Origin of the sequence: Brevibacillus brevis (assembly GCF_022026395.1) — a bacterium.
GTDB lineage: Bacteria > Bacillota > Bacilli > Brevibacillales > Brevibacillaceae > Brevibacillus.
The window spans coordinates 3758583-3814384 of sequence record NZ_CP041767.1; the positions used below are offsets into that span (position 1 = coordinate 3758583).

General features: G+C 48.9%; 64 protein-coding genes, 1 other RNA gene, 1 pseudogene and 3 riboswitches (2 of these 69 cut by a window edge). Of the genes and pseudogenes, 14 read left to right on the forward strand and 52 right to left on the reverse strand.

Annotated elements, in window-relative coordinates; genetic code table 11:
- Window positions 1-398, forward strand: the 3' portion of a protein-coding gene (locus FO446_RS17920; RefSeq protein ID WP_173608111.1) for an MFS transporter. Its footprint begins 913 nt before the window's first position; the window shows 398 of its 1311 coding nt (coding positions 914-1311); its start codon lies beyond the left edge, outside the window; it ends in the stop codon at window positions 396-398.
- Window positions 399-522: 124 nt separating this feature from the next.
- Here FO446_RS17920 and FO446_RS17925 read toward each other — a convergent pair whose 3' ends face one another.
- The 5 genes from FO446_RS17925 to FO446_RS17945 form a co-directional block, all read right to left on the reverse strand.
- Entirely contained in the window at window positions 523-804 is a 282-nt protein-coding gene (locus FO446_RS17925) for a hypothetical protein (protein ID WP_047068137.1), read from the reverse strand.
- 281 nt (window positions 805-1085) lie between these two features.
- Complete coding sequence (locus FO446_RS17930; protein WP_007728326.1) at window positions 1086-1436, reverse strand: YolD-like family protein; 351 nt, start codon at window positions 1434-1436, stop codon at window positions 1086-1088.
- The gene (locus FO446_RS17935; RefSeq protein ID WP_173608112.1) at window positions 1433-1804 is read right to left on the reverse strand and encodes a YhjD family protein; all 372 of its coding nucleotides are present in this window, start codon (window positions 1802-1804) and stop codon (window positions 1433-1435) included. The genes FO446_RS17930 and FO446_RS17935 overlap by 4 nt, the downstream gene beginning before the upstream one ends.
- Complete coding sequence (locus FO446_RS17940) at window positions 1801-3042, reverse strand: DNA polymerase IV (protein WP_237898666.1); 1242 nt, start codon at window positions 3040-3042, stop codon at window positions 1801-1803. The genes FO446_RS17935 and FO446_RS17940 overlap by 4 nt, the downstream gene beginning before the upstream one ends.
- Before the next feature lie 172 nt (window positions 3043-3214).
- On the reverse strand, window positions 3215-4084 hold the full coding sequence (locus FO446_RS17945; RefSeq protein ID WP_173608114.1) for an AraC family transcriptional regulator: 870 nt from the start codon (window positions 4082-4084) through the stop codon (window positions 3215-3217).
- A 122-nt stretch (window positions 4085-4206) separates the two neighbouring features.
- Here FO446_RS17945 and FO446_RS17950 point away from each other — a divergent pair, with 122 nt between their 5' ends.
- Together FO446_RS17950 and FO446_RS17955 are read left to right on the forward strand one after the other, a co-directional pair.
- Complete coding sequence (locus FO446_RS17950; RefSeq protein ID WP_173608115.1) at window positions 4207-4569, forward strand: VOC family protein; 363 nt, start codon at window positions 4207-4209, stop codon at window positions 4567-4569.
- A gap of 20 nt (window positions 4570-4589) precedes the next feature.
- Entirely contained in the window at window positions 4590-5075 is a 486-nt protein-coding gene (locus FO446_RS17955; protein WP_173608116.1) for a GNAT family N-acetyltransferase, read from the forward strand.
- Here FO446_RS17955 and FO446_RS17960 read toward each other — a convergent pair.
- The 7 genes and pseudogenes from FO446_RS17960 to FO446_RS17990 all read right to left on the reverse strand — a co-directional run bounded on the left by FO446_RS17960 (window position 5072) and on the right by FO446_RS17990 (window position 13638).
- Window positions 5072-6568, reverse strand: coding sequence for a hypothetical protein (locus FO446_RS17960; RefSeq protein ID WP_173608381.1), 1497 nt, complete (start codon window positions 6566-6568; stop codon window positions 5072-5074). The two genes, FO446_RS17955 and FO446_RS17960, sit on opposite strands and share 4 nt — an antisense overlap.
- A 158-nt stretch (window positions 6569-6726) precedes the next feature.
- Window positions 6727-8781, reverse strand: coding sequence for an ATP-dependent DNA helicase RecG (gene recG / locus FO446_RS17965; protein WP_237898667.1), 2055 nt, complete (start codon window positions 8779-8781; stop codon window positions 6727-6729).
- A gap of 1 nt (window position 8782) precedes the next feature.
- Window positions 8783-9667 (reverse strand): L-serine ammonia-lyase, iron-sulfur-dependent, subunit alpha, encoded by an 885-nt coding sequence (gene sdaAA / locus FO446_RS17970; RefSeq protein ID WP_047068155.1) that lies wholly within the window; start codon window positions 9665-9667, stop codon window positions 8783-8785.
- Window positions 9668-9705: 38 nt separating this feature from the next.
- Window positions 9706-10371, reverse strand: coding sequence for an L-serine ammonia-lyase, iron-sulfur-dependent subunit beta (gene sdaAB, locus FO446_RS17975; protein ID WP_221868413.1), 666 nt, complete (start codon window positions 10369-10371; stop codon window positions 9706-9708).
- Between the two features lie 279 nt (window positions 10372-10650).
- Window positions 10651-11508 carry a DegV family protein gene (locus FO446_RS17980; protein ID WP_221868414.1) on the reverse strand — a complete coding sequence of 286 codons (858 nt, stop codon included), beginning with the start codon at window positions 11506-11508 and terminating at the stop codon, window positions 10651-10653.
- Window positions 11509-11553: 45 nt separating this feature from the next.
- Window positions 11554-13259 (reverse strand): annotated as a pseudogene (locus FO446_RS17985) (DAK2 domain-containing protein).
- Window positions 13260-13272: 13 nt separating this feature from the next.
- Entirely contained in the window at window positions 13273-13638 is a 366-nt protein-coding gene (locus FO446_RS17990; RefSeq protein ID WP_007728362.1) for an Asp23/Gls24 family envelope stress response protein, read from the reverse strand.
- Window positions 13639-13886: 248 nt separating this feature from the next.
- On the opposite strand from FO446_RS17990, the gene rpmB reads away from it, so the two are divergent.
- Window positions 13887-14075 (forward strand): 50S ribosomal protein L28, encoded by a 189-nt coding sequence (gene rpmB / locus FO446_RS17995; protein WP_005831020.1) that lies wholly within the window; start codon window positions 13887-13889, stop codon window positions 14073-14075.
- A 98-nt stretch (window positions 14076-14173) separates the two neighbouring features.
- On the opposite strand, the gene spoVM is transcribed toward rpmB, so the two are convergent.
- From spoVM to FO446_RS18025, 6 genes are all read right to left on the reverse strand, one after another.
- A complete protein-coding gene (gene spoVM / locus FO446_RS18000; protein ID WP_005831022.1) occupies window positions 14174-14257 on the reverse strand; it encodes a stage V sporulation protein SpoVM in 84 nt (27 codons plus the stop codon).
- Window positions 14258-14280: 23 nt separating this feature from the next.
- Window positions 14281-14454 carry a hypothetical protein gene (locus tag FO446_RS18005; RefSeq protein WP_007728365.1) on the reverse strand — a complete coding sequence of 58 codons (174 nt, stop codon included), beginning with the start codon at window positions 14452-14454 and terminating at the stop codon, window positions 14281-14283.
- Window positions 14455-14645: 191 nt separating this feature from the next.
- Window positions 14646-15206 carry an energy-coupled thiamine transporter ThiT gene (thiT, locus tag FO446_RS18010; protein ID WP_173608122.1) on the reverse strand — a complete coding sequence of 187 codons (561 nt, stop codon included), beginning with the start codon at window positions 15204-15206 and terminating at the stop codon, window positions 14646-14648.
- A 128-nt stretch (window positions 15207-15334) separates the two neighbouring features.
- Window positions 15335-16057 carry an amino acid ABC transporter ATP-binding protein gene (locus tag FO446_RS18015; RefSeq protein WP_069849464.1) on the reverse strand — a complete coding sequence of 241 codons (723 nt, stop codon included), beginning with the start codon at window positions 16055-16057 and terminating at the stop codon, window positions 15335-15337.
- Window positions 16050-16709, reverse strand: coding sequence for an amino acid ABC transporter permease (locus tag FO446_RS18020; RefSeq protein WP_173608123.1), 660 nt, complete (start codon window positions 16707-16709; stop codon window positions 16050-16052). Before FO446_RS18020 ends, FO446_RS18015 begins: the two co-directional genes overlap by 8 nt.
- Window positions 16710-16762: 53 nt before the next feature.
- Window positions 16763-17569 (reverse strand): transporter substrate-binding domain-containing protein, encoded by an 807-nt coding sequence (locus tag FO446_RS18025; protein WP_173608124.1) that lies wholly within the window; start codon window positions 17567-17569, stop codon window positions 16763-16765.
- 244 nt (window positions 17570-17813) lie between these two features.
- Here FO446_RS18025 and FO446_RS18030 point away from each other — a divergent pair, with 244 nt between their 5' ends.
- Both FO446_RS18030 and FO446_RS18035 read left to right on the forward strand, forming a co-directional pair.
- Entirely contained in the window at window positions 17814-18947 is a 1134-nt protein-coding gene (locus FO446_RS18030; RefSeq protein WP_173608125.1) for a M20 family metallopeptidase, read from the forward strand.
- 128 nt (window positions 18948-19075) lie between these two features.
- A complete protein-coding gene (locus FO446_RS18035; RefSeq protein ID WP_173608126.1) occupies window positions 19076-19498 on the forward strand; it encodes an RDD family protein in 423 nt (140 codons plus the stop codon).
- A gap of 146 nt (window positions 19499-19644) precedes the next feature.
- Here the strand turns inward: FO446_RS18035 and FO446_RS18040 are convergent, their stop codons facing one another.
- The 15 genes from FO446_RS18040 to FO446_RS18110 all read right to left on the reverse strand — a co-directional run bounded on the left by FO446_RS18040 (window position 19645) and on the right by FO446_RS18110 (window position 34654).
- On the reverse strand, window positions 19645-20109 hold the full coding sequence (locus FO446_RS18040) for a protease complex subunit PrcB family protein (protein ID WP_173608127.1): 465 nt from the start codon (window positions 20107-20109) through the stop codon (window positions 19645-19647).
- Between the two features lie 391 nt (window positions 20110-20500).
- Window positions 20501-21151: a ribulose-phosphate 3-epimerase gene (rpe, locus tag FO446_RS18045; RefSeq protein WP_015891988.1), complete on the reverse strand. Its 651-nt coding sequence runs from the start codon at window positions 21149-21151 to the stop codon at window positions 20501-20503.
- Complete coding sequence (rsgA, locus tag FO446_RS18050; protein ID WP_237898669.1) at window positions 21145-22035, reverse strand: ribosome small subunit-dependent GTPase A; 891 nt, start codon at window positions 22033-22035, stop codon at window positions 21145-21147. Before rsgA ends, rpe begins: the two co-directional genes overlap by 7 nt.
- Window positions 22036-22053: 18 nt before the next feature.
- Window positions 22054-24036: a Stk1 family PASTA domain-containing Ser/Thr kinase gene (gene pknB, locus FO446_RS18055; protein ID WP_237898671.1), complete on the reverse strand. Its 1983-nt coding sequence runs from the start codon at window positions 24034-24036 to the stop codon at window positions 22054-22056.
- 5 nt (window positions 24037-24041) lie between these two features.
- A complete protein-coding gene (locus FO446_RS18060; protein ID WP_173608130.1) occupies window positions 24042-24797 on the reverse strand; it encodes a Stp1/IreP family PP2C-type Ser/Thr phosphatase in 756 nt (251 codons plus the stop codon).
- Between the two features lie 4 nt (window positions 24798-24801).
- Complete coding sequence (gene rlmN / locus FO446_RS18065) at window positions 24802-25872, reverse strand: dual-specificity RNA methyltransferase RlmN (RefSeq protein ID WP_173608131.1); 1071 nt, start codon at window positions 25870-25872, stop codon at window positions 24802-24804.
- Window positions 25873-26083: 211 nt separating this feature from the next.
- Complete coding sequence (gene rsmB, locus FO446_RS18070; RefSeq protein WP_173608132.1) at window positions 26084-27430, reverse strand: 16S rRNA (cytosine(967)-C(5))-methyltransferase RsmB; 1347 nt, start codon at window positions 27428-27430, stop codon at window positions 26084-26086.
- A 3-nt stretch (window positions 27431-27433) separates the two neighbouring features.
- Window positions 27434-28384: a methionyl-tRNA formyltransferase gene (fmt, locus tag FO446_RS18075; protein ID WP_173608133.1), complete on the reverse strand. Its 951-nt coding sequence runs from the start codon at window positions 28382-28384 to the stop codon at window positions 27434-27436.
- 4 nt (window positions 28385-28388) lie between these two features.
- The gene (gene def / locus FO446_RS18080) at window positions 28389-28865 is read right to left on the reverse strand and encodes a peptide deformylase (RefSeq protein WP_173608134.1); all 477 of its coding nucleotides are present in this window, start codon (window positions 28863-28865) and stop codon (window positions 28389-28391) included.
- A 16-nt stretch (window positions 28866-28881) separates the two neighbouring features.
- Window positions 28882-31317 carry a primosomal protein N' gene (gene priA / locus FO446_RS18085; RefSeq protein WP_232773306.1) on the reverse strand — a complete coding sequence of 812 codons (2436 nt, stop codon included), beginning with the start codon at window positions 31315-31317 and terminating at the stop codon, window positions 28882-28884.
- Window positions 31314-32561 (reverse strand): bifunctional phosphopantothenoylcysteine decarboxylase/phosphopantothenate--cysteine ligase CoaBC, encoded by a 1248-nt coding sequence (coaBC, locus tag FO446_RS18090; protein WP_173608136.1) that lies wholly within the window; start codon window positions 32559-32561, stop codon window positions 31314-31316. The genes priA and coaBC overlap by 4 nt, the downstream gene beginning before the upstream one ends.
- A gap of 75 nt (window positions 32562-32636) precedes the next feature.
- Window positions 32637-32843: a DNA-directed RNA polymerase subunit omega gene (gene rpoZ, locus FO446_RS18095; RefSeq protein ID WP_106653312.1), complete on the reverse strand. Its 207-nt coding sequence runs from the start codon at window positions 32841-32843 to the stop codon at window positions 32637-32639.
- 4 nt (window positions 32844-32847) lie between these two features.
- Window positions 32848-33468 (reverse strand): guanylate kinase, encoded by a 621-nt coding sequence (gene gmk, locus FO446_RS18100; RefSeq protein WP_047068199.1) that lies wholly within the window; start codon window positions 33466-33468, stop codon window positions 32848-32850.
- A gap of 16 nt (window positions 33469-33484) precedes the next feature.
- Complete coding sequence (gene remA, locus FO446_RS18105) at window positions 33485-33745, reverse strand: extracellular matrix/biofilm regulator RemA (RefSeq protein WP_015891999.1); 261 nt, start codon at window positions 33743-33745, stop codon at window positions 33485-33487.
- Between the two features lie 24 nt (window positions 33746-33769).
- Window positions 33770-34654, reverse strand: coding sequence for a YicC/YloC family endoribonuclease (locus FO446_RS18110; RefSeq protein WP_232773307.1), 885 nt, complete (start codon window positions 34652-34654; stop codon window positions 33770-33772).
- Between the two features lie 179 nt (window positions 34655-34833).
- Between FO446_RS18110 and FO446_RS18115 the strand changes: the two genes are divergently transcribed.
- From FO446_RS18115 to FO446_RS18125, 3 genes are read left to right on the forward strand one after another with little or no spacing between them, the layout of a single operon-like run.
- The gene (locus FO446_RS18115) at window positions 34834-36573 is read left to right on the forward strand and encodes an Rqc2 family fibronectin-binding protein (RefSeq protein ID WP_221868419.1); all 1740 of its coding nucleotides are present in this window, start codon (window positions 34834-34836) and stop codon (window positions 36571-36573) included.
- A 36-nt stretch (window positions 36574-36609) separates the two neighbouring features.
- Window positions 36610-36951 carry a DUF2512 family protein gene (locus FO446_RS18120; RefSeq protein ID WP_047068205.1) on the forward strand — a complete coding sequence of 114 codons (342 nt, stop codon included), beginning with the start codon at window positions 36610-36612 and terminating at the stop codon, window positions 36949-36951.
- Between the two features lie 32 nt (window positions 36952-36983).
- The gene (locus tag FO446_RS18125) at window positions 36984-37427 is read left to right on the forward strand and encodes a hypothetical protein (RefSeq protein ID WP_221868420.1); all 444 of its coding nucleotides are present in this window, start codon (window positions 36984-36986) and stop codon (window positions 37425-37427) included.
- Between the two features lie 90 nt (window positions 37428-37517).
- Here the strand turns inward: FO446_RS18125 and ssrS are convergent.
- The 5 genes from ssrS to FO446_RS18150 form a co-directional block, all read right to left on the reverse strand.
- Window positions 37518-37708, reverse strand: a non-coding RNA gene (ssrS, locus tag FO446_RS18130) — 6S RNA.
- Window positions 37709-37793: 85 nt separating this feature from the next.
- Window positions 37794-38564 (reverse strand): enoyl-CoA hydratase/isomerase family protein, encoded by a 771-nt coding sequence (locus FO446_RS18135; RefSeq protein ID WP_173608140.1) that lies wholly within the window; start codon window positions 38562-38564, stop codon window positions 37794-37796.
- Window positions 38565-38581: 17 nt separating this feature from the next.
- The gene (locus FO446_RS18140) at window positions 38582-39757 is read right to left on the reverse strand and encodes a CaiB/BaiF CoA transferase family protein (protein WP_221868421.1); all 1176 of its coding nucleotides are present in this window, start codon (window positions 39755-39757) and stop codon (window positions 38582-38584) included.
- A 131-nt stretch (window positions 39758-39888) separates the two neighbouring features.
- The gene (locus tag FO446_RS18145) at window positions 39889-40239 is read right to left on the reverse strand and encodes a DUF4870 domain-containing protein (protein ID WP_007728403.1); all 351 of its coding nucleotides are present in this window, start codon (window positions 40237-40239) and stop codon (window positions 39889-39891) included.
- Window positions 40240-40335: 96 nt separating this feature from the next.
- The gene (locus FO446_RS18150; RefSeq protein ID WP_173608142.1) at window positions 40336-40587 is read right to left on the reverse strand and encodes a hypothetical protein; all 252 of its coding nucleotides are present in this window, start codon (window positions 40585-40587) and stop codon (window positions 40336-40338) included.
- Between the two features lie 281 nt (window positions 40588-40868).
- On the opposite strand from FO446_RS18150, the gene FO446_RS18155 reads away from it, so the two are divergent.
- Window positions 40869-41039 (forward strand): YjzC family protein, encoded by a 171-nt coding sequence (locus FO446_RS18155; protein WP_007728413.1) that lies wholly within the window; start codon window positions 40869-40871, stop codon window positions 41037-41039.
- Window positions 41040-41089: 50 nt separating this feature from the next.
- Here FO446_RS18155 and FO446_RS18160 read toward each other — a convergent pair whose 3' ends face one another.
- Entirely contained in the window at window positions 41090-41341 is a 252-nt protein-coding gene (locus FO446_RS18160; protein ID WP_221868422.1) for a hypothetical protein, read from the reverse strand.
- Between the two features lie 91 nt (window positions 41342-41432).
- On the opposite strand from FO446_RS18160, the gene FO446_RS18165 reads away from it, so the two are divergent.
- On the forward strand, window positions 41433-41966 hold the full coding sequence (locus tag FO446_RS18165) for a DUF309 domain-containing protein (protein WP_237898673.1): 534 nt from the start codon (window positions 41433-41435) through the stop codon (window positions 41964-41966).
- Here FO446_RS18165 and FO446_RS18170 read toward each other — a convergent pair.
- Together FO446_RS18170 and FO446_RS18175 are read right to left on the reverse strand one after the other, a co-directional pair.
- Entirely contained in the window at window positions 41963-42514 is a 552-nt protein-coding gene (locus FO446_RS18170; RefSeq protein WP_237898680.1) for an RNA 2'-phosphotransferase, read from the reverse strand. The genes FO446_RS18165 and FO446_RS18170 overlap by 4 nt on opposite strands.
- Window positions 42515-42538: 24 nt before the next feature.
- Entirely contained in the window at window positions 42539-43219 is a 681-nt protein-coding gene (locus FO446_RS18175; protein ID WP_173608146.1) for a CPBP family intramembrane glutamic endopeptidase, read from the reverse strand.
- A 193-nt stretch (window positions 43220-43412) separates the two neighbouring features.
- Here FO446_RS18175 and FO446_RS18180 point away from each other — a divergent pair, with 193 nt between their 5' ends.
- Window positions 43413-44612 carry an MFS transporter gene (locus tag FO446_RS18180; protein ID WP_221868425.1) on the forward strand — a complete coding sequence of 400 codons (1200 nt, stop codon included), beginning with the start codon at window positions 43413-43415 and terminating at the stop codon, window positions 44610-44612.
- 97 nt (window positions 44613-44709) lie between these two features.
- Window positions 44710-45189 carry a CcdC family protein gene (locus FO446_RS18185; protein WP_015892012.1) on the forward strand — a complete coding sequence of 160 codons (480 nt, stop codon included), beginning with the start codon at window positions 44710-44712 and terminating at the stop codon, window positions 45187-45189.
- A 35-nt stretch (window positions 45190-45224) separates the two neighbouring features.
- Here the strand turns inward: FO446_RS18185 and FO446_RS18190 are convergent, their stop codons facing one another.
- The 3 genes from FO446_RS18190 to FO446_RS18200 are packed head-to-tail and all read right to left on the reverse strand — an operon-like array spanning window position 45225 to window position 46474.
- Window positions 45225-45632 (reverse strand): NUDIX hydrolase, encoded by a 408-nt coding sequence (locus FO446_RS18190; RefSeq protein WP_173608148.1) that lies wholly within the window; start codon window positions 45630-45632, stop codon window positions 45225-45227.
- Between the two features lie 25 nt (window positions 45633-45657).
- Window positions 45658-46137: a VOC family protein gene (locus tag FO446_RS18195; RefSeq protein WP_237898682.1), complete on the reverse strand. Its 480-nt coding sequence runs from the start codon at window positions 46135-46137 to the stop codon at window positions 45658-45660.
- Window positions 46115-46474, reverse strand: coding sequence for a VOC family protein (locus tag FO446_RS18200; RefSeq protein ID WP_237898688.1), 360 nt, complete (start codon window positions 46472-46474; stop codon window positions 46115-46117). The genes FO446_RS18195 and FO446_RS18200 overlap by 23 nt, the downstream gene beginning before the upstream one ends.
- 78 nt (window positions 46475-46552) lie before the next feature.
- Between FO446_RS18200 and FO446_RS18205 the strand changes: the two genes are divergently transcribed.
- Entirely contained in the window at window positions 46553-47722 is a 1170-nt protein-coding gene (locus FO446_RS18205; protein WP_173608150.1) for a CapA family protein, read from the forward strand.
- A 63-nt stretch (window positions 47723-47785) separates the two neighbouring features.
- On the opposite strand, the gene FO446_RS18210 is transcribed toward FO446_RS18205, so the two are convergent.
- The 8 genes from FO446_RS18210 to FO446_RS18245 all read right to left on the reverse strand — a co-directional run.
- Window positions 47786-49051 (reverse strand): homoserine dehydrogenase, encoded by a 1266-nt coding sequence (locus tag FO446_RS18210; protein WP_221868428.1) that lies wholly within the window; start codon window positions 49049-49051, stop codon window positions 47786-47788.
- An 87-nt stretch (window positions 49052-49138) separates the two neighbouring features.
- Window positions 49139-49250: riboswitch (SAM riboswitch) on the reverse strand.
- A 64-nt stretch (window positions 49251-49314) separates the two neighbouring features.
- Window positions 49315-49421: riboswitch (SAM riboswitch) on the reverse strand.
- A 95-nt stretch (window positions 49422-49516) separates the two neighbouring features.
- Entirely contained in the window at window positions 49517-49654 is a 138-nt protein-coding gene (locus FO446_RS18215; protein ID WP_173607641.1) for a hypothetical protein, read from the reverse strand.
- A gap of 155 nt (window positions 49655-49809) precedes the next feature.
- Window positions 49810-50016: riboswitch (cobalamin riboswitch) on the reverse strand.
- 25 nt (window positions 50017-50041) lie between these two features.
- Window positions 50042-50605 (reverse strand): DinB family protein, encoded by a 564-nt coding sequence (locus FO446_RS18220; protein ID WP_173608152.1) that lies wholly within the window; start codon window positions 50603-50605, stop codon window positions 50042-50044.
- A gap of 17 nt (window positions 50606-50622) precedes the next feature.
- Complete coding sequence (locus tag FO446_RS18225; protein WP_173608153.1) at window positions 50623-51264, reverse strand: cyclase family protein; 642 nt, start codon at window positions 51262-51264, stop codon at window positions 50623-50625.
- Between the two features lie 21 nt (window positions 51265-51285).
- The gene (locus FO446_RS18230) at window positions 51286-52275 is read right to left on the reverse strand and encodes a Gfo/Idh/MocA family protein (protein WP_173608154.1); all 990 of its coding nucleotides are present in this window, start codon (window positions 52273-52275) and stop codon (window positions 51286-51288) included.
- Window positions 52276-52298: 23 nt separating this feature from the next.
- Window positions 52299-53798, reverse strand: a complete 1500-nt coding sequence (gene zwf, locus FO446_RS18235) for a glucose-6-phosphate dehydrogenase (protein WP_173608155.1) — start codon at window positions 53796-53798, stop codon at window positions 52299-52301.
- 99 nt (window positions 53799-53897) lie between these two features.
- Entirely contained in the window at window positions 53898-54518 is a 621-nt protein-coding gene (kynB, locus tag FO446_RS18240) for an arylformamidase (protein WP_173608156.1), read from the reverse strand.
- 135 nt (window positions 54519-54653) lie between these two features.
- A protein-coding gene (locus FO446_RS18245) for an ATP-binding protein (protein ID WP_173608157.1) crosses the window boundary here: on the reverse strand, window positions 54654-55802 show its 3' portion. 30 nt of this gene lie beyond the right edge of the window; 1149 of the gene's 1179 nt are visible here — the last part of the coding sequence; the start codon falls outside the window, past its right edge; its stop codon occupies window positions 54654-54656.

A 55802-nucleotide genomic window follows, 5' to 3' on the forward strand; every position in this document is an offset into this window, starting at 1 on the left:
GCAAGTGGGGAATGCTCACTGGTTCTGTCATCATGTGGGGGATTCTCTTCGTATTTTTTTGGCAGGTGAGCTTTACAACACTGCTTATTTTCGGGATTGCCGTGTCCATTGCTTACCCACTGTTTTCAGTGCCCATGCTTTCCACGATTTTTGATCTGATTGGCACGAACGAAGAGAGCGCCCGCAATCGAGTCGAGTATGTCGTGCTGCGAGAGTTCGCTCTGGACGTTGGTCGGCTGGTGGGGATTCTGATCTTTCTGCTGGTAACGTCTTTGAGCGTCTCTCCTCTTACACTGAATTGGTTGATTTTGTGTATCGGAATCGGCCCACTCATCGCATGGTTTTGCATGACCAAGCTATTCCGTCACGTTCCTGCTGCTAAAAAAGCAGACAATTGAACGAAGCGTGCACCCAGGAGAAAACAAAACCCGCTTCGGCTGACTTGCCTGGCGGGTTTTAGCAACAAAAAACCTTTCCCACTCGGAGGCTAGCTCCCAGGAAAGGTTGCGCTGGTTTTTTCGATTATGATTGGGCTACTTTTTCTTTCGCTTTCGTTACGATGTGGTGACCGAGCGGCAAGCCGCGCTGCTCCAGCTCATCCGCTGTCACAATATGGAGCGTCTCACTTTTACACGGCATGGGCATCAATCCGCCCAATGGACTCATCACTCTTCCGATCGTGTCTGTCTCAATGAGCACGTACAGGCCTTTTTCCTCCAATTGTTGCATGAATTCTCCCCAACGCTTGGAAGTAATTTGATCGGCGTGCTTGGTGAATATGACACCCATTTCTTGTGCTAGCATGCAAAATCTCCTTTGTTCTATCCGTCAAATATATGCTTCAAAAGATAATCTAACAATACAGGGAAACCTCCCTTCTGGCAAAATCCGTGTAAGCCAAAAAAACACGAAAAACGGTTGTTTTTGACCGCTTTTCGTTTCAGGAATCTCACATCTTCCTCGCACACACCGTTTCAACGCGGCACGCTGTTTTTTGCCGCTTGCTTTTGAAAAAGAGGCCTATTTTTGCCGATTTCCTGAGTAATTCTCATATCTTGCCCATCATGTACCTGCATTTCTTCGATTTAGAAGCTCGCTGCCAGCTCCACATGCAGCAATCGGGCAAAAGGAACCCAGTGAATCTCGGAGCCTGCCCGAAGCTTGAGGCGTCTCGCCGCTTGATCAATATGGATAATGTGGGCAGACAGGCGTCGCGGCTCTCGCCCGTCATAATAGGTCAGTGTCAGGATACTCTCTGTCTGAAACGCCTGCCATACCAGCTCGCTCAAGGCGCTGAGCTGCTCCTGATCCAGCTCGGGTGGTACATAGCGGCGCTCTTCTTCCTTGATCCGCAAATACATTTCCCGATGCTCCGGCAGCACAAACCGACTGGCCACGAATACATTTTCCTTTTTGGACACGCGTTTTTCCCTCATTGCTTGTTCTCTCCTCGCTGTTCATATCGGGTCCATAAATGGACGAGCTCCTGACACTCTGCCCGCAATACCTCAATCGTATAGATCGCTTCTCGCACATACCCGCGTTGTCGATAGTGGACGACATACATATGTCCCTGACGTCGTGAGCTGACGACTGTGCACCCTCTTTGCCGCAGGATGCGACGCAGCTGGTGATGCTGCCGCTCCGCCCACCGCGAGAGCTCATTGAACATCATCTGATAAGAAAACTTCAACGGCACAATCCGCATCTGCCCCAGATCGGCCATGACCGCCCGAAACAAAATGCCAAATAAAATATACTGGCGTATCATTTCCTGCTCGTCAGACACCATCGGCTCCGTCACTTGTAGTGTCCTCCGATCTTACGTGCACGCTCTTTCGCCTGTCCTGCTTCCAATACAGAGGTGGCGCGCAGGATGGCGTCCTGACCGTATCGGGTCCGGATATCATCCATAGCTTGTGCCAACGAACGCCGCTTGTGATTGTCCGTGAACAGATTGAGTTGTACCACGTTGTCAGGGACAAGCTGCCCCAGATTGACCCCGATACTGCGGACGGGCGTTTCCTGCCAGTGGCGGTCAAACAGAAAGCAGGCCGCTTCGTACAAAGTCATGGCATCATTCGTCTGCTCCGTGAGCTTCATCTGCCGTCCAAAGCCCGTTCCAGCAGCCAAATCAGCTCCACGACAGCCCACAGACAGAACGGAGCCCATCAGCTCCTTTTTCCTCGCCCGACGGCACACTTCTTCGCACAGCTCTAAAAGCACCACTTTGATTTCCGCTGCTGTATGGTAATCCCGCGGCAACGTCATGTGATGACCGATCCCTTTTTGTGAATCATAGGAATCCAAAGCCACAGGTGAATCGTCGATTCCGTGAGCCGTGCGCCACAGCACTTCCCCGTCTACTCCCCAATGCCGGGTGAGGATGGCTGGCCTCATATCTGCAAGCTGCCCGATCTGATAGACGCCCATTCGATGAAAATGACGCTTCATGCGTGAGCCTACGCCGAACAGCTTTTCAATCGGAAGCTTCCAGAGCGTATCCGCTAACGTTTCCCGCTTGAGCCAAAAAACGCCTTCTTCCCGTTTCTTGGCGAAATTATCACAGGCCATCTTGGCCAATACCTTGTTCTCCCCGATGCCTACCCGACAGTTGATTCCTGTCTCCATCCAGACGCGCTGCCGAATCTGTGCAGCCATCTGCATCGGATCACCAAACAGGTGAACGCTGCCTGTCACGTCGAGAAACTGCTCGTCGATCGAGTACGGCTCCACCTTGTCGGTAAATGCCTCGAATATGCGAGTGATTTGCATGGAGATGCGAATGTACATCTCCATGCGCGGACGAACAACGACGAGCTGGCGACACTTTTGCTGCGCCTGCCACAGCGCTTCGGCCGCGACCACTCCGTATGACTTGGCAATCGGACACGCTGCCAGCACGACTCCACTGCGCCGCTCCGGATCACCCGCGACGACAATCGGTTTGTTTCGCAGCTCTGGATTGGCCCCTTTCTCGATACTGGCATAAAAGCTCTGCATGTCGATCAAAAATACGATCCGCTTGTTCGCATTGGACATACGATCATCCCCTAAATAAGAACTTATGTTCCCTTGTTGCTTTGTTCTTATTATAGCAAACGAACGTTCGTTTTTATGCCTGTCTCGCGCAAAAAAAAGCTAGTAATTATTTCCTCTCGGATAAGCACACATCGGTAGGTGTTCCGCAAGCGAGAGCGAATCCAATAAAGGGTTACTTTTTCACGACAGGAATCCAAATTTCGCTTCGGAAGGTTGGGGATGAAGTGTCTTTATTTTCGTTCCACAAAATCTCCGGACCCTCAGCCTGTTCATAACCAGAGGATAAAAACCATTCCGAATAAATCCGGGCCCAGACATCTTGCAGCGTATCGGGAAAAGGACCCACTGCTTCGAAGACCGCCCAGGTGGAAGCAGCAACTTCAAGTACTGCCAGGTTGTCTGGATAAGCTTTTGTAGTGGCTACGCCGATATAATGATCGAGCTCGCCATATTCCAGCCGACCTTCTGAAAAGTTCGTGGACGCACTGATCAGTCCTAGTGGTTCGATATCGGATAGCGACTTCAGCTGCTGGATCGTCTCCCTATCTAATGAAGCCCACATAGCCGCAATCTCTGGATTGACTCCACGATAAATCAGCGGGACTCTTTTTTTCAGACCCACAATACGAAATGCCTCTTTTTCTTCCATGCGGTAGTTCATGGCACTGCCTCCTTTTATGGATAGATGAAAGGTCATTCGTGGATAAGCCTTCAAGGGTTGGCCGATATGTCTGGCTTCTGTCGGAGTGACTCCATGCACATTCTGAAAAGCTCTGGCAAAGGAATCAGCCGATCCGTATCCGTATTTGATCGCAATGTCAATGATCCGCTCGTTGCTGTCCGCAAGCTCAAAAGCTGCAAGCGTAATGCGCCGACGCCGGATGTACTCGGATAGCGGAACACCAGCGAGAAAAGAAAACATTCTTTTGAAGTGATACTCGGAGCAGCAAGCTACCCGGGCGATTTCTTTATAGTCAATCTCGCTGGTCAAATTGTCTTCGATGTAGTCCAGAGCCTCATTCAGCTTTACAAGCAAATCCATGGTAATGACCTCCCTTTCCTCCTCAGAATAGCAGATGCAAAATCGGGCGATCCGACATTTCGTGCACGATGATGACGGGTCGATCTTGTGAAAAAAACGCCTATTGAAAGGAGCTCTATCACATGACAACGACTTCCCCTCTGCTCCCCCAAATCGGAGCTATTTTTGTAGCCGTCAGCGACATCGAGCGCGCACGCGACTGGTACTGCCGTCTCTTGGGCATTCCCATAGACGGTGAAATTATGTTCGGGCATATATACTGCATTCCTTTGCAAAGTGGACTGACACTCGTCCTGGACAGCAAAATCTTTCCGAAGCGTATCACAGATGATGCCCCCTTGTTTCATTTCAACACACTGGATATCGAAGCCTCCTATGCCTTTCTCAAAGAGAGCGGAGTCGAAGTCGTCACCCCTATCCAGCATGGCCACTGGTTCAACTTCCGCGATCCCGACGGCAATCTGATTATGGTAAGCCAATGTTAAATGAAAGAGGAGATACACGCATGACCATCCACTTGCGCCGAACTACACCGGCAGACATTCCTTTCGTATGCGAAGTAGAAAATGCACCAGAGAATGCCCCGTTCATTATTCCGTGGAGCGCAGATCGGCACCATAACGCTCTTGGCGACCCGGACATCCTCCATATGATTGCCGAGAAAAAAGAAACAGGCCACCCCGTCGGCTACGTCATCATCGCCGGGCTGACCAATCCTCATCAAAGTATTGAACTCATCCGTATCACAATCGCAGCAAAGGGGAACGGCTACGGTCGCAACATCCTGCGTCAGATCAAGCAGTGGGCATTTATCGAGCAAAAGGCCCATCGGCTCTGGCTGGATGTAAAAGAAACGAACGACCGCGCCCGCAGCCTTTACGTATCCGAAGGGTTTCACATAGAGGGCACCTTGCGCGATTGCCTAAAAGCAGGCGATACTTACGAATCCTTGATCATTTTATCGATGCTGGCAACGGAATATGACGCTTAAGGGGCAAATGCGTCCGGAGTCGTGACGTAGAGCCATTTTCCATCGTTGCTCGCTCCCAGAATCGATACACTTGCTGGCAGTCCTTTCACCAGCACAGATTGTTGCTTACGATCGGCATCGAACAGGAAGAGCGACGAAACGGACTCCGCCCCTTGTTCAGCTTTTTCCCAATCGATATAAACCAAATGGTGAGTGCCTGGAATCCATACCGCTTCTGGCTTCATTTCCATCAGTTTGACGTCGCCCTTAAACACTCCTGCATTCCAATACATTTGATAGGCGCCATCCGTCGACTGAATATAGCCAGACCACGCTTCTTTGGGAACCGGTGGATTCCAGCTGATCACCTTGCCTGACTGCCAATCGTAGCGTTGACGAAGCTCTTCGAAGCTATCTTCCTCTGTTCTCATTTCAAACGTCGCGTAACGTCCACCATCCATAAAACTAACGGGCTGGACTTGCCCATTCATCTCGTCTGTTGGAACCCATCCTTTGATGACACCTGGGAGGCGCCGTTCTTTTCCAGTCTCCAAATCGTACACGATCAGATCGAGGTCCTTTTTCTGTTCGGTCTTGCCCACTGCCATCAATACATGCTTGCGATCATGGCTAAAGCTGGCTCCATGTACGTATCCATCTACCTTGACACGAATGGCAAACTCGCTTTTCGGTACTTCTGTCCCTTTCGGTGGATGAGCGAAAAAGAAGCCGCGACGATCTGCCATGAAATCGCCTGCACCGCTGTAGTTGTCAGTCAGCTCCACTGGATAAGCAGTCAGCTCTTTTGTCTGTGTGTCATAAATCGAATACAGCATGGCGAAACGGGCATCGCACTCGCAATATTCTGTAAATCGCTCCAGTAGCACATACCGTTCCTCGGGGTCGATAAACTGCATGGGAGTCCTGACGGCAAAGTCCGTCATTTTCTCTTTCACCTTGCCATCGACTGAGACTCGCCAAATCTGAGACGGAGCAAACACCACCGCCGAGAAATCATTTGTATCGCCAAAGACGGTTCCCTTTACCTTCTTCGCTCCTGCTACGCTGACAACATATTCCGTCCAGCTTCTGTCCTTGGCAAGCTCAGGAAGGGTAGCCAGCAATTGCAGTTGACGGTCGTGCACCCAGTGAAACGTAAAAATCGGCTCCACGAAACCCAAATCCTCTTTTTTGGTCTCTTCCTGGGCATTTTTGCGGATGGCCTCTTCGACTGTTCCACGGTTCACGGCTTCCTTAAAAAAGATAGTGTACGCCTGTGGTGCAGGTCCCACAACCGTTCTTCGAGGAGAGCGGAGCTGTGGTGCATCGTTTAGCTGTATAACCACGTCTTCTTTCATCGCCGCGTAGTCGTAAGGCAGTTCCTTTTGCTTCCATTCCTTTGTCGTTTGGCTAGTCGTATGAGATGGGCCAGTCTGAGCAATCCGACTGTCCGTGGAAGTTGCTTGCGCGAAGTCGGATCCTGTCATGATAAGCAATGCGAACACAATGGACATACTCATTCCCCGAATTTTTCGCAAAGACAAAAAACTCGCCTCGCTTCCTAGAAAAATTTACCTTACAGAGGATAGACGTCGAGAGCTTGCTTAAGGTTTCACCCCACAAAAGAAAAAGCCTTCTCACACGCGCTTGAACGTGGGAAGACTTTCCTTTCTTAATCCAAGACGACACCGTCGAGTACGCCCTCATTCTTCAAATAGTCACGCAGCCAGTGATACTTTTCGTCACGCCAGAAGGAGTCCTCTGCTACCAGCTTGACCGTCTCCTGTCTCGCTACCTCCAGCGCTTTGTAATCACTTAATAAATCAGCGACTTTAAACTCCGGCAAGCCGCTCTGCTTGGTTCCAAAAAAATCACCCGGTCCGCGCAATTCCAAATCGCGCTGCGACAGCTCAAATCCATCCGTCGTCTCGCACATGACACGCATCCGCTCTTTTCCAATCTCGGATTTCGGATCGGCGATCAGCACACAATATGACTGTTCAGAGCCACGTCCTACGCGCCCGCGCAATTGGTGAAGCTGAGCAAGACCAAACCGCTCCGCATCATAGATGACCATATAGGTAGCATTCGGCACATTCACACCGACCTCTACGACCGTTGTACTGACCAGGACAGCGTGCTCTGCGGCAAGAAAGGCTTGCATGACGGCATCCTTTTCTTTCGCGGGCAGTCGCCCATGCATCAGGCCTACGCCGAATTCAGGGAAAATGTGTGTGAGCTGAGCATGTACATCAATCGCATTTTGCACATCGAGCTTTTCGGATTCCTCGATAAGCGGACAAATCACGTAGGCCTGTCGTCCTTTTCGTAGCTCATCCCGCATTTGCTCCAGCACAGCCGGAAACTGATCATGCTTTTTCCATGTCGTCTCAATCGGTTTGCGCCCCGCAGGCATTTGATCAATCGTAGAAACGTCCATGTCGCCAAATGCCGTAATTGCCAGTGTTCTCGGAATTGGCGTTGCAGTCATAAACAAGACATCAGGGGACAAGCCTTTATTCCGTAAAATTCGCCGCTGCTCCACACCGAATCGGTGCTGCTCGTCCGTAATCACGAGACCAAGACGAGAAAAAAAGACATCCTCTTGAATGAGCGCATGGGTACCGACTACGACATCGATTAACCCCATTTGCAGAGAGCCGATGACTTCGCGTCTACGTTTCGCCGTCAGCGAGCCCGATAAGAGCGCAACTTGAATGCCGTAATCGGATAGGAGCTTCGTCAACGACTGCACATGCTGCTCGGCGAGAATCTCCGTCGGTACCATCAACGCTCCTTGATAACCTGCTTTCACCGCAGCAATCAGCGCGATGGCGGCTACAACGGTTTTCCCCGAGCCTACGTCCCCTTGCAGCAATCGATTCATCGCATGAGGGGCCCGCATGTCGTCCAATATTTCTTTTACTACTCGTTTCTGCGCATCTGTCAGTGGGAACGGCAACCCTTTGACAAATTCCCGGACCTCTTCCATCGGAATCGCCAAAGCAACGCCTTCCGTTTGCTGCCGATTAATCTTGCGCAATGTTTGCATTTTCAACTGGAATAAGAAAAGCTCCTCGAACATAATCCGTCGCCGCGCTTGACGACCATCTTCCGCATTTTCAGGAAAATGAATCGAATGAAAGGCATCCTTCCGCGGCATCAATCGGTAGCGCTCCACGATATCCGCAGGAAGGATCTCAGGTATCTCCTTGCCATATTGACGCAACGCCTGTTGAATGGTTTTGCGCAGCAGTGTATGCGTCACATCCCCGCCAAGTGGATAGACAGGGGCGAGCTCGCCTCTTTTTGTCGCGCGTTCGGAGTCTACTTCTGTCATTTCGCTCACTGTGATTTGTAGCTTGTGCTTGTCCCATTTTCCCGTGACGAGTATTTCCTTGCCTGGCGACAGCCTGCTTTTGACAAACGTCTGATTGAACCAGACAGCCGTCACCACGACACGGTCCATGACAACCTTGACGGACAGTCGTGATTTTCTTTTTCCAAAAAAACGAACAGAGGGTTCGCCGTACACCGTACCTGCCAGCGTGACCCTCTCTCCGTCTTTTACTTCAGTCAAATCGCGCACACGGTAATCTTCATAGCGAGACGGGAAATACTCCAGCAAATCGCCAATGCTGTTGATTCCCAGTCCTGCAAATGCCTTCGCTCGCTCTTCCCCTACCCCGTGCAAAAGGGAGACGGGCGATTGATATGCACCAGCCATCTTACTTCTCCATCCGTACGCCGAACACTTTGGCTTCGATCATGCGACCCGTTTGCGTGGCAGCAAGACCACCCTGTGCGGTTTCCTTCAGCGTAGTCGGCATAGCACAACCGATTCGGTACATGGCATCGATGACTTCATCTGTTGGGATTACGCTCTTGATGCCTGCCATTGCCATATCTGCGGCTACTGTCGCAATCGCTGCTCCCATCGCATTTCGTTTGACACATGGTACTTCAACCAGTCCGGCTACGGGGTCACAGACCAGACCGAGCATATTTTTCAACGCGATCGCTACTGCTTGGGCAGATTCCTCAGGCGTACCGCCAGCCATTTCTACAATCGCCGCAGCAGCCATGGCTGTTGCAGAGCCTACCTCTGCCTGGCAACCACCCGCAGCACCTGAAATAAACGCATTATTGGCAATGCAATACCCGATAGCGCCTGCCGTGAACAAATAATTGACCATTTCTTCACGGGTCGGCTGCAGCTTGTCAGATACGGCAAACAACGTGCCTGGTACAATGCCGCATGCTCCTGCTGTAGGCGTTGCGACAATCGTGCCCATTGCTGCGTTTACTTCATTAACCGCCACAGACATCGAGACTGCATTCAAAAGTGTGGGACCGGACAAAAACGTCTTGGTCTCCATATATGTTTGCAGCTTCTTCGCATCGCCGCCCGTCAACCCGCTATGCGAGCGAATATCTTCGGTAAGCCCGCGACGCACTGCTTTTTCCATTACATCGAGGTTGGCGTACATATCTTGCATAATGGCATCCCGACTGCGCTGGGAAACTTCCATTTCTGCTTCAATCATCACCTCGGAGATCTTCTTCCCCTGGGATTCGGCCAACTCTACTAGTTCAGCCACATTACGAAACATCTGGTTGTTCACTCCTCTAATCCTGCTCGTCCTTTTGCTTAGTTCAATGCGAGCAGGGATACGTCAAAGATATGGGGAATTTGACGAATTTCCTCCAGTACTTCCGGGGAGATCGTCGAATCGGTTTCGATTGCCATCAAAGCACGCGAACCGCGTGTATGTCGAGACACTTCCATGAGTCCCACATTAATGTTGTGCTGCGTCAGCACCTTTGCCACAGCCGCAATCATCCCGAAGCGATCTTCATGCAGAACCAAGAGCGTCGGTGTATCGAAGCCCAACTGAAAGGAAAACCCGTTCACTTCCAACACTTCGATCTTCCCGCCACCAATGGAGACACCAACGATTTCAATCTGACGCTCATCATCAGACAGCTTGATCCGCGCCGTATTCGGGTGCTCTGTCAAAATGTCAGAAGTGGACAACTCCACTTCCATGCCAGCTTTTTCTGCAATCACCAGCGAATTTTTCAGACGCAAATCCGACGTGTCAAAGTCAAGAATTCCTGCAACAGTCGCCACATCAGAACCATGTCCTTGATACGTTTTTGCAAATGAACCGTAAAAAACAATTTCTGCTCGCAAAGGCATTCTGCCAAACAGCTTGCGAGCCACACGACCGATACGGGCTGCACCAGCCGTATGGGAGCTAGATGGTCCAACCATAATTGGACCGATAATATCAAATACGCTTTTGTACTTCAACCGGTTCTCCTCCCGAATCACAAGGGGTTCAACAAGATTCACTCTCATTGTATCCTACAGCCTTTGAAAGCGCTACAGAGGAAACTGTACGTAAAGCAATCATAACCGATTTCCGGAGGCAACATGCGGTCAAATCAGGATAAATGAAAAAACTCCCTTTGAAAAAAATGGGGACGGGAATCTTCTTTATCATTGCTCTACGCCCAATAATCACCAGAACCTCTGTATAAAAAAGAAGCCCCCTGCCTCAGGGAAGCTCCTCTCCATACTGAATATGCCTTACCTATCTTTTACCATGACGATCCCGAGTAGACCGGGACCTGTATGCGTACCGATCACCGGACCAATCTGTTCCAACCAAGAATCCGTTACCGCAAACTCTTGCTTGAGTCGCTCCAAGAGCTCAGCCGCTTGATCGGGAACACTGCTGTGCAGCACAGCGATTTTCACTGGCTCGCCTTGCGCGTATTCCTGCAACGCTTCAAATACGCGATTCAGAGCTTTCTTCGTCCCGCGTACCTTGTCAAAAGCAGAGACGTACCCGGCAGGATCCAGTGTCAAAATCGGCTTGATGTTCAAGAGCGAACCGATGACAGCAGATGCTTTGCCGATTCGACCGCCTTTTTGCAGGAACTCCAGTGTATCCACAATAAAGTATACCTGCACCTCATCCAAGTAACGATCAATCTGATCCAGAATTTGCTCCTTGTTCTTGCCTGCTTGAGCGGCTTTGGCAGCCTCTACGCAGATCATTCCGTGAACAAATGAGGCTTTGCGAGAATCGATCACCGTAATGTCGATATTTTCATCCAACATCGACTTGGCGATCATCGCTGACTGATACGTACCCGATAAGGAACCCGATAAGAGTATCGCAATGATTTGCACGTCCTTGCCATATTTCTCATGGATCGCTTTGTACGCTTCAGCAAATTCAAGCGGAGACGGCTGCGAGGTTGTCGGCATCACGCTCGATTGCTTCAGCTTATCGAAAAACTCCGAAGACGAGATAGTGACCGCGTCCACATACGTTTCCGCCCCAAACATGATTTTTAACGGGACGGCCACGATCCCCAATGACTGCCTCGCAGACGCATCGATATCAGACGCACTGTCGGTAAGAATCACAATTGGCATTCTCGATCGCTCCTCTCCCTGTTCATTCGTTCAAAAAATAGGCTTTTACTCGACAGAAAAAATGAATGGATACAACGGTTGACCGCCTGCCTGGATCTCAACTTCCACATCCGGGTATGAATCGGACAAAGCTTTTTCCAAAGCATGAGCTTGATCTTCTGTCGCATCTTCCCCTAAGAAAATCGTAATGATTTCGGAGTCTTCATCCACCATTCCCAAGAGCAGCGTCGTTGCGCAAGCTAACAAGTCAGGATTTGCTGTGACGATTTCTTTCTCGGCCATGCCGATAAAATCGCCTTCTTTGATTTCTACCTCACCCATTTGCGTGTCGCGAACCGCGTGCGTCACCATTCCGGTTTTCACCTGAGCAATCGCCTTGGTCATCGCTTGCACGTTCGCTTCCGGCTGGGCATCTGCACGGAAGCTGACAAGTGCTGCCAACCCCTGTGGAATGCTCTTCGTCGGTATGACAGAAACCGGAACTTCAGCTAGCTCTGATGCCTGCTGTGCTGCCATGATGATATTGCTGTTGTTTGGCAGGATGATGATGTGCTGGGCATTCAGTCCTGCGACGGCCTTCATGAAGTCCTCTGTGCTCGGGTTCATCGTTTGGCCGCCCTCTACTACCACATGCACACCCATGCTGCGCAGAATCGTAGCGATTCCCTCACCAGCAGCTACCGCGATCAATCCGTATGGAAGCAACTCTGTAGCAGGTTTAGCAGCTGTTTCTGGCTTCGCCTGTCCTTTGCTTTCTTCCGCTTTGAGAATGTTCGCATGCTGCTCGCGCATGTTTTCTATCTTCAGTCGATGCAGGCTGCCGAATTGCTGAGCGTATTGCAGTACGCTTCCCGGATGCTCTGCATGAATATGTACCTTGACAACTTCCTCATCAGAGACGACCAGTAGTGAATCACCCATTGTATCCAGATGACTGCGAAACAGTGCCTCTGAAAACGGCTTTTTGTTCGGCTCGGTGCTATGCGCGACATGAACCATAAACTCCGTACAGTACCCGTACGTGATGTCTTCTGTTTTCATGTGGATTTGTGCATGATGCTGCTCAGAAATGAGCTTGTCCAACTCTTCCTGACCGATTTTGGGTACCGAACGCTCGCGATCGGCGGATAGTTCTTCCCCGCGCAATGCTCGCAAAAACCCTTCATAAATAAACAAGAGACCTTGTCCACCTGAGTCGACTACTCCCACTTCTTTTAGAACAGGCAGCATTTCCGGCGTACGCAACAGCGTAGCTTGCGCCTGCTCGTATGTTTTTTCCATGACAGAGATAATGTCATCTGACGTGCGTGCTGCACGCACAGCCATCTCCGCCGCTTCACGGGCAACAGTCAAAATTGTGCCTTCTACCGGCTTCATCACTGCCTGATACGCAGAGTCAACACCAGCTTTCAAGGCATCGGCAAACTGACGGGCGTTAACCTCATCTTTTCCATTGACTGATTTGCTGAAGCCGCGGAATAACTGGGACAAAATCACGCCGGAGTTACCGCGCGCGCCCATTAACAGACCTTTTGCCAAAGCAGCAGCCGATTCAGTGATTCGGGGGATTCCTTTCGAGACAGCTCCTCCACACCGGAAGAGAAAGTCAAATTCATGTTTGTCCCCGTATCGCCATCCGGCACAGGAAAGACGTTTAATCCATCCACTACTCTGACGTTGTCGGATAAAAGGTTCGCCCCCAGGTAAACCATCCGGCTAAACAGCACGCCATCTAGACGCGTATGTACCAACTGATGTTCCTCCTTACATATCCCTGTCTGTACGAACTCCCTGCACAAAAATATTAACAGCAGTCACATCAATGCCTACCGTTTGCTCCAAGGTATATCGAACACGGCGTTGAACGTTGCCTGCCACCTCAGAAATTTTCACGCCATAGCTGACGATAATGTGCATGTCCAATACTACTTCGCCATTTGTGTTATGAACGACGACACCTTTGCTCAGGTTGTCTCTTCCTAACAGCTCAGCGATTCCATCTTTCAACGCTTTGCGAGAAGCCATGCCCACAAGTCCAAAAACTTCCATGGCCGCGCCTCCAGCAATCCGTGCGATCACATCTTCTGTAACATCGATCTTTCCTAGCGATGTATTCATTTCCACCGTCATGCAAGGACTCCTCCTCTGTTAAACAGCTTGACCGTCATAGGTAAGCGTAACCATGCTTCCTTACAATTCTACACTAACACTTAATAGAAATGAAGCGTTTTGTCGATCCTATCAACCCTACGAGAAAGACTGGGTAAATCATCTTGTCAAGTATTGCAATTGACAGCAATGTTGTGCTAATATAATCGAGTATTTGTATTTCCCACAAAGGAAATCCCGTTTAGATGTAACAAGGGAGGTGGATCGTAATGGCACGTCGTTGCTTTGTAACAGGTAAATCTGCTAAAGCTGGAAACGCTCGCTCCCACTCCATGCGCGCAACTCGCCGCACCTGGGGTGTCAACGTACAAAAAGTGCGCATTCTCGTAAATGGAAAACCGAAGCGCGTTTATGTAAGTACTCGAGCACTGAAATCCGGTCTCGTAACTCGCGTATAGTTAATCTCAGCTATGCGAAAAAAAGCACCCTCGAGGTGCTTTTTTGCATTTCTCCCGTTTCTCCACTCTTCTCCCAAAGGAGGCTCGGGGCCGAGACTTCACTTTTTCTTGTTGAACGCCTCGATGATGCCCCGAATCATGCCACCCAGGAACTTCGGCAACTTGATGGTGTAAAACCGCATGCTACCCCTCCTCACCGAAATTACTACACACGATACAAATACACGCCGGCCCCTATGAGTGCTAATGCCAATAGGCTATACCAAACCCACGGAGGTGCCCAATACAGGAAAATGGTGATTCCCCCGACAGCCAACGCTACCCCGAGAACACGTCGCAAGGCGCCCCCCTGTCGCAGGCGATAGGAGCGCAATCCCATTTCGCGTAAGCACCTCCTTTAGGTGTTCTCAAAAACGTGCATATTACATCATATTCTGCTGTCGGATAAACATGTATCCTGCCACCTGAAAAAAGTATATGTCTAAGAAGTAAAAAATCAGGCAACGAAAACTCGCTGCCTGATTACATTATGTGGATAGTTTGTACATGATACCGATTTTTTCCTTTTTCTTACGCAACTCGATCGCGTGCAGGAAACAGCAGCTGCGATGCGCTGCTAAGCACAACTGTCAAGACGACTCCCGCAATAATCATTTCTGGCAACAGATACGTGATGTTATAAATGAGGGAATATTGCCAGACTGGTACACCTTCTGGAGCGTAGCTGCCAAACCAAATAACACCCGATAGAAAATGGCAGACAAATCGTCCAATCACGCCGATGAGCAAGCCGCTCCACAGTACCATGATTCGTTGCTTTGTTCCTTCGTAGCCAGACAAGCGAAAAAGCCCAGCGAGACCAAGCGCACCAAAAGCAAGAGGATAATCCAGCAACAGCTGAACCGGATGGACAACTGTACTGCCCAAGAACAATTGAAGAAATCCGACAACAAGCCCTGTCATGACACCAGCAGCGAGTCCACGGCGAACAGCGATCAACGCGATTGGTACCATCACCAGGGACACAGAGCCACCCTGTGGCATATCGAAGACCTTGATCTGACTAAAAACAATTGCAAGAGCCGCCATCATCGCCATTTCCAACAAAATGACCAATCGTTGACGATCCAAAATAGTCACTCCCCAAAATAGAATAAATAAAAATTTTTTTACACTGATAATGTTTCTGATTCTAGCCCAAGTCTATGCTCGTGTCAAAGAAAAAAGCCGCTGCCTCATCGGCGCTGCGGCTAGTTGTATTACCGAACCTTCTCCAAAAACTGCTGGGCACGTTCACTTCTTGGCTTTTGGAAAAACTCTTCTGGTGGCGTATCCTCCAAGAGACGACCATCATCGAGGAATAAAATACGATCTGACACCTCTTCGGCAAAGCGCATTTCATGCGTGACGATTGCCATGGTCATTCCGCTATCAGCGAGCCCCTTCATAACCTCCAAAACCTCCTTGACCATCTCTGGGTCGAGGGCAGAGGTCGGCTCGTCAAACAGCATGATTTGCGGTTCCATCACAAGTGATCGGGCAATGGCTACACGCTGCTTCTGACCACCTGACAAACGTGATGGAAAGACATCCGCTTTGTCTGCTAGTCCTACGCGCGCCAATAGTTCTCTCGCCTTTTTTTCCGCTTCCGCCGCAGACATGCCTTTTACTTTCATCGGAGCATAGGTCAAGTTCTTTAACACTGTCATATGCGGAAACAGGTGAAAATGCTGGAAAACCATCCCGATTTGTTGGCGAATGCCCATCACGTCGGCTTTTGGCGCGGTGATTTCCTGTCCGTTGATTGTAATGGTACCCGTCGTTGGTGTCTCCATCAGGTTGATGCAACGCAATAGCGTAGACTTCCCCGATCCAGATGGACCGATGATGGCGACAACCTCCCCTTTACCGATGTTCGTCGTGATGCCCTTCAACACATTCAGTTGCCCAAATGACTTCGTAATGTTATCGATCTTAATCACTGAGTCTCATCCTCCGTTCCAGTACGCGAGCTACCCAAGTCAGGATCATAACCATGACATAGTACAGGATACCGGCCATCATGTATGGCTCAAAATAGCGGAAGATGGTGCCTTTGACCACATTCGCGTTCTGCATGATGTCTGCAAGACCAATCGTGGAAACGAGTGCGGATTCCTTCAAGAGTGCAATTGTTTCATTGACAAGAGCAGGCAAGATATTTTTGACAGCCTGCGGCAAAATAATGTCGAGCATCATCCGGTGATAAGGTACCCCAAGCGCTTTGGCCGCTTCCCACTGCCCTTTATCCACCGCCAAAATTCCACCACGAATAGTCTCGGAAATGTATGCACCTGAGTTTAATGTAAACGTCAAAACAGCTGCTTCCAGTTGTGAAATATTGTAGCCAGTAAGCTGTGGCGTTGCAAAATATACAAAAGTCAGCTGCAAAATCAAAGGTGTCCCGCGGAAAACAGACGTGTAGGCAACCGCGAGCCAGTTCAGCAATTTTACATTCGAAATTTTAATGAGTGCGAGGATGGAGCCCCAGAAAAATCCTAATACAACCGAAATCAAGGTAACAAGTAGCGTGCCCTTTATCCCTTCCAATATGAAAGGAATATAGGGCACGATTTGTTCAAAATCCAAATTCATGCCCATTCTCCCCTCTTGCTGCTTATACAGTTATTCTTCGTTGTCTGGAGAGATTATTGACCGAACCATTTTTGAATCAGCTTGTCCATTTCTCCGTTTTCTTGCATCTTTTTAATCACTTCATTAAATTTCTGTACGTGCGGCGATCCTTTTGGGAACGCAACAGCGGAGCCATTCTTTTCATTTTCTTCCATTGTGGTGAATTGCAGAGAGTCATTGTTTGCCACGAAGCCTTTCGCTACCGTGTCCTCAATAATGGCAGCATCTACGCGGCCCGCTTTTACTTCTTCGACGATCTCAGGCAGCTTGTTCAGTGAAGTGATCTGCAAGCCGGAAACAGTCTTTGCAAGTTCTTTTGCTGCCCCTTCCTGAATAGAGCCGAGCTGTACCGCCACTTTTTTGCCAGCCAATTGCTCAGGCTTGGTCAGATTGCTGTCTTTCTTTGCTACGATTGTATTTTTCGCATCGTAATAGATGGTAGAGAAATCAGCGTTCTTCTCGCGCTCAGGTGTTGCTGTCATGCCCGCCATAACGAAATCCGCGCGATTCGTTTGCAGCGCCGGAATAAGTCCGTCAAAGTTCATGTCGTTAATTTGCAGTTCGTAGCCGAGCTCTTTTGCAATGTATTTCGCGATATCAATGTCAAAGCCGACAATCTCGTCTTTTCCACTGCTCAGATCGTGATATTCATACGGCTTATAGTCCGCAGAAGTAGCCATGACCAATGTTTTCTTGTCTCCAGCAGAAGGTGCAGGTGCTTGTCCTGTTGCGGTTTGATTGCCTGTACCACATCCGGCGATTACCACTGCCGCAAGCATGGAAGTAAGTGCCAGAGAAATAAATGATTTTGTTTTCTTCATGATGAAACCCCCGTTGTTATGATTTTTACGCATAAAGCAGTCTATTCGTAGCATTAATTTGCATGAAAACTTATATTTATGCATCACAATGATTATTTTACTCATAATCTGAACAATTTCAATCATTTTTTACTTGTGTTTTAAACACGGAATATACAGAATTTTATGTACAAATCTTTATTTTTGTGGCAGAAAATCAAACAAGGCTTTATAGTGCTAGTAAAAGGATTTACAGGAGGCTGACATGGAGAAAAATTGGACGTCCTATTTTCGGCAGCAGCTCCCAGAAATTATTGAGGAACTGCGTACATATGTAGAGATGGAAACACCCACCCATAACAAGAAAGCTGTCGATCAATTAGGCAGCCTGATCGCAGAACGCTTTCGCCAATTGGGATGTCGGGTGGAGAGCTTGCCACAAGAGCAATACGGAAATCAGCTGCGCATGGAGTATGGAAATGGCGATGAACAAATCCTCATTCTCGGTCACTTCGATACCGTAAAAGAGATTGGAACATTAGCTGTTGAGCCTTGTCGCGAGGAAAATGGCCGACTCTATGGGCCTGGTACATACGACATGAAAGCAGGGATCGTTTTTAGCTATTTCGCCCTGCGTGCCATGATGGAACATAATCTTTCGCCCAAACATAAGCTCGTCTTTTTTTGGAACACCGATGAAGAGATCGGCAGTGTTTCCTCCGAAATGCTCATTCGAGAGGAAGCAAAAAGAAGTAAATATGCATTGGTACTGGAGCCCGCTGCTGGAGATGGCTCTTTGAAAACAAGCCGCAAAGGCGGCGGAGACTTCATTCTGAAAGTAACAGGCCGCGCTGCACACGCAGGCAATGATCACGCCAAGGGGATCAATGCGATTGCTGAGCTGGCTCACCACGTCCTCGCGATTCAATCGTTTACGAATTATGAAGCGGGCACAACCTTGTCTGTCGGCACCATTACAGGTGGAAGTGCATCAAATGTCGTGCCTGACTTTGCCATGACTGAAATTGATGTCCGTATCCAAAGTCGCGAGGAAAGCGAACGCATTACCCGATTGATGAATCAACTGACCCCTGTCCATCCGGAAGCCAAGCTGTTCGTGGAAGGCGGAATCACCAAACCTCCTATGGAACGAACCGCTGGTACCGAGCAACTGTTCTTGCACGCACAGGAACAAGCGCGTCTGGAAGGTTTTGAATTGACGGAGCAAGGTGTCGGTGGAACAAGCGATGGAAACTTCGCCGCTGATGCCGGAACACCAACACTTGACGGTTTGGGACCTGTTGGTGATGGAGCCCACGCTTCTCATGAGCATATCGTCATTGACGCTATTCCTGGCAGGATTGCCGTCATGCTTCGGATGTTTTTAACCTTGTCATAATAATTTTACAGGTGTATAATTTTATGGAAAATTAAGGCTCCGTCTACTTAACGACGGAGCCTTATCTGCACTATTTTTGAATGGGCAATCATATATATTCCTATTCGAATAACAAGGAGAGGGAAAACATGGAATCAATCACCACATCGCCAAGCAATCCCGTAGGATTTTGGCTCCGACTCGGTGCCGGTCTGCTAGATGCAATCATTGTCGGACTACCGCTACTACTGATCACCTATATCATTACAGGCAATACAGAAGACAATCTTGTTACCAATATTATCTCCTCGCTCTACAGCCTACTCGTACCTGTATTTTGGCATGGCTATACGGTGGGAAAAAGAATTGTCGGTATTCGCATCGCCCGAATCGATGGAGAGCCGGTAGGAGTCGGAACTATGCTGTTACGCAACTTGGTCGGAGGAATCGTGTACGTCATTACACTCGGTCTTGGTATCATCGTCAGCGCCATCATGATTGCTGTTCGCCAGGATAAACGCTCGATCCATGATTTGATCGCCGGTACGTATGTAACCTCGAATCAGCCTTAATTACCATTCATCATACATAAAAATAGCAACTCTGCGACGAGCCCCCTTGGAATCAAATCCAAAGGGGCATTTTTATTAGATTGGCGCCCACAACAGCATGTCCCGACTAGAAAAGACCGGATATAATCATCCGGCCTTTTTCACGTTTATTGGAACAGCACCTTATCAGTTTTTGCATCCATAAACACCATTGTTGTGTAAGGCGGTAGGCTTGCCCGTACTATGATATAAGGTGTGTGCACCGCTGGCATTGTAATATCTTCTGGAGCAGGATTTGTCAGCTCTACATATACCGTGAGCATTTCCCATCCTTGCTCTGTTCCAACAACCTTCAAACCATAGCCAGAGGTAGGCACTTCACCACGGGAGACTACATACAAGTCACCTTGGCGATGTACACCCTTCTTCGCCTTTACTTTCCCTACGAAAGCTCGTTCAGCCGCTGACAATGTACTTTCTTTTTCGATAGACAATTTTTTCGTTTGCACGTCTACTTGAGAAGCCGTGATCGACTCCGAATGTTTTTGTTCAGCATGCACGGCAGCTTGTGAAAATGGCAGAATGGAGAGAATGGTGAGAACCGCTACACTGTTTTTCCATAACGATTTCATACATGATCAACTCCTGATTTTTTTTAGAGGGCGAGAAACATTTCTTGATACTGGCCAGTATCTCTCAGACAGGAAATTTTTACCATCTATCTGGATAATTTGATTTAATCATTATATTTATTAAAAAGCAATATTTTCCAAAATGTTTTATTTTTGTTAATTAACTTTTACCATATATACCCAAAAATCCTTGTTATAGCAAGAATAATTCAATTTTATTCAATTTGTAATACGAACGATAATTATACTTTTATTTTTATTATTAATTGATTTATCATATAATTAGTTATAATATTCAGATGATTACAAACCGATTATAAACAGAGGAAGGCACAAAAAAGCTGACGCCGATTGCATATCGTCGTCAGCTTACAGGAGCTAAGTGTTTTTCTTATTGTCCACGAATTGCAGCGATTGCTTGACCGCGATTTTCCTGATTGAATACGGCGCTTCCCGCAACGAGGACAGTGGCACCTGCTTCCTCGCACAAACGTGCTGTTTGTGCATTGACACCGCCATCGATTTCGATTTCCACATGCCCCAAGCCACGCTCGTTCAGCATTTGACGCAACTGGGCAACCTTTGGCACAACGCTGTGAATGAACTTTTGTCCACCAAAACCAGGGTTCACTGTCATAAGGAGAACCATATCCAAATCAGCGAGGACTGGCTCGATCGTGGAAATCGGTGTAGCCGGGTTCAATACCACTCCCGCTTTCACCCCTTGCTCCTTGATCAAGTACAGCGTGCGATGCAGATGACGGCATGCTTCCTGATGAACTGTAATCCAGTCTGCCCCACTTTTCGCGAATTGCGGAATGTAGCGATCTGGTTCCTCAATCATCAAGTGCACATCGAGAGGCAGCTTGGTCACTGGGCGAATCGCCTCCACAATCAGAGGACCGATCGTAATGTTTGGAACGAAGTGTCCATCCATCACATCCACGTGAATCCAGTCAGCTCCTCCCTTCTCGACATCGAGAATTTCTTCACCCAGACGGGCAAAATCAGCAGATAGGATAGAAGGTGCGATTTTTACCATGGTTTGTTCCTCCGTTGGTATTCTTTTAGCTCGTCGCGGAATTGTTTGTAGTGCTCGTAGCGCTGTTCGCTGATCTCTCCAGCCTCCAGCGCGGCCTGAACAGCACAAGCTGGCTCGCTTACGTGTAGACAGCCACGGAACTTGCATTCCGAGCTGCGATCGGCAAAGTCCCGGAAGGATTCCGCCAGGTCAAGCTCGGAGAAATCGATAAATTCCAGTGAACTGAAGCCCGGTGTGTCTGCCACATAGCCGCCGCCCGCAAGCGGAATCAGCTCGACATGACGCGTTGTATGCTTTCCACGTCCGAGCTTTTGGCTGACATCTCCTGTCTGCAGGCTGACACCCGGGAACAGCATGTTGATCAGAGAGGATTTGCCTACACCTGACTGACCGGCAAAAACCGAAATACGGTCCCGCAAAATCTCATGCACGTCCTCTACACCACGCTCATCGGCCGTGGAGGTCGGAATCACGCGGTACCCGATCGCTTCATACTTCTCCACGATTTCGGTTACCTCTTCTTCCGACACTTGATCGGCTTTGGATAAGACAATCACGGAATCAATCCCTGCATGCTCCGTGTGCGTCAGGAACTTGTCCAACAGCAACGGACTGAACATCGGCTTGTACATCGAGAAGACAAGTACCGCCTGATCCACATTGGAAATGGGCGGACGAACCAACTCATTCGTCCGTTCGCCCACCTCCATGATATAGCCTTCTTCCTCATTGATCACATCGTAGACGACCCAATCCCCAACCAGTGGGTTTACTTTTGCGTCTTTTTTCTTGAAGAGCCCTCGTGCACGGCAACTGTAGATTCGCCCTTCGTCGGCTACATAATAGAAACCGCTGAGCGCTTTCACAATCCGTCCTTCTGGCATTCATGTCCCTCCACTACACTATGGCAAGCTGCTATAGGAAATCGAATACTTTTGTGCCTCCATAAAGTTGTTCATGTTCGGCCCTTTGACCAACAGCCTGATCAACGCATCTTTTTGAGGCGACACTACGTATTGCACGTTGTATTCTTTGCTTTCAGTAACCGTCTCAGTCTGCACAACCTTCGTACCGCTGGCATCCGTTACTTCAATTTGCACTTCCAATGTATCACCAGGCATCACATCGAGATAGACAGGTGAAGTCCCGGTCTTGGCGTCCTGCGGATATTGGCCATTGCTGACCTCAAGTGGAATCGCTACGTCCTTTTGCACATCCATTCCTGGATCGTATGGGTGAGTGCTGAGAACAATGCCTGGTTTGTCGGTTGTATAAGTAGGCACTTCGGTGATTTTCCCGACAGACAGCCCTTTTTTGAACAATTCTATTTGCGCAGCCTCTACGGATTTATTCCGGACATCCGGCATTTTCACGAAGGCTTTTCCTTTACTAATCGTGACCGTCACATTCGTTTTGATCGGGAACACCTTTTCATTGGCGGCTGGGGACTGCTTGATAACCGTTCCTACCTCGGCCTTGTCGTCCTCTTCCTCTACGAAAGTGACATTCTCCAGTTTAAAACCATTGCTTTTCAATGCTTCCTCTGCTGTTGCCCGCGGCAACGTAACCAGATTTGGCATGTTGATCTCTTGTTGTCCTTTGCTTACAAACAAGGTCACAACGGAATTTTCCTTTAATCGCATGGGAGGTGCAGGGTCCTGACGAATCACCATTCCCTTTTCTATCGTATCGTTGGCTTCCTCGACGATACGGGCAACAAGTTTGGCATCCTGAATCTTTTTCTCAGCGAGAGTCACTTCGATCCCTTCTACATGAGGGACCTGTGCCTCTGGTACTGACGGGAACAGATTCAACAGTAAGTTAAATCCGAAGAATGCCAGTACGAAAAACAGTCCGATACCGCCTACCCACAGCAGAGCCTTGACCCACCATTGTTTCTTTGCTGGTTTGACATCCTCTTCTTCTGTACGCTGCTCATAGCGGCTACGCCCCGCTCCTCCGGTTTTGCCATTGGTGTGGCCTTCGAGCATGTCAGGTGTGATGATCGGCACCACTCGCGTCATCTCTTCATCCACCGGGAACGTCAGCTTTTCTTCGTTTAATCGTTCCGGGAACAGGCAGGTCTCCAAATCTTCTAGCATTTCACTCGCGGATGCGTATCTGAGAAATGGATCCTTTACCAGCGCCTTCAAAATGACATTTTCCACACTCTGTGGGATAGCCGGATTGACCTGGCGCGGCTCTGGAAGCGGCTCCTGCAAATGCTTGAGCGCCACTGATATAGGCGAATCACCGGAAAACGGCAGTTCACCTGTCACCATTTCGTACAAGACGATCCCCAGTGAGTAAATATCAGATTTTTCCCCGGTAATCCCACCGCGTGCCTGCTCTGGCGAAAAATAATGGACAGAGCCAAGCATCGCATTCGTATGCGTAATCGTTGCGGAAGTAACGGCTCGCGCAATCCCGAAATCCGTAACCTTCACCCGACCATTTTTTCCAATCATAATGTTATGCGGCTTAATATCTCGATGAATGATCTGGTTTTGATGCGCATGATCAAGTGCATCGCAAATTTGCTCGGCGATCCGCACTGCCTCTTCTACCGGCAGCGCGCCACGTTGAATGATGACCTCTTTCAACGTATAGCCTTCTATGTACTCCATCACCATATAATGGGTATCGCCATCCTGACCGACATCATACACCCCAACCACATTGGGGTGAGATAAGCTCGCCACCGCCTGCGCTTCACGTCGGAAACGATTGACGAAATCTTCGTCCGTACCAAACTGTGAACGCAACACTTTGACTGCCACTGGACGATTCAAAATTAAATCTTTGGCCTTGTATACAATGGCCATACCGCCCCCACCGACGCGGGATTCTATTTGGTATCGTCCTCCCAGTCGTTGACCTTCCATCTCTCTCACCCCTCTTTCTGACCGGCATCAAGCGTATTTCGTACGGCAACCAGCGTTATGTTATCTTCCCCACCGGCATCCAGTGCTTCCTGCACCAAACCGTCCACCTTCGCTTGTAACGATATCTGTTTCTGCAAATTTTCTTCCAAGGAAGGATGACTGACTTTATTGCTCAATCCATCTGAGCAAATCAAGACGACATCACCCTCTGACCATTCAAACTGTCCAAGATCAATGAGCACATCCGGCTCTGTCCCGAGCGAACGCATGATAACGTTGCGGTGAGGGTGGACAGACGCCTCCTCGGCTGTAATCTGTCCACTTTTCACCAGCTCATTGACAAGAGAATGGTCTTCTGTTTTCATGACCAGTCCGTCTTGGTTGTAAAAATACAGACGGCTGTCGCCAATATGCGCGGTAATCACGGAGGATTGGTCAAACAAGGCAGCAACCACAGTTGTGCCCATGCCACTACACTCCGGATGTTCAGCCGCATATTCATAGACTTCTTTATTTGCAAGCAGGACGGCGTTCATCAACTGCTCACGCACATCCTCTGCTTCGAGGTCCCCATCTAGGTGACGCAGTTCTTTTACTATTCGCTCAACAGCTAGGCGACTGGCAATATCACCAGCCTGATGGCCACCCATACCATCTGCTACAATGGCGAGCACGCGTCCGTTTAAATCGGTCACACAGGCATAATAGTCCTCGTTAACCTGACGAACGCGGCCAACATGGGATTTCATCGCGATTTCCATGGCATCACCCCACGGTTTCTTTAGCGTGTTGTGCCCTCAATTGTCCGCAAGCAGCAGCAATGTCACTGCCTTGCTCGCGTCTGATGGTCACATTGATTCCTTTTTCCTCTAAGATGCGTTTGAACTGAAAAATCTCATTGCGTGGCGTGCGTACATAATCACGCTCTGGTACGTAGTTCACCGGGATCAGATTCACGTGGCAAAGCATGTCGCCAATGAGTTCAGCCAACTCCTCTGCATGCTCGGGCTGATCGTTTTTCCCGCCGAATAGACCGTACTCAAAACTGATGCGGCGCCCTGTCTTGTTAATGTAATGGTGGCATGCTTCCATCAGCTTAGCGAGCGGGAAGCCGCGGTTGATCGGCATTAGCTGGCTTCTCAACTCCGTGTTTGGAGCGTGCAGGGAAATCGCCAAGTTCACTTGTCCGCCTCGTTCAGCAAACTCGTAAATCTTCGGCACAATTCCACTGGTGGAAACTGTAATGTGACGAGCACCGATATTCAAGCCACGGTTATCGTTGATGACAGACAGGAACGCCATCAGGCTCTCGAAGTTCTCGAAAGGCTCCCCGATCCCCATGACAACAACGTGACTGACGCGCTCACCTTCCGCATCCAATCTGCGTTGTGCCGTCAATACTTGAGAGACGATTTCACCTGCATCCAGGTTACGTTTTAGTCCCCCTAATGTAGATGCACAAAACGTACATCCGATACGGCAGCCCACCTGCGTCGTAACACAGATGCTGTTTCCGTAGTTATGACGCATAATCACCGTCTCAATCGCATGCCCATCGACAAGCTGGAACAAAAACTTGATCGTTCCGTCCTGCGACTCTTGATGTGTGATTTCCTTGAGTGGCTCCATGCGGAATGTATCCGCCAGCTTTTGGCGCAGCTCCTTGGACAAATTGCTCATCTCTTCAAAAGAAGTGACGCGCTTTACATATAGCCAGTCAAAAATTTGTTGCGCACGAAATGCTTTGTCGCCGGCACTAACCAGCCATTCCTTCATTTCATCTTGCGTCAAACTGTAAATAAGCGGCTTTGCGCCAGTAAATGTCGTTAACGGCATTCTATCTCCACATCCTCAAAATCATTGCTTGCCTAAATCCATTCTATCATTGTACCTCGTGGGGCGTCTCGCTTCAAACGGTTTTGACATCCAGATTCATAAATGCGTCACTTTTCCTAGTGTAAACCAATCTAAGCGCTCGCAAACAAAGGCAAAGGAGTGGCATTTTCCACCTGTTGGTGCGCCACCCCTTGCTTGTACGTCCATTACCTTATCCTCTTCGTTTCAATCGCGCGATAAAAAATCCATCACTCTCGAAATGGTGAGGCAAAATTTGTACGCAGGCTCCGGTTTCATCGACATGCACTCTAACGGCCTCAGGCAGGTCTTGTGCCAGTGTATTATCGAATACGAAATCAGGGTGTTCTTCAACAAAGCGGCGAACAATCTCCTGATTTTCTGCTGGCTCAATTGTACATGTGCTGTAAACCATGACACCACCCTGAGCAAGCATCGGCGCCAATGTCTTGAGCAGTTCGTACTGTAGCTGAGCAATCGCACGGACATCTTCCGGCGTTTTGTTCCATTTCAGGTCAGGCTTGCGACGAATTACGCCAAATCCGGTGCATGGCGCATCCAGCAAGATTCGATCGAAAGTTCCCAACGCTTTTTCAGGTAGGTCCAGTGCATCACTAACAATTGGCTCGATGATCGTAATCCCGAGTCTTTTCGCTGCACCAGCAATCAGATCGCGTTTGTGCGGATGCACGTCACTCGCAATGATTTGCCCGCGGTTTTCCATCATTTCCGCTATGTGCGTTGTTTTTCCACCAGGTGCCGCGCAGGCATCTAATACACGCATGCCTGGTTGGGCTGCAAGAGCTGGTGCTACGAGCATAGAGCTCTCATCCTGAATCGTGAAGTAGCCTTCCTTGAATAAGCGTGAGCCTGCTGCATGTCCGCCTTCCATCAGAATCGCGTGAGGACTGACAGACGACGTTTGTCCTTCCAGCCCTTCTTCCGCCAGCTTGTCCAGCACTTGTTCCTTCGTCGTTTTCCATGCATTGACTCGGACTGAGCTATGCGGCGTTCTGTTGTTCGCTTCGCAAATCGCAATCGTCGTCTCTTCGCCATATACGGCGAGCCACTGACGCACAAGCCATTCTGGATGAGAATAGGCTACAGCGATTTGCAGGGCACGACCGCCTTTTGGCTGACGCTCCCACACATCCGGCTGGCGCAGCACATTGCGCAAAACACCGTTGACCATCGAAGCAATCCCTTGATGACCGCGTTTCTTGGCGATTTCAACTGCTTGGTGTACGGCAGCGCGTTCAGGAATACGGTCCAAAAAACGAATTTGATACAAGCTGAGACGCAGTAAATTGCGGACCCAGGTTTGGACCTTTTTATTCCCGACAAAATGGGACAGGACATGATCCAGCGTCATTTTTCGCTGAATGGTACCGTAAACAAGCTCTGTCACCAGCCCTGCATCTGCTGCACTGAGATTTTCCCGATCAAGGACATTGCGCAGTTCAAGATTGCTGTAGGATTTATGTTCTTCTACCCTATTCAAAACGTCGAGGGCGATATCGCGAGCTCCCTTTTTTGCCACGGACTATTCTCCTACCTTTGTGCCGATTTCAATGCTGCTGCCCGCTCCACGCAAAAAGTCGAGAGCACTCATACGTTTTTTGCCTTCTGGCTGCAATTCGGTTATTTTCACTGCACCACTACCGCAAGTGACAACAATACCGTCTTCCTCGCGAGCGATGATCGTTCCCGGCTCTTTGCCATCGCCGGACACAGGCATTTTTTCTACCCACCACAACTTCCAAATCTTGCCCTCACATGTTGTAAATGCGACAGGCCACGGATTCAAGCCACGGACTTGGTTGTAAATCTGTTCCGCAGAACGGCTCCAGTCAATTTTCTCGTCTGTACGCTTGATATTCGGGGCAAAAGTCGCTGCTGAATGATCCTGTTGCTCTGCTACAAGCTCTCCAGCCAGCAGGGGCGGAACGGTAGCAATCAACAGCTCAGAGCCTGCCGCAGCCAATTTGTCATGCAAGGTCCCCACGGTATCGCGCTCCTCAATCGGCACGACTACCTTGGACAGCATATCCCCTGCATCGAGAGCTTCGACCATGTACATGATGGTCACGCCTGTTTCCGCTTCTCCCTCGACAATCGATTTATGAATCGGGGCACCCCCGCGATATTTCGGCAAAAGAGAGGCGTGTACATTGATGCAGCCATATTTCGGGGCATCGAGCAGTTTTTTAGGCAAAATCTGCCCGTACGCCGCTGTAATGATCAGATCGGGCTCGAGGGCCAACACTTCTTCAAGTGCATCCTCAGCCTTGATTTTTTCCGGTTGCAATACCAAAAGTCCATGACGCAAAGCCGCCTCCTTCACGGGGGGCGGCGTCAATACTTGCTTGCGTCCAACGGGACGATCGGGTTGTGTTACGACTCCAATCACGTTGTAGCCTGCTTCGAGTACTGCCGTAAGACTCGATACAGCAAAGTCAGGCGTACCCATAAACAGGATGCGAGCATCTTTCAAATGGTTATTCCCCTTCCTGGTTCGGGTTTACTTTGTACACCTTGTCAGCTACATCGATAAAGAGGACGCCGTTTAAATGATCGATCTCGTGTTGAGCGCAACGTGACAACAGGTCGTCTGCCTCGAGCTCAACCACATTCCCGTTACGATCATGACCGCGCAGCTTGATCCACTTGTGGCGACGAACGTCTCCTTGCAGGCCAGGAATACTGAGGCAGCCTTCTGGATAATCGTATTGCTCCCCTTCATGCTCAATGATTTCCGGATTGATCATTTCAATCAGTCCATCACCGCAATCCATCACGATGACACGCTTGGAGATGCCCACCTGTGGAGCAGCCAAGCCTACACCGTCAGCATCGTACATCGTGTCTGCCATATCATCAAGCAGCTTGTGCAAATTGGCATTAAATTTGGTTACGACCATTGCTTTTTCACGCAAAATCGGATCTGGATGTTTTACAATTGTGCGAATCGCCATGTGTTTCATATCCTCCCTAAAGCAGTACGTAAGGGTCGACGTCAATCGTCATCAATACTTTCTGCTGTTTGTTCCATTCTTCAAACGCAGCCGTCGCCTGAGCGAGCAGGTCCGACAGTTGCGGTTCATCACGATATTTTAGCATGATCTGAAAACGAAATCTATCCTTCACCCTTGCAATGGGCGAAGCCACAGGGCCCAAGAGAATCGTCGTCTGTGCCAAACGCTGTCGCAAATAGTCAGCCATCGTATGCGCACCGCGGATCACAACAGGTACCTCTTCGTGGCTAAACGTAATTAAAACGAGACGGAAATACGGCGGGTAGCCTGTTCGTCTGCGCTGCATCATTTCATCCTGATAAAATGCGGGATAATCATGCTTGGTCGCATGAACAATGCTGTAGTGCTCCGGCGTATACGTCTGAATCACGACATCTCCGTCCAGCTCATGCCGTCCTGCACGTCCACCTACCTGCGTCAAAAGCTGAAATGTCTTCTCCGCTGCACGGAAGTCAGGCAGATGCAAGGATGTATCCGCTGCAATGATGCCCGCCAGCGTCACTCGTGGAAAATCAAGCCCCTTGGCAATCATCTGCGTACCGAGCAAAACGTCGCCTTGACCCGAACGAAATTTGTTTAGCAGCTCTTCGTGAGAGCCTTTTCGCGAGGTCGTGTCCACGTCCATTCGGATGACCCGGATTCCGGGGAATAGTTTTGCCAGCTCCGCTTCCACCTTTTGCGTTCCGGTACCAAAAAAGCGTATATGCTCACTTTGACACTCTGGACAATGCTTGGGCTGTGCGATGGTGTATCCACAGTAATGACAGCGTGCTGTATGATTCGTTTTATGATAAGTAAGCGAGATGTCGCAATGAATGCAGCGCATCGTATAGCCGCAGGAGCGGCACATGACAAAGGTAGAAAAACCTCTTCGGTTAAGGAAAATGACCATCTGTTCTTCTTTTGCCAGTCGGTCTGCAATCATCTCATGCAGCTTCCGGCTGAACATCGAGCGATTCTGGGCCTGAAGCTCCTCGCGCATATCCACAACATGAACCTCTGGCATCGGGCGATTCCCGACACGCTCCGGCATGCGCAACAGCTCGTATCGCCCACGTGTGGCCAATGCATACGTCTCCAAAGCAGGAGTGGCGCTTCCCATGACGAGGACACCCTGATTCTCTTTCGCTCGCCACAGGGCTACTTCCCGCGCATGATAGCGTGGCGTCTCTTCTTGCTTATACGAGCTCTCATGCTCTTCATCGATCACTATCAACCCAACATTCCGAAACGGAGCAAAGATGGCAGAGCGTGCCCCTACCACCACTTTGACCTGATTGCGGATGATCTTGCGCCACTCGTCATAGCGCTCTCCTTGTGACAACGCACTGTGCAAAACAGCTACGTCTGCGCCAAAACGAGCTTTGAAGCGCTCTACCATTTGCGGAGTCAGTGAAATTTCCGGAACGAGAAAGATCGCCTCGCGCCCTTTTTCCAAAGCGCGTTCGATTGCTTCGAGATACACTTCGGTCTTACCGCTTCCGGTAACGCCGTGCAGCAAGTAAGAAGCATACGTTCCCGACTCAATCGATTGCAAGATAGGGGTCAGTGCCGCTTCCTGTAAGGGAGTAAAGACGGGTTTCTGCTTTTCCTGGAATCGTCGATTGGCGTACGGGTCCCGGTAAACTTCCACTTGCTCGATCGTGATCCAGCCTTTTGATTCCAGACTTTTTAGCGGGGAGCGCGTAATTCCGTATTCATCCCGCAGCATTTGTACAGATAAGGACTGCTCCTTGTGCATAAGCATCAGTTGAAGGACACGGCGCATCTGCTCTGCCCGTGCTGGCAACGAACCAATCGCTTCTTCCAGCTTACCTTCATCCAATAAGCTTCGGACAAATGATTGCTGCTTGCGGGTAATTCTGTCTCTTACCTGATACTCGGTTGCAAGCAAACCACTCTGTATCCAACCCGGAACAAGCAAATACTCCTCCGCAAATTGCTTCTCCACTTCTGAGAGCGGAATTTGCCGTTTGCGAAACAATTCCCACAGAAGCCCGGATCTCCCGCATGCTTCTTCGTCTAATGCGTCTGTCGCCGTCAGCCACTTCTCCGACTTCCCTTTGAGCACAGCAGGGAGCATCGCCTGTACAGCCGTTACCCACGGACACAAGTATTGCTTGGACATCCATTCGCTCATTTTTAGCAGTTCTGGCGTTAGAGGAGGAGTATCGTCTTGTACCTGCACGACATCTTTTAGTCGCGAACGGTCTGGTATAGCTTCATCATCCTCTACGATCCCGATGACATAGCCTTGCAGTTGACGGGGGCCAAACGGCACAACCACACGACTGCCAATGCGAATCAGTGGACGCAACCAAGGCGGAACATGGTAATCAAAAGGTCGATTCGTCCGATTGACCGGAACGTCCACGATAATTTGGGCAATCATGACAGGTCTCGGAGCGGTCTATGCTCTTGCACGGCAAGGACAGCATCAAACAGCTTGTCTGCCACAGCCCGCTTGCTCAATTTATCCAACGCCAGTTGCTCTCCGCCACGGGTTAGCAAGGTCACGATATTCGTATCGCTCCCCATGCCTGCTCCCTCCAGCAATACATTATTGGCTACAATCATATCGAGATTTTTTCGCTCCAGCTTGGACTGGGCATGCTGTAACACATTTTGGGTCTCTGCTGCAAAGCCTACGACGAATTGCTTCGTTTTCCGCTCACCAACCGTTTTTAAAATATCGGGTGCTTTCTCTAGCACAAGGTCGAGTGGACCGTCACCTTTTTTCATCTTATGTTCAGCTACATGCTTTGGTCGATAATCGGAAACGGCTGCTGATTTGACGACGATGTCACAGTGCGGCAATTGCTCCATGACGGCATCAAACATTTCTTGTACCGATTCCACCGCGATGAATTCTACTCCATCAGGACGTGCCAAGGTAGTCGGCCCACTAATCAGTGTGACCTTTGCCCCTCTGTCTCGTGCCGCTTCCGCAATGGCGTAGCCCATTTTTCCTGAAGCATGATTGGTTATGTAACGAACGGGATCAATTTTTTCACGAGTCGGTCCCGCTGTGATCAGTACGTGCTTGCCCTGCAAATCCTTTTCTCGGATCGTTTGTCTGGTCTCATCGGAAGCAAACCATTGACGCACAGCTTCGACGATTTCCTCCGGCTCCGCCAAACGTCCTTTGCCAATCCAGCCACATGCCAATAGCCCGACACCCGGTTCAACAAACCGATAACCATAGGCGGTAAGCTTATCCATATTGGCGATAACTGCGGGGTGATTGTACATATTGACGTTCATGGCTGGCGCGACCATGACAGGAGCTTTCGTAGCCAGTACAGTCGTCGTCAGCATATCATCCGCAATGCCATTTGCCATTTTGCCGATCACGTTGGCTGTTGCTGGCGCGATCAATACGAGATCAGCTCGATCAGCCAGTTCAATATGGCTAATCACATGCGGGTCTGGCTCCGTAAATGTATCTGTATAAACAGGCAGGTGAGACAAGGCTTGAAACGTCAAAGGCTGAATAAACTGTAAGGCGCCCTCTGTCAAAATGACATGTACCAATGCACCTGCCTGTGTCAGCTTGCTGGTCAGTGCAGCAGCCTTGTAAGCAGCGATGCCGCCAGATACTCCAAGAACAATACGTTTTCCTGCAAGCGAATGCATCTGCACTCTCTCCCTTCTCCCCTATCCGAAATCCGAAAAAAACAACCTCGTGAGGTTGTTTTTAAAGGTGACTGCTTATTTGCGACCGTCCAAAAACTCGTGAACGAGCTCGTCGGAGATGAACTCTTCCAGTGCCAAACCTACAAACTTTTTGGATTTTGGTCTCACCACTTGAATTTCGCTGTTTTCGCGAAGCTGACGCGCACGCTTGGATGCGACTGTCACCAGGATGTACTTGCTCTCCGCTTTTTGGGTCAATTCGTCAATAGATGGATACAACATAATTCTATTCAACCTCCTGTAACCATTTACGATATTTGTGAACCTGACGATCTTTTTTCAGATGTTCCGCTGTAATAATTGCTTGGATTCGATCGCAAGCCGATTCGATGACGTCATTTACGACTACATAATCGTAGTGGTCCATGAGCTCGATTTCAGCACGCGCTACTTCCATACGCTTGCGAATGATCTCTTGCGATTCTGTCCCGCGTCCCACAATCCGGTTTTCCAGTTCGTTTAAATCAGGCGGAGCCAGGAACAGGAATGTACCTTGCGGGAAGCGCTCTTTTACTTGAAGAGCACCCTGAACTTCAATCTCAAGAATGACATCGCGCCCCTCATTGAGCATATCGTCCACGAACTGACGAGGGGTTCCGTAGTAATTCCCTACGTATTCTGCCCATTCCAGGAGAGCATCTTCTTCAATCATCTGCTTGAACTCTTCCTGGCTTTTAAAAAAGTAATTAACCCCTTCTACCTCTCCAGGACGAGGCTGGCGTGTGGTAGCAGAAACCGAATACACCAGATCAGGCATCACTTCACGAAGTGCCTTGCATACTGTTCCTTTTCCCACACCAGCTGGTCCGGAAAGAACCAAAAGGAGACCACGATCAACCATACTCATTGTTTACACTCCTACTTTATTCGTCCGATTCGTCATCCTTCGTTGTCAAGCGCTGCGCCACTGTTTCAGGCTGTACCGCTGACAAAATCACGTGATCGCTGTCTGTAATAATGACCGCACGTGTACGTCTCCCATAGGTAGCGTCCACTAGCATGTTGCGATCGCGCGCTTCCTGGATGATCCGTTTGATAGGAGCGGACTCCGGACTTACAATTGAAATAATGCGGTTGGCATTGACGATGTTGCCAAAACCGATATTGATTAGCTTGATTGCCATGACGGCCCAGCCCATCCTTTCATGCTACTCGACATTCTGTATTTGCTCCCGCATTTTCTCCAGTTCTGTCTTGATCTCGACAGCCAAATGCTGAATGCGCAAATGATTCGCTTTGGAAGCAATCGTATTGGCTTCCCGATTCATTTCCTGGAGCAGAAAATCCAGTTTTCGACCAATTGCTTCTTCTTTGCCTAATTGATTGGCAAACTGTTGGCAATGACTATCTAAACGGGTCAACTCTTCACTAATATCACTTTTATCAGCGAAAAAGGCAACCTCTTGCGCTACACGAGCAGGGTCCAATTCAAAAGGTGTCAAACCGGCCCACTCACTAACGCGTTGCTCAAGTCGGCCCTTGTAATCTTCCCTACAAAGTGGGGCCAACTGGGAGATCTCCCGGGTCCATGTGTTGACGGCAGTCAGGCGACTGGCTAGATCAGCATGCAGCAGTTTACCCTCGGTCTCTTTCATCGAAACGAGATCCATTGCTGCGGCCCTGACCAGGTCTTGGAGCCACTCTGCCAGCTCCTCCACATTGTCCTCTGACTCTTTGGTATGTATCACGCCAGGAAAGTGTAGCAGATCCTTGACGGTTAAAGGCGTCTCTAGCGAAAAACGCTGAGTCATCTCGCGGGAAATGGAGACGAGCTGTTCAGCTACATCCCAGTCAATGTCCATGACCGTAGCAGAAGAATTTTTCCCTTCCACTGAGACAGTGACATCGACACGCCCTCTTCTGACATACTGTGCGACCAACTTACGAATCGAATCCTCAAGCATATTCCATGCTTTGGGCAGGCGCACGACAATCTCAGAAAAACGGTGATTCACTGCACGAATCTCGACTGTTGCTCGAATGGAGCCTTTGCTATCTTCTTTTCTACCGTAACCAGTCATGCTTCGAATCACAAGTTTTCACTTCCATAGACGCAAAATCGTTAATTTATTATAGGAGACAACTCTTGGCAGTGTCAACCGAAGCAGCCCCACCATTGAGAAGATTCCTCCTTGCTCTGACTTATGCTACACTGTGACTGGCAGCTGTCTATCTATTATTCTAGCCATTTTTTTGATCTGAGGTGACTTTTGTGGCATTTGATGGCGTAGTAACCCGCTCCGTTGCGCGGGAATTACATAAACTGGTAGGAGGACGCATCTCGAAAATCCACCAGCCCCACCATAGCGATATTGTTATGCAAGTACGGACACAAGGAGAAACAGTAAAGTTCCTCCTGTCTGCAAACCCGACCTATCCGAGGCTTCACATCACGACAGAAGAATTCACGAATCCGCTGGAAGCTCCGATGTTTTGCATGCTATTGCGCAAGCATTGTGAAGGCGGCGTCATTGAATCTGTCGAGCAAATCGGGATGGAGCGAATCATTCACATCGATGTACGCACCCGGGATGAGCTGGGTGACACGGCTGTCCGCCGAATTATTGTAGAGATCATGGGCAAGCACAGTAACATCATCCTCATCGATCCTGCAACCGGAGTGATTTTGGATAGCGCCATGCATGTGACGCTGGCCATTAGCCAGTACAGACAAGTAACGCCTGGCAGACCTTACGTCTCTCCTCCGAACCAAGATAAACGCGACCCTCTCACTGTAACCGAGCAAGCGTTTCTTTCTTCCCTCGACTGGAACAGCGGTCGTTTGGACAAGCAAATCGTAGATGGCTATACCGGGATCAGTCCCTTACTGGCAAAAGAAATTTTGCACAGAGCAGGGCTCGCGAATCGTGAAACATTGTGGGCTGCCTTTTCACAGGTAATAAAGGCAATCAACGAACATGAATATGCACCATCCATTGTTGAGGCGAATGGCAAAGCGTATTTTCACGTCGTCGAGCTGACTCATCTCTCAAACGGGGTTACCACCCCCTATCCTTCCGTCCAAGAATGCTTGCAGGCATTTTACGAAGGAAAGGCGCTCCGTGACACTGTCAAGCAACGTGCGCACGATTTGATTCGCTTTGTCACCTCTGAGCGCAATAAAAATGAAAAGAAAATCGAGAAGCTCGAGCAAACGCTGCAAGATGCGCATGAAGCAGACCAGTTCCGCTTGTACGGGGAATTGATCACCGCCAATATGCACCAAATGAAGCGAGGGGATCGAGAACTCGTCACAGTTAACTGGTATGACGAAGCGGGAGATACCATCACCATACCTCTCGACCCATTGAAGACCCCGTCGGAAAATTTGCAGTCGTATTACAAGCGGTATAACAAGGCCAAAAACAGCCTCTCCATCGTGAGTGAGCAGATTGAACAAGCGCAGGCTGAACTCTTGTATTTGGACGGCGTATTGGTTCAACTGGAACATGCCACCTTAAAAGATGCCGAAGAAATTCGCGAGGAGCTCGTTGAGCAAGGCTACATGCGGGATCGTAAAAAACGCGGTCCGCGCAAGAAAAAAGATACCAGACCTGAGCTTGATACATACCTTTCTTCGGACGGCATTGAAATTTTGGTCGGCAAAAACAATAAACAAAATGAATACTTGACCAACAAGCTCGCATCGTCGCAAGAAACATGGCTGCACACCAAGGATATCCCTGGGTCCCATGTCGTCATTCGCGCTCGGGAATTTTCGGATAAAACGTTGCTGGAAGCTGCGAATCTGGCGGCTTATTTCAGTCGAGCCAAAGAAGGCAGCCAAATTCCCGTAGATTACACGCTCGTCAAGCATGTAAAAAAACCGAGCGGGGCCAAGCCTGGATATGTGATCTACGAGCAGCAACGAACGCTGTATGTAACACCAGATGAAGCATTGATCCGCCGTTTAAAATCAAACACCTCTTCTACGAATAGTGCGACTACCTAAGTTCATACTAAGGGCATGAAAGGTGGTGTTCGCACTTTGAACATCGTTCTCAAGCTCTTGTTTAACGGAATCATCGCCATTCCAGGGCTTTGGTGGTCGGGGACGTCCCTTATGTTTGCTGTGCTCGCAAGCGTGATTGTCAGTTTACTGGGTTATGTACTGGATTTGACAATCCTCCCACGTACGAACAATACGTTTGCGAGCTCCGCTGATTTCTTGTTCGTGTATGCCTCCTTGTGGCTTGGCTGTTACTTGTTTGGTCAAACCATATCCTTATCTGGTTTGTTGTTGACGGCATTTGCCATTACGGTGGTCGAATACTTTTTCCATGGTTACCTGCAACGGCACGGTGTCCACCATTCCAAACATCCGGGCTGAAGCATCATTTCTATTTTGGAAGGAGGATCAGGATGAACGTCATTGGCATCATCCAGACCGATCTTAACGAATTCAACGTGCTGTTTGAGCAGCAAGGCGGACAAGGCGGAAACGGACAAGGGCAGCAATCACATGACGGCGGACAAAACAACCAACAAGACCAAGACAGCGACTCGATGTTTCTCAGTTTTCTCGATGAACAACCGAGTTCAAATGAACACAGCGGGCATGGGAACAGCCAAGGTGGGCAGCAGCAAAATGGCGGCGGCCCGCAAGAGTTGACCGTTCGCATTAAAGGAATTCCTGAGGGACAAAAAGCAAACTTCCTGCAAATGTATCAAATTCTTCAAGACGCCCAAGACTCCCAAACCCTTGAAAAAGACCTGACCATTGTCGATCACGGAGATCAAGACCAGGGCTCACAAAAACAAGGGCAGGGTCACAGCTCGGGCAAGCAAAACAAAACCACTCATTAATTTGAAGGCAAAAACAAAAACCACCTGGAAGCTGATTCCAAGTGGTTTTTGTTTTTGTGCTATCGGCAATTCATTGCATTCATAAACGGCCAAGTCCCCGCTCTGCCGTTGACCTCATGTTTCTATAACCTGCGCTCACACAGGTGGGCGACCCTTCTGCACTTCAGCCTTCCCATGCATCCAAAAAGGAGGTGGGCCTGACATCCATCACAGTTTCCGTCTCCCAAAAAACACGTATAAGGTTAGAAACATTTACGGCCTATCGTACATCGCAGGATCTTGATATCCCTACTTTAACACAGAATGGTCCATTGCTCAACGGATAAAGTTCCCTTTGGACTTTTCCGAGCGCAAAATAGCCTATCGCTACGTCCGCTTTAATTTCGCTTGTACAAGCGTCTGAAATTCAGGACGTGCGATCAGGGACGGCTGCTGTTGCTTTTCCCAGGCCAGAGCGTATTCTAGGCTGTTTGTGTGGCAGCGTCCCACCCCTTCTTTTGTTATAGCATACGCTTGTTTGGGCAGGCGTAATACCGCAGCAACCAATTTTTCAACCTCACTTTCGACTTGACTTGCTTCTACCGCTCGATAGATCAAGCCGATTTCCTCCGCTTTTTTCCCTGTTATCTTTTCTCCCAGGAGTGCGAGCCGCTTCGCCCACGCGGTACCAACAAGCTTCGGCAAAAGGTACGTCCCACCAAAATCCGTTGTCAGACCGATCTGGACAAAAGGCTCCTGCAACAGTGCATCTTCCGTCGCAATGACAAAATCAGCATGCAACGCGAGATTGAGTCCCGCTCCAACAGCTACTCCCTCGATAACGGCAATCACAGGCTTTGGCATTTGATGCAAATTGGTGATGAAATCATTAATGATCGTCAATGATTGATCAGCGTCACTCTTATCCGTCAGCGCAGTCAACACGCCCAAATCAGCACCGGAGCAAAAGTTCCCTCCTGCTCCCCGCAAAATAAGCATATCGACTTCCTCATCGGCTGAAGCTTTTGCGATCGCGTCCTGCAAAAGCGAAAACATTTCTACCGTCATCGCATTGAGGACATGTGGTCTGTTGAGCGTAATCGTGCAGATTCCACCAGCTTTTGTTACGATTAATTGCGTTTGATGATCCTGTTCCATGATTTTCTCACCCTTTCCTATAAAGAAGCAGCAGGTATAACCCCCTGCCTGTGCAGCCTGTTCAGATCTTCCTCTGTCAGGTTCAGCTTGCGTTTGAGCAGTTCGTGCGTGTAATCGGTGTGCCATGGGGGTGACAACCTCTCTGCCCTGTAACGATGCGAGAAGCTCCCCTCTTGATTGAACGACTTCTTTTCCAAATAAGGAAGCGTATACGCTATCTCCCTGTTCGCAACGTACGGATTGTCTGCCCAGTTTTCCCAATCTTCAACAGCGGTCAGACAGCAATCCACTTCGCTGCCCAACTCACTCCACTCGGCTTGGGTTCTGGACAGAAACAGTGCTTTCATATCGTCAAACACTTCTGGATACTCAGCAACGCTCGCCAGGTGGCATAGCTCCCAGTCTGCTCTTCCTACCGCGCGGCAAAAATTGAGCCAGAACTTCTCTTCCAGGGCAGCAAGCGCGACATACTGACCGTCTGCTGTCTCAAAAACCTGGTACGCCAGCAAATTCCCTCTTCCTGTTTCCCGTCCAATCGACGAACTGTATGTCATAAACAGCGCATGAAGCCCTGTCCAAGAACTAAACAAGTCAGCCGATGATACATCCAAATAAGCTCCTCGTCCTGTCCGCGCACGTTGCACAAGCGCCGCACATATTTGTTCACTGGCATACAGCCCAAGCGCGTAATCAGTAAGCGGAGTATCAGCAACAACGGGCTTTCCTTCCAGATCGCGAACCAGCGAGAGAAATCCGCTTACTGCCTGGACATTCAAGTCATGCCCCCCTATTTGGTATAGCTCCCCGCTTTGACCATAGCCCGTCACAGAACAATAAATAACCGCAGGGTGCATCTCCCACAGGCGATCATAATCAAGTCCCAAATGTCGCATCACACCGGGTCGATAGCTTTCCACCACGACATCAGCCTGTCTGGCCAGAGCAAACGCGAGCGCTTTTCCCTCATTTGTCCGCAAATTCAAGGAAATACTTTTATGATTGCGATGTGAACGCAGGTAAAACGCTCCCGTCTCTCTAGCTTCGGATTGAGTTGGCCTGGTTAACGATGAGTGAGCATTGTCGTGATACGGTTCCACCTCGATGACCTCTGCCCCCAAATCAGCCAGGCGCATCGTACAAATCGGACCTGGAAGATGGCGAGAAAAATCGACTATCGTCACTCCTGTCAGCATGATTTGACTCCCCCTTCACCGACTACACTCATTTGGAATTCGAGATGAACGACTGTTCACCCTCTTTTTTAATGGAAAATTCAAACAAATAAAAAAAGCCGTCCCCTGCGGAACGACTTTCCCAAGAACGGTTATTTGATAAACCGGAGAGTGAGCGGGTAACGGAATTCCTTTCCCTCATTCGCTTTCACCGCAGCGATAATAACGAAAATCGCCCAAAAAATAAAGAGGGCTCCCAATAATAGTACGCCAATAAAAATAATGATCAACAAACTTGAAATGGCGGCATAAATCGTCACCGAGATACTAAAATTCAAGGCCTCTTTTCCATGCTGATAAAAAAAGGCTCCTTCTTCACGTTTGATCAACCATACGATTAAAGGTCCTAGTACATTGCCGAACGGAACGATAAAACCAAGGAAGGCAGATAGATGTACGATCATCGCCCACATTCGTTCCTCTTTCCCATTCAGGAATTGCATACCCATACCTCCATTAATCCTTTTCCTCTATTGTACGACAAATTGTGCAAAACTTGCGAAAAAACGAAAAAAGCGCCACTTTGGCGCCTTTCTCTATTAATACTTGCTCTCGTGACTTCCACCGTAACCGCCGCCGTATCCGCCACCATAAGAGGAGCCGTAACCATCGTAACCGCCGTAACCGCCGCCGAAGTGGTCATAACCACCAAAGTGACCGTGTCCACAGCTACGACCGTATGGTTTACAATGGGTTTTGTAGTGTGGCTTGTAGAAGCAATGCTTTCTGTACACTTTCTTTTCGCAGCATTTAAAGCATCTGCGACGAGATCTTCTGCATCCGCAACTCATTAACCTCACCCCTTCCTGTTCGTTACATCTACAAGGTATGTAGGTGAAGACATATCGGCATGGACAGAAGTCTATATACGAATCAAAATCAGCGGATGTCTCGTAGGCAATTCACTAGCAGGAGTGGTCAAACGCTGATTGGATCGCACTTTTTCCGGCGCTGCGAATGGAAATGATCGTATAGGAATTCAAAATCTATCGTCAACAGGAGCAAAGGCATGAAGCCTGTATACGGGGTCATACTAATTCAGATGACAATTCCTTAGGAAGAAGGTGCCTTCGTGGGAGAACACAGCCGTTTTCGTGAAGGAGAAAAGTCTCCGAAAAATGCCGTATACATGGAGATTGGTGAGTCCGGTGCAAGCGTGCAGGACCCGATGATCATCGAGCTTTCCAGAGGGGAAAAGTTCCCCGCTACACGAAATAAAAATCGCGTATGGACACAAAAGTAAGAATGCAAAAACCAACCTGGCAACATGCACAAGGTTGGTTCTCTTTTTTCCTAAATGTCGTCGTCTTCGTCGTCGTTTTCTTCCTCTTCGTCTTCTTCATCGCCGCTCAAGTAAATAATGGTGACACCCAAGCTCTCCAACAACGAAAGGACTTCTTTGTTCAACTCCTGATCCATGAGCAATCCCAGGCTTTCCACGAGCTCGAGCTCTTCCAGTTCGCCCTGTTCAGCATCCTCGATCAGTTCTATGATTTCGGTCATTCGCTTTTTTTCCAATACAGCTACGAGTTCATCTCTTGTCATAAATGGTTTTACACCTCATTTTCTACTCTCTATGCTTTATAATAGTACATAAACGAACCATTGAAAACCAAGCAGTGAGGTGAAGATCACCATGTATCCGCAACCGTATCTGGATTATTTGATCCAATTTCATGTAGAACGCGATTATTTTGAGTGTCATGAGATTCTCGAGGAGTATTGGAAAAGCGCTCCTCCCCATGAGCGACAGCCAGTGTGGGTAGGTTTGATTCAAATCTCCGTCGCTCTTTATCACCAGAGACGCGGGAATCAGTCAGGTGCAATCAAAATGCTCACGAGCGCCATTTCCCTTGTCAAAAAGCATCATCTTGACATTCAGAAGCTCGGGTTGGATAGTGCCAGTCTGGTAAGCCTGCTTGAAGAGCGCCTGACGGAAATGCAAAATGGTCTGCCCTATCGAAGCCTGTCCTTGCCGATGTCCGATTCCTTGAAAAAAGCGTATCAAGAGGCTTGTGCGATGCAAAATCACCCAGAAGATCGGGATAGCGATATGCAAGACGCCTACTTGCTGAATAAGCATACCTTGAGGGATCGCAGCGACGTTTTGGCAGAACGCCAGCACCAGCTACAAATGCGCGAAGCACGTCGAAACAACGAGTCAAGCTAATCTGTGTACAACTGCAAAAAAGTGGCTGGGACAGCATCACTCAAACAATAGCGCTCACCCACTCGGTAAAAGCAAATGCCGGCTTCATGGGCCTCCTTTGCATTCACAGTGACGAGGCGCAATGTGTCTGTAGGCTCTCCGATATGCTCCGGTCTATCCGCAAGCTGCACATACTCACTGGCAATCGGCAACAGACCGCCAGTGAGTACTTGTTTCAATAACTTTCGATGTGTCCCGTAGTAGAGAACGTCAGGGGGCACGATCTCCATGAGCCTGCTTTTTGCAATCGAGGGCAAAAAGCCGTAGGTAACTCGAATGAGTGCTCCTCCGTCCCATTCGATACTTCGCTCCGGATCGAATTCCATGACTTGGTGAAGATCTTGCCTCGTTATATATGCGCACCCTTTCAGCGTATGAAGATATTTCAGCAACGGCTCGACCGGGGTATACCCATACGTGTCATAGTAGAGTTGAAATGCTTCACTGTTTTGCCGAAGTATACTGAGCAGTCGCTTGCGAAGTCTCGTTTCTTCATGAATGGCCAGCATCCGTTCCGCCCTCCTCCTATCCGGTCAATAAATCCAGAGAACCACAGCTATTGCCAGACCCAAATCCGCGAGTAAATGGCTAATCCAGTTTGGATAAATCGAAGGAAACATTTCTTTCATCCATCCCCATATCAGCCCAGCGCCCAAAACCAACGAGGTAATTAACAAGCCGTTTCGAAAACCAAATAAGATCGTAGAGATAATCAGGTGATACAAAGAATAAAAGAAGCCAGAAAGGAAAATGGACATCAAGCGGGACAAGGATGCACGAAACCGCTGCAATACGAAGCCTCGCCAAAACAATTCTTCCAGCAGCGAGTTAATGAAAATAAGATAGCCAGCAAAAACCAAAATCCAGCGGCGCTCAATCCCCCATGCTTCCATACCTGCTCGAACGACTTCCGGTCTTCCCGGTTCCTGCAAGAGCAACCAAAGTCCAGCCAGCACTCCTGTCAACATCAGAACGCCAAGTGCCAGTCCGTATAAAGTACCCTGCCATTCAAAACTTCCCCACGCGAAACGCCAGTGCTTTCGCAAATCTCCCTCCCACCATGCGTGAATGACGGGAATACAGATGCAAACGAGCACATGAAAAGAAAAGAACGTGATAATGACGCTATGCTTTTCCACCAGTCCGTAAAAGATCGTGAGTGTCGCAGCAAATCCGTACACGATCAACAGTAGTAACGTTCGTTTTCGCGCCATTTACGAATAGCTCCTTTTGTGCGTAATGGCCGCAGTATTGCGTTAGTTTGTCCGTTATAAATACGAAGAATACCCACAGAGACAATAAATATACAAGCGTTTGCATGAATGCTATACTAGATAAATCGCTTTTTATCAAAAAATGGTTCGATTCAAATTTTTACCTATCTAACGAATGTTTGGAGTGGCTCTCATGTTATGGCGTAATCGTACCTTTCTGCTTTTAATGAGCGGAGAGATCGTCGCGGGAGCGGGCATGTGGATTTCGATTATTGCCAATCTTGCGTTCATGCAGAAACTTGTTCCTTCTGATACGGTGAAGGGCTTGATTCTGATGTGTGGATTGGTGGTCAGCATTCTCCTCGCCCCTAAAGCGGGTGTGGTGATTGACATGTACGACAAAGGCAAGATCATGCTGTTTGCCAGTGTGGTCCGAACACTCAGCCCAGTCTTCATGTTCCCTGCTCTTGCAAACGATTCTCTTCTGTGGATGATCGTATCTTTGATCGTGATGCAATGCTCTGCTGCTTTTTATTTTCCGACCGTGCAGGCTTCCTTGCCAGCCATCCTTTCCCAGGACGAGTTACTCAAGGCAAACAGCGCATATTTGAATATTTCTACCCTCTCGCGCATTGGGGGAACAGCAATCGGCGGTATACTCGTTGCATCCATGGACCTGTCCATGCTGTATGTCTGCTCTATCATCGCGTATGCAGTACTCGCTGTGGTCACGCTCTTTCTCCGCATTCCACCCGTCACTTCTCGGAAAATTCAGGAAAAAGTGGAGTTCCGCGAAGTACTGACGATCTCGCGGCAAGACCCGGCTTTGTTTGTCGGGTTGATTAATAATGGGTTGATCACCTTGTTCCTTGGCGGTGTGAACCTGATGATCTTGAACTTTAGCGAGCTGCAGCAGGAACCTCAGCTCATGGGATGGATCTATGCAGCAGAAGGAATCAGCATTTTGATTGGAGGGCTCTTGGCCAAACGTTGGATAGGCCGCAGAAACCTCGTGGCAGCGTCCACCATCATGCTCTTCTTCTTCGCGCTGTCCCAGTTTGGCATGTCATTCGCGGATAACAAATTCATGGTGCTTGCTTCCTTCTCCGTGTTCGGCTTTGTCGTTGCTTTCTTCTTTCCGGTCATCGCAACGATTTTCCAGAAGCGCCTACCTCCACACCAGCAAGGGCGATTCTTTTCTTTCAAAAGCATGCTGGATCGTGGGTTCTTCTTGTTGGCTCTCGCAATTACAGGAGTTGGGCTGGACCTTCTCGGCATTAGCGGCTACCTCCTCTTCATCGGCTCGCTGACATTGCTCTTTGGCTTGTTGACTTTCATCTACAGTAAAAAGCATAAGCTGGATGTCCGCTCCCACGATGAAGCAGCTGCCTAGTATCGGCATATAACGTACCATGACAAACGCTTTCCTATCGACCATGCTTTGGTGTACACTATTGAAGTATGTTGAACACTTATGGAGGCGTTTTTCCATGCAGATACTTTCCTCTCCCGTTTTGGGAATCTTGCTGCCTCTCGTGATGGCTATTGCAGTGATCTTTTTGAGAATGCGTCGGCAAAAAAAGCCGGCTTCTGCAAAAAGCATTATTTTGCCACCATTCTTTATGGCGACAGGGTTTGCGATGTTTTTGTTCCCGGAGGCGCAATTACCGCCCAAGTTTGATATTGCAGCCTTTGTGGTTGGGGTTATCTTTTCGATTCCGTTGATTATGACATCACGTTTTGAAATCATTGGGCAAGATGTGTATCTGAAACGGTCCCGTGCGTTTTTCTTCATTTTGTCCGGTCTGTTGGTCATCCGGCTGATTATTAAACTGTTGATCAATGATAGCTTTACACCGATTCAAACAGGTGGACTGTTCTTCTTGCTCGCATTCGGTATGCTCGTGCCTTGGCGTATCGCGATGCTGGTGATGTACCGGAACTTAACCAAAAAGACGTTTGGTACCTAATAGAAAACCACCTCCAATGCGAGGTGGTTTCTTTCTTAAAATTCTACATAAAACGGATGCTCTTCTTCTCGCAAACACAACTCAATCCGTTGCCGGAAGTTTTTCCAGGTGACCATCTCCAGCGCTTCCTCTACCGGAAAAAAGCCTGCCTGCAAGCATTCCGGGGTCGTGATCAATTTTCCGCCGATCGGTTTGGCTAAAAATAACGCATTGCAGAGGCTTTTCCTCACATTTTGAAAAATACCGCAAAATTTCGTCACTTCAATCTCTAAACCGCACTCTTCCTTCGTCTCTCGAATGGCTGCCTCCTTGAGAGATTCGCCCTCTTCTACTTTTCCACCGGGCATTTCCCATCCTCTGCGCGGACCCTTGATCAATAAAATCTCCTGACGCTCATTGATAATAATCGCTGCTGTGGAAATCGTATGCCGAGGTGATCCCATATGTACGCCTCCCTTTTTTAAACGACTACTCCAGCGCTGCCAGAAAGTAAGATCCTCCACCAATCTTATACTCGCTATTCTTGCATGCTCCTGCGAGCTTCGCAAAAAACGGTCTTTGCCCGCGATTTTTCCATGCCGTCTGCGCCAATCCCTCCTCAGTCGGTTGGCAAAGCACTACATTTCCCCCCGGAAGTTCAAATGCTTGGCAGATAGCCCCCAGTTTTTTATCGTGGAATACTTCGCTCTTCTCCCACCCAAACCAGCTTTGCCAACGGGCTGTCGCTTCTTCCAGATCCTTTACTGCATAGCCTACTGACTGGAGATGAGCTGCACCGTTCGGATGTGCGGCAATCATACCGCGATTCGTCAAATCTTCTCTTCTCTCTTCATCCGTTTGCGACCATTCAATGAGAAATGGCGGGAGAAGAGCACTATCTGTATCTTCGAGAAACAACATCCGCCACCGAAGCGTCGTACCATCATCACGCGTACTGATTTCCCGCAACAGGTCCAGTAACCTGCAAGCCTTGGCTTCGCAGGCGCTCTGCCCACGCATCCATCTCGTTGGTCCGAAGCGCAATCTGACCGAATCCTTCCCCCTTTGCTTCATCCTCGATACATTGACGTACGAGCGGATTCTCTGATTGTCGAGCAAGCTCCTGGTGTTCAACCGCCAAAAATTCAACATAAGAAAGCCCGAAATAACTAAGGCTATTCCATGTCCCCCAAGACGCATGACGCCCTCCAGCTACCGCATGAAAACCCGCTTGGCAAAATTGTTCCGCTGCTTCCTGTGGAGTCCGATGTACAAAATGAACCAAATGATCAAAAGTTAATCGCACCTTTTTTCGCCCCTTTTTCGTATTACTTATAGGATATCAAACTTCATTTATGTAAGGATAGAAAGACAAGGGGGAAAAATGAACGAGAACAGATCAAGCCGGATACATGCTCGGCGCAAGCGCTCACGCAGAAAATGGGTACGTATGGGAAAGAACACGCTCCTATTTAGCTTGTTGGCCATCTTCGTCGTCGGAACCTACTACCTATTCCAAATTGCCATGGATGGAGAACATGCCAACCCGAACACACAGCCTACTCCTGACAATACCGCGAACCAAAAGACTTCTGTGCAGCTCACCTTTGTCGGTGACATCATGATGTCAGGAAATGTTGAGAAAACCTTACTCGCAAACAGCTATGACTACCCATATAAACATGTAAGCTCGCTCTTTTTGCAAGATGATATCACCATTGCCAATTTGGAGACGCCTATCACCGTCACAGGTGTTGCCGCTCAAAACAAGGAGTATGTCTACAAATCATCGCCACTTGCTGTTCCTGCCATGAAAAACGCGGGGATTGATGTGGTGAATCTCGCCAATAACCACTCCATGGACCAAGGAGTTCCAGGATTGTTGGATACTTTTGACGCTTTGGACGAAAACCGGATTGAATACGTCGGCGCCGGTAAAGATGCCAGCCGTGCCTATTCACCTGTATTCATAGAAAAGAACGGCATCAAGATCGCGATTCTCGGCTTCAGCAGGGTCATTCCCGAAACGAGCTGGTTTGCAGGAGATTCCCAGCCAGGTATGGCCGCTTCCTATGATCCTACACTGGCAGTGAAAGCGATCCAGGATGCGAACAGCCAAGCTGATCTCGTCGTGGTGATTGCACACTGGGGCAAGGAACGCTCCGACTATCCTGTCGATCATCAAAAAGAGCTGTCCCGTGCCTACATCGATGCTGGTGCAGATTTGATTGTCGGCGGTCATCCCCACGTACTTCAAGGCTTTGAACGATACAACGACAAATGGATTGCGTACAGTCTTGGCAATTTCATTTTTACACGGTCAAACGAACCCAAGACTTGGGAAACGATGGTCCTGCAAGCAAGCTGTACGAAAAGCGGCGATTGTGAACTGACGATGCTTCCGTTTCACGCAGAATTGGGACAAGCCGTACCCATGAATGAAAGCAATGGCGCTGCCCTGCTAAAACGCATCGAATCCATTTCTGAGAGTGTCGACATTCAAAGTGACGGGCGTGTGCAGCCACGTGCTAAAGCAGTGGAGACTGCCCCCTGACAAAAGAAGCCGTGTTTCCAGATACCTAGAAATACGGCTTTTCTTCATATGATTCCTCTTCCTTTACGCAGATTCAAGAACAGGGAAGCAGCGCACTTCTAAGCCAAAATCATTTTTCAACAAAGACTCATGCTCTTCACTGATTCCTGTCACGATCAAGCCTGCGCGCAAGACGCCACCCAAATCGAATTGGACTTTTAGCTTATGTACGTTCACTCCTGCCTGCTGAAGGAAATGCAAGACTCGGTCTGGCGTCGCAGTATGACATGAGCCCTCAAGATAACACAGGACGTGTTCTGCCGAGTCCGATGTAGCTCCAGCTTTGTCAGCCGTTTTTTCTTTCCAGGTAGGATGCGGCGTGAATGGCTGTGTCAATAAATAGGCCAAATCCTCCACGACTGCACTTGCTGTAGGAAGCTCTCCCGCCCCTCTTCCTGTAAACAGCAAGTCTCCCACGATGTTGCCGGATAGCTGGACAGCATTAAATGCGTCGTGGATTTGCGCCAACGGATGGCTCAGCGGAAGCATGGTTGGTTCAACAGATAGGCGAATTCCTTTCTCAGCTTGATAGGCCTGTGCGATCAGCTTGATCCGATACCCCAGCTCGCTTGCAATCCGAATGTGACCTGCTGACAAATCTGCAATTCCTTTACGAACAACATCCGCTAAAGGCAGCGATTCTCCGTAAACAAGCTGTGCCAAGATATACAATTTGTACATAGCATCGAAGCCTTCTACATCCGAACGAGGGTCTGCTTCCGCATAGCCCAGCTCCTGCGCTTGCTTGAGCACCTCCTGATATGAGAGCTGCTCTGCTTCCATTTTCGTCAAGATGAAGTTCGTTGTTCCGTTGAGAATACCGCGAACACCTTGGATATCATTCGTGCGAAGGAACTGCCTCAGCACACTCAAGATCGGGATGCCCCCTGCCACACTCGCTTCATAGGCAAGATGCACTTGATGCTGATTTGCCAAATCGACTAGCTCTGTTCCTTTTTTCGCCAGGAGCTCTTTGTTGGCAGTTACCACATGGCAGCCCTTTTTGATCAAAGCACGAACGTAGTCATAGGTAGGTTCTACACCGCCCATGACCTCCACCACGATATCCACATCGCTTCTCAATACATCCTCAAAATCTGTTGTCAATAAAGCCGGGTCGACATGAACCGCCCGCTCTTTTTCCGAGTCACGCACCAATGCCTTGACGATCTCAATTCGTTTTCCCAGACGAGTAGCCAGCTTCTCCTGTTGCGAGCGAATCGTTTTGATTACGCCTCCACCCACTGTCCCCAATCCCAATAATCCTACGCGTACCACTTCTGCACTCATTCTAACCACCCCATACCCCGAATTTTGGATAAAAAGAAAAAGCCATCTTCGATAAGAAGAAGGCTTGTAAGTAGCTAATGCTCCCCCTCCTTATCTCCCAGGACGTATATGTCCTGCAGGAATTGGCACCTTGTCACAAAATATGCGTGACGGTTGCCGGGCTTCATCGGGCCAGTCCCTCCACCTCTCTGGATAAAGAAAATATGAAATTAAAAAACCTTCTTCGCTAAGAAGAAGGTTCATCTACCAATGGAGTAACCCGCTTCTTATCTTTCGAGACGAAACGTCTCGCAGGAATTGGCACCTTGTCGCTATATGCAACGGTTGCCGGGCTTCATCGGGCCAGACCCTCCACCTCTCTGGATAAGAACCATTTATGCTGTTGAGCTTTATTCTAAGAAATTCCAAGGCAAGCGTCAACAAAATTCTTTCTTTTCTGATTGCAAGCTGATTTTGGCAAAGCTTTCAGTTGTAGGTGAACAGGCTTTCTACCTCTTCCATACTGCAGCAAGTGCAATGAAACACGCCCTCGTGGCAGTCCTCAGGCAGCTCCTTTTCCTCAACATATCCGCACCATTGGCAAATAAAAACTTGAATCATCATACGCCCTCCTCCTCTTTTATCCTGCCCAAAATAAAAAAAGCATTTTCCGCTCGACCGTGACGATCGTTAGAAAATGCCAGAAAAGGAGGGACGTACTTGTCCACTCGCTGTTTTTCGCAAGCCATCTCTAACACCTCCCTATCTCCCGTAGGTCTATCAGTGTTGTCGAAACAGGCAGGTCTCCTGACTATGGGTTCATCGTCTAGCGTCGCCTTCCCCGTCTATTTGGATAGACCAGTGGCTTGTTGGACGCTGACTCCCCTCTTACAGTGGCGGGACCGTGTCGGATTTGCACCGAGCTTCCCTATTATCCTTGGGGCGAATTGGTAACGCCCTAAGGAACCTGTTTCCACCTATGAAATTGTCTTTTCTTGCTACTCTCCTCAGTTATTTTTCCGTGTATTGCGAACCTTGTTCGTGGGCCAGTTGCCATTCCTTCCCCAAATACCGCTCTTTCAAAATGGTAGTGTGGTGAGCTTCATGTCCAGCAATCACGTAGGCCAATGTCCTTGCAGATAGTTTGTTTCCGTTGGCAAGTCCTGTACGCGTCCATGCTTCCGGAGAGATTCCGCGGACCTGCGCGATGGTGGAAGCACGAACAGCCTTGTACTCTTCCAATAAATCTGAGAGGTCTCTTAGTTGAAAGCCCCCGTGTTCAACAAAAGCATTCTCATCAAAACCGACGAGGGGTGTCTGATCTCCTCTCGCAATTCTCAACAAGCGATAGCTCATGATGCGTTCTGTATCGACGAGATGACCCAAAACCTCTTTTACCGTCCATTTGCCTGGTGCATACCGATAATCAATTTGCTCGGGCGCAAGTGAGGAAAATAATGCGACTTGCCTCTCTCCTTGTTGTGTGAGGATCGTTTGCAGCTCCCCCTCCGGTACAAGTCCAATATAATAGTCAAAATAAGCAGCGTATTCATCCCGCTCTGGTCGTCTGAGCATACGTTTCCCACTCCTCGTCATTCAGTTTCGATAGACAAATTGCTATGTAAACCTTCAAACAATAGGACCCTTGCCGGGGCTGCATCGGTGCCAATCAGCTTGAGTGGGGCAGCTACCAGAAAGTACTCGCCTGGTGGGACCTCTGCTAGCCGCAAGCCTTCTATGACAATGACTCCCGCTGCAAACAGCTTTTTATGTGTGGGGTGACCCTCCTGGCTACGTTCGATTCCAAGTGCATCAGTGCCAATGCCCCGCACCCCCAGCTCACTTACATATTCTGCACCTTCCTCTGACAGAAAGATGAATTCAAAAGAGAACGCCTCTTCAAAAGAGTTTTTCGTTTTAAACAGGACAAAATCTCCTCGCGCAAGATCGAATCTCTCCAAGTCAGCGCGTGTGATCCTGTCTTCTACCGCTGTGAGATCGAGAACCTTGCAATTGCCAACTAGCTTCTCCAAGGAAATACTCTCAAATGTATCGCCAGCATTCACCATGTGCAGGGGAGCATCCACATGGGTACCCGTGTGAAGGTCCATATCGATTCTCGATTCGGTTACATACCCACTGGTAGCCGTATGTATTTTCGGCTGCTTTTCCGGCTTGTTTTTATATACCGTCATTCCTTCGTACACGGTGGCGGTTACATCATACATTTTCATCCCAAACCCACTCCCCTTTGCCTACTGTTTTTTTCGATCCGCTGGAAAAGCAATGCCCATCTGTCTTCTCGCTTCATCCATGACCTGCATGGCCATTTTGGAAACTTCATGCGAATTCGTTGCGGATTGTCTGGCCCCAATCCTTGCCAAGCGCAAGAATTCTCTTATTTCATAGTGCATAGTCTTCGGGGTCTGTGGCCTTGTTACTTGCTCGATTCGTCCGTCCCTGTAACGAATGTCCACTTCTTTGAGATGGTTGATTCGATCGATTACCATCGTGGCGTCCTCCCCTTGAATTTCTGCTGGCTGATAGGAGGTCGTAATTTTCGAGTAGCTAATGATGGCATCCATCTGGCGATATTTCAACAGCATACTGCCTTCTCCATCCACGCCAGAATCAAGCACAATTCCTCCTGCTTTGACGTCGTCTGGTCTGCCAAAAAGGATGAGTAACGGATATAGACAATAGATACCGATGTCCATCAAGGCTCCGTTTGAAAAAGCAGGATCAAAAGCACGTAAAACCTTCCCTTCGCGGTAGGCGTCATAGCGCGAAGAATATTGGCAATTGCTCGCAATAAAACGTCGTATTTTTCCCAGCTTGTGAAGGTTGTCTTGTATCGCAAAAAAATTGGGCAACAGTGTAGATTTGACAGCCTCCATGAGAAGCACGTCATTTCTTTTCGCTGCCTCGATCATTTCTTCTACCTCAATTGCATTGGAAGCGAGTGGCTTTTCACACAATACGTGCAGCCCCGCGTCCATGCACTGGATCGCTTGTTCCGCGTGGCAGGAGTTGGGGCTCGCAATATAGACCGCGTCAATATTTTTGCTTGCAGCCATTTCTTCTAGGCTGCTATAGGCGAATGGAGCATGGTACTTGTCAGCGATTTCCTTGGCGCGTTCGATGGTACGTGAATAAACAGCCTGAAGAGAAAATCCTTCTACTTCTTGACCAGCCTGGATAAATTCCTCGGTGATCCAGTTCGTTCCGATTACGCCAAATCGCATCTCATCCGCTCCCTTTTCTTTTTCTATCTCGTTGCAGTGACTGGCACTCGTTCTTCGACCTTATCCAGCCACCACACGAATCCGTCTGCTGCAAGCAATTGCTCTGCGGCCTTTGGTCCGAATGAGCCGGCTTCATACGTAAAGAGCGGTACCAAATTTTCAGCGAAGGCTTCCAAAATCGGTGTCACCCACTCCCACGACAACCGGACCTCATCCCAATGCGCAAAGTAAGTGGAATCCCCCCGGAGTGCATCGAACAAGAGCAGCTCGTACGCTTCTGGCACGTCTTTTGTCCCTGCACTGAAATCTACCGTCACCGGCTCAATCTTACCGCTATTTGTCGGATTCTTACTATTTACCTGCAAAGCAATACCTTCGTTCGGATTCACGCTAATAATCAACAAATTAGGCGATGTCGTTTCATTTTGCTCCTGATATAGCTTTTCGTGCGGATTTTTGAACTCAATGACGATCCTTGTTGATTTTTCTTGCAGTCTTTTGCCCGTGCGAATATAAAAAGGTACCCCTTGCCAAAACGGGTCATCAATCCAGACACGAGTGGCAATATACGTTTCTGTCATGGAAACTGGATCGACACCAGGCTCGTCCCTGTAGCCAGCTACAGGCGTTCCTTGAATATGTCCTGCGCTATACTGACCGCGAATAACGTGGGTCCCGACTTCTTCTTTCTTCATCGGACGCACGGCTGCCATTACCTTGCGTTTTTCTTCGCGGATATGAGCGGATGTGATTCGCTTCGGAAGCTGCATGGCGATGATCATGAGCATTTGCAACATGTGATTTTGAAGCATGTCACGCAGTGCTCCAACTGGCTCGTAATATCCAGCCCGATCCTCGACGCCGACCGTTTCATTCGCCGTAATTTGCACGTTGGCGATGAACTGATTGTTCCAGAGAGCCTGAAAGACCGGGTTCGCAAATTCGAGAGCCTCGAGGTTTTGCACCATCGGTTTTCCCAAGTAATGGTCAATGCGATAAATTTCTTCTTCCGAAAATGCTTTCCCCAGCTTTTCATTCAATTCTTTCGCGGATTGCAAATCATGTCCAAACGGTTTTTCAATGATCAGGCGCTTCCAGCCTGTCGTTGAACCGAGCCCGCTGGCTTTGACATTGGTTGCAATTCCCTCGAAAAATTGCGGGGCCACTGACAAGTAAAACATCCGGTTTTGCGGAATCTGCAGCTCTTGCTCTCTTTGCAGGACTAGATCATGTAACGTAACATAAGCACGCGGTTCCATGACATCTACTTCCGCATAGCGACAAGCAGACAAGAAAGCATCTAGTTCGTGGGAATCAATCTGGGCCCGACGGGAAAACTCATGGACAGAATGGCGAACAGATTCCTGAAATTCGTCATCAGACCACGCCCTTCTCCCCACGCCGATAATCGAAAAAGCGGCAGGCAACTTTTGATCGACATATAAATTGAAGAGCGCAGGGAAAATTTTGCGTTTTGCTAAATCTCCTGTCGCGCCAAAAAGGACAAAGGTCATCGCTTCCATCTACTTTTTCATTCCCTTCATACGTACGCCGTAATGATGGTTTTTTTGTCGTTACCCTGTTATTATTCGAGAAAATCACTGCTTTATCAATATGCAGCCTTACGAACGACGCAAGATTGCACGTACCGGACTTCCATCTGCTTCTACCAAAGACAGCGGCAGTGCGATCAGTTCGTAATCTCCCGGTTCGACATGATCGAGCAGAAGCCCCTCCAAAATATGAATATCCTGCTGGTGAAGTCCATGATGAGCAGCCAGTTCCTTGCTGTCTAGCGGATCGACAGATGGGACATCTACTCCAATCAGCCGAATGCCTTTTTGGGCGAGAAACGCTGGCAAGTCCGCTCGCAGATGACAGATGGTTGACGGAAATTGATGGGGATCGCTCCATGATAACGTTTTGAGCAGCAAGCGTTCGACCCCCTCCAGATCAACCTGGACAAAATCTTCTGGGCCAATGCTAGAACGTCCAGTAAGCTCCACCACTCTTGCCTCTCCGATGTACAAGTCTAGGGGCAATTCAGCTATTTTTCGGCCATCGTCATCGAAATGAAACGGAGCATCCACATGGGTACCTGTGTGAACACTCATGGTTACTTTACCGACATTGACTGAGCCACTCTCCGTTTTGGGCCAGTTTACTACATAGTGAAAGGGAGTGTCACCTGGCCAGGTCGGCATACCTGCCATGAACGGACGGGATATATCTATTATTTTCATCGCGTATTCTCCACCTTCCAGCAACTGTTAGCGCCTATACTCAGCGTACAAAAAAGACTGTATTGAGTCAATATTCTAACATTTGCACAAAAAAGACCGCAGCTTGATAGCGTGCCGACAGTCTTTTCGTTGATTTCAGATTCTACTGTGAAGAGATAGGTAGTCCCACACTTCATCATAAATTCCGTTGTCATCCACTTGCTTCAAATGTTCTTTCAAAGTCCTCAACCACTCAATGGTTGTTGGATACGTAGCTGCAATGGCCTCACGCAGATCGCTCATTTGAATCGGGCGATCGACCCCTTTTGTTACGATATCATGCCATACTTGCTCCGTCGCGAGCTCCACCACGTACTCGATGTCTGCCCCCGAATAAAACTCTGTCCATCCTGCCAATTGCTCATAATCGAGCATCTCAGAGGGACGGCCCTCCAGTTTTAAGCGAAAAATATCCTCCCGTGCTTGCCGATCTGGCGGTCCGACAAAAATCCAGTGATCAAACCCAGCCGCTCGAAGCATGGAAGGCTCCAACTCCCATGGAACATTGGTTGCGCCCATTAGGACGAATCGTTCGTCGTACTCGCCCGCCTCCGCTATCTGCTGAAGCCATTTGGAATCGATCCCCTGTCTAGGATAGGAGTTCGCATGCTCTTCATCATGGCTGGAAGCGTCCAGTTCATCTAAAAAGAACAGAAACGGTTTATTGGCAGGGACTGTCGCTAGTAAATCGTGGATGTTGAAACGTCTGTTTGACGGCGTATACATACTTCGACCGCCTGTGATTGCCATAGAGAAAAAATGAGCCTGACATTCTTCTGCGGTTGCTTTTGCCAGCAAAGATTTTCCGCACCCCGAAGGTCCGTAAAGTAAAAGGGTACTTTTCTTTTGAGGCAGCCGTTGTGAGATAGGCTGTAGGAGTCTTTGAAAGATTATCTCTTTTACTCTTCCATGCCCGCCGACCGTTCCAAAACCCGCCGTTTTCTCAACGAGTTGAACCGATTTCGCGGTGGTCTTCCCTTTGCCCCCTTCAATGACGCGTATCTTAGGTGAAAACATCGTAGTGTATGTAGAGGAATCCTTCTGATTGATCCCTTTTAACGTCCGCGAATAGGGGAATTCTTTTTGTAGCTTGTTGAGCTCGATCACAATTTTTTCCTTCATCGCTTCATTACCATAGGCAAGGGCCTGCGTAAACGCCTGTAAAGCCTCCGTACGATCCCCCTGCTCAGCATGCTCTAACCCTAACAACAGCCATACTGGTGCATTGCGTTGATCGCTCGTCAA

What these genes read in the sequence shown, in the direction of transcription:
- FO446_RS17925 (WP_047068137.1), bottom strand. Translation starts at nt 804, where the DNA reads ATGCTAGCACAAGAAATGGGTGTCATATTCACCAAGCACGCCGATCAA.
- FO446_RS17930 (WP_007728326.1), bottom strand. Translation starts at nt 1,436, where the DNA reads ATGAGGGAAAAACGCGTGTCCAAAAAGGAAAATGTATTCGTGGCCAGT.
- FO446_RS17940 (WP_237898666.1), bottom strand. Translation starts at nt 3,042, where the DNA reads ATGTCCAATGCGAACAAGCGGATCGTATTTTTGATCGACATGCAGAGC.
- FO446_RS17945 (WP_173608114.1), bottom strand. Translation starts at nt 4,084, where the DNA reads ATGGATTTGCTTGTAAAGCTGAATGAGGCTCTGGACTACATCGAAGAC.
- FO446_RS17950 (WP_173608115.1), top strand. Translation starts at nt 4,207, where the DNA reads ATGACAACGACTTCCCCTCTGCTCCCCCAAATCGGAGCTATTTTTGTA.
- FO446_RS17955 (WP_173608116.1), top strand. Translation starts at nt 4,590, where the DNA reads ATGACCATCCACTTGCGCCGAACTACACCGGCAGACATTCCTTTCGTA.
- FO446_RS17960 (WP_173608381.1), bottom strand. Translation starts at nt 6,568, where the DNA reads ATGTCCATTGTGTTCGCATTGCTTATCATGACAGGATCCGACTTCGCG.
- recG (WP_237898667.1), bottom strand. Translation starts at nt 8,781, where the DNA reads ATGGCTGGTGCATATCAATCGCCCGTCTCCCTTTTGCACGGGGTAGGG.
- sdaAA (WP_047068155.1), bottom strand. Translation starts at nt 9,667, where the DNA reads ATGTTTCGTAATGTGGCTGAACTAGTAGAGTTGGCCGAATCCCAGGGG.
- FO446_RS17980 (WP_221868414.1), bottom strand. Translation starts at nt 11,508, where the DNA reads ATGCCAATTGTGATTCTTACCGACAGTGCGTCTGATATCGATGCGTCT.
- FO446_RS17990 (WP_007728362.1), bottom strand. Translation starts at nt 13,638, where the DNA reads ATGACGGTGGAAATGAATACATCGCTAGGAAAGATCGATGTTACAGAA.
- rpmB (WP_005831020.1), top strand. Translation starts at nt 13,887, where the DNA reads ATGGCACGTCGTTGCTTTGTAACAGGTAAATCTGCTAAAGCTGGAAAC.
- spoVM (WP_005831022.1), bottom strand. Translation starts at nt 14,257, where the DNA reads ATGCGGTTTTACACCATCAAGTTGCCGAAGTTCCTGGGTGGCATGATT.
- FO446_RS18005 (WP_007728365.1), bottom strand. Translation starts at nt 14,454, where the DNA reads ATGGGATTGCGCTCCTATCGCCTGCGACAGGGGGGCGCCTTGCGACGT.
- FO446_RS18020 (WP_173608123.1), bottom strand. Translation starts at nt 16,709, where the DNA reads ATGAATTTGGATTTTGAACAAATCGTGCCCTATATTCCTTTCATATTG.
- FO446_RS18025 (WP_173608124.1), bottom strand. Translation starts at nt 17,569, where the DNA reads ATGAAGAAAACAAAATCATTTATTTCTCTGGCACTTACTTCCATGCTT.
- FO446_RS18030 (WP_173608125.1), top strand. Translation starts at nt 17,814, where the DNA reads ATGGAGAAAAATTGGACGTCCTATTTTCGGCAGCAGCTCCCAGAAATT.
- FO446_RS18035 (WP_173608126.1), top strand. Translation starts at nt 19,076, where the DNA reads ATGGAATCAATCACCACATCGCCAAGCAATCCCGTAGGATTTTGGCTC.
- FO446_RS18040 (WP_173608127.1), bottom strand. Translation starts at nt 20,109, where the DNA reads ATGAAATCGTTATGGAAAAACAGTGTAGCGGTTCTCACCATTCTCTCC.
- rpe (WP_015891988.1), bottom strand. Translation starts at nt 21,151, where the DNA reads ATGGTAAAAATCGCACCTTCTATCCTATCTGCTGATTTTGCCCGTCTG.
- rsgA (WP_237898669.1), bottom strand. Translation starts at nt 22,035, where the DNA reads ATGCCAGAAGGACGGATTGTGAAAGCGCTCAGCGGTTTCTATTATGTA.
- pknB (WP_237898671.1), bottom strand. Translation starts at nt 24,036, where the DNA reads ATGGAAGGTCAACGACTGGGAGGACGATACCAAATAGAATCCCGCGTC.
- FO446_RS18060 (WP_173608130.1), bottom strand. Translation starts at nt 24,797, where the DNA reads ATGGAAATCGCGATGAAATCCCATGTTGGCCGCGTTCGTCAGGTTAAC.
- rlmN (WP_173608131.1), bottom strand. Translation starts at nt 25,872, where the DNA reads ATGCCGTTAACGACATTTACTGGCGCAAAGCCGCTTATTTACAGTTTG.
- def (WP_173608134.1), bottom strand. Translation starts at nt 28,865, where the DNA reads ATGGCGATTCGCACAATTGTAAAACATCCAGATCCGATTTTGCGTGAA.
- priA (WP_232773306.1), bottom strand. Translation starts at nt 31,317, where the DNA reads ATGATTGCCCAAATTATCGTGGACGTTCCGGTCAATCGGACGAATCGA.
- coaBC (WP_173608136.1), bottom strand. Translation starts at nt 32,561, where the DNA reads ATGCATTCGCTTGCAGGAAAACGTATTGTTCTTGGAGTATCTGGCGGC.
- rpoZ (WP_106653312.1), bottom strand. Translation starts at nt 32,843, where the DNA reads ATGTTGTATCCATCTATTGACGAATTGACCCAAAAAGCGGAGAGCAAG.
- gmk (WP_047068199.1), bottom strand. Translation starts at nt 33,468, where the DNA reads ATGAGTATGGTTGATCGTGGTCTCCTTTTGGTTCTTTCCGGACCAGCT.
- remA (WP_015891999.1), bottom strand. Translation starts at nt 33,745, where the DNA reads ATGGCAATCAAGCTAATCAATATCGGTTTTGGCAACATCGTCAATGCC.
- FO446_RS18125 (WP_221868420.1), top strand. Translation starts at nt 36,984, where the DNA reads ATGAACGTCATTGGCATCATCCAGACCGATCTTAACGAATTCAACGTG.
- FO446_RS18135 (WP_173608140.1), bottom strand. Translation starts at nt 38,564, where the DNA reads ATGGAACAGGATCATCAAACGCAATTAATCGTAACAAAAGCTGGTGGA.
- FO446_RS18140 (WP_221868421.1), bottom strand. Translation starts at nt 39,757, where the DNA reads ATGCTGACAGGAGTGACGATAGTCGATTTTTCTCGCCATCTTCCAGGT.
- FO446_RS18145 (WP_007728403.1), bottom strand. Translation starts at nt 40,239, where the DNA reads ATGCAATTCCTGAATGGGAAAGAGGAACGAATGTGGGCGATGATCGTA.
- FO446_RS18150 (WP_173608142.1), bottom strand. Translation starts at nt 40,587, where the DNA reads ATGAGTTGCGGATGCAGAAGATCTCGTCGCAGATGCTTTAAATGCTGC.
- FO446_RS18160 (WP_221868422.1), bottom strand. Translation starts at nt 41,341, where the DNA reads ATGACAAGAGATGAACTCGTAGCTGTATTGGAAAAAAAGCGAATGACC.
- FO446_RS18165 (WP_237898673.1), top strand. Translation starts at nt 41,433, where the DNA reads ATGTATCCGCAACCGTATCTGGATTATTTGATCCAATTTCATGTAGAA.
- FO446_RS18170 (WP_237898680.1), bottom strand. Translation starts at nt 42,514, where the DNA reads ATGCTGGCCATTCATGAAGAAACGAGACTTCGCAAGCGACTGCTCAGT.
- FO446_RS18175 (WP_173608146.1), bottom strand. Translation starts at nt 43,219, where the DNA reads ATGGCGCGAAAACGAACGTTACTACTGTTGATCGTGTACGGATTTGCT.
- FO446_RS18180 (WP_221868425.1), top strand. Translation starts at nt 43,413, where the DNA reads ATGTTATGGCGTAATCGTACCTTTCTGCTTTTAATGAGCGGAGAGATC.
- FO446_RS18185 (WP_015892012.1), top strand. Translation starts at nt 44,710, where the DNA reads ATGCAGATACTTTCCTCTCCCGTTTTGGGAATCTTGCTGCCTCTCGTG.
- FO446_RS18190 (WP_173608148.1), bottom strand. Translation starts at nt 45,632, where the DNA reads ATGGGATCACCTCGGCATACGATTTCCACAGCAGCGATTATTATCAAT.
- FO446_RS18205 (WP_173608150.1), top strand. Translation starts at nt 46,553, where the DNA reads ATGAACGAGAACAGATCAAGCCGGATACATGCTCGGCGCAAGCGCTCA.
- FO446_RS18210 (WP_221868428.1), bottom strand. Translation starts at nt 49,051, where the DNA reads ATGAGTGCAGAAGTGGTACGCGTAGGATTATTGGGATTGGGGACAGTG.
- FO446_RS18215 (WP_173607641.1), bottom strand. Translation starts at nt 49,654, where the DNA reads ATGATGATTCAAGTTTTTATTTGCCAATGGTGCGGATATGTTGAGGAA.
- FO446_RS18220 (WP_173608152.1), bottom strand. Translation starts at nt 50,605, where the DNA reads ATGCTCAGACGACCAGAGCGGGATGAATACGCTGCTTATTTTGACTAT.
- FO446_RS18225 (WP_173608153.1), bottom strand. Translation starts at nt 51,264, where the DNA reads ATGAAAATGTATGATGTAACCGCCACCGTGTACGAAGGAATGACGGTA.
- FO446_RS18230 (WP_173608154.1), bottom strand. Translation starts at nt 52,275, where the DNA reads ATGCGATTTGGCGTAATCGGAACGAACTGGATCACCGAGGAATTTATC.
- zwf (WP_173608155.1), bottom strand. Translation starts at nt 53,798, where the DNA reads ATGGAAGCGATGACCTTTGTCCTTTTTGGCGCGACAGGAGATTTAGCA.
- kynB (WP_173608156.1), bottom strand. Translation starts at nt 54,518, where the DNA reads ATGAAAATAATAGATATATCCCGTCCGTTCATGGCAGGTATGCCGACC.